This is a genomic window from Amycolatopsis rifamycinica (assembly GCF_000695625.1).
Classification (GTDB): domain Bacteria; phylum Actinomycetota; class Actinomycetes; order Mycobacteriales; family Pseudonocardiaceae; genus Amycolatopsis; species Amycolatopsis rifamycinica.
Genome location: NZ_JMQI01000024.1, coordinates 1 through 57,154, shown reverse-complemented (window position 1 = coordinate 57,154; position 57,154 = coordinate 1). Strand labels below are relative to the sequence as shown.

General features: G+C 73.9%; 47 protein-coding genes (1 of these 47 cut by a window edge). 26 read left to right on the top strand and 21 right to left on the bottom strand.

Translation table 11 applies throughout. The features are described from left to right. The 9 genes from DV20_RS11125 to DV20_RS43815 form a co-directional block, all read right to left on the bottom strand. Positions 1-6,192 carry the 5' portion of an AMP-binding protein gene (locus tag DV20_RS11125; protein WP_043779128.1) on the bottom strand. The gene continues 2,424 nt to the left of window position 1, outside the view, so the window shows 6,192 of its 8,616 coding nt (coding positions 1-6,192); the start codon lies at positions 6,190-6,192; the stop codon falls past the left edge of the window. Then, positions 6,189-10,016, bottom strand: coding sequence for a non-ribosomal peptide synthetase (locus DV20_RS11120; RefSeq protein ID WP_235190785.1), 3,828 nt, complete (start codon positions 10,014-10,016; stop codon positions 6,189-6,191). The genes DV20_RS11125 and DV20_RS11120 overlap by 4 nt, the downstream gene beginning before the upstream one ends. 164 nt (positions 10,017-10,180) lie before the next feature. Next, positions 10,181-11,071, bottom strand: coding sequence for a sulfotransferase domain-containing protein (locus tag DV20_RS11115; RefSeq protein WP_043779125.1), 891 nt, complete (start codon positions 11,069-11,071; stop codon positions 10,181-10,183). Between the two features lie 75 nt (positions 11,072-11,146). After that, positions 11,147-12,355 carry a cytochrome P450 gene (locus tag DV20_RS11110; protein ID WP_043779123.1) on the bottom strand — a complete coding sequence of 403 codons (1,209 nt, stop codon included), beginning with the start codon at positions 12,353-12,355 and terminating at the stop codon, positions 11,147-11,149. Next, positions 12,352-12,885, bottom strand: a complete 534-nt coding sequence (locus DV20_RS11105) for a GTP-binding protein (RefSeq protein ID WP_084093418.1) — start codon at positions 12,883-12,885, stop codon at positions 12,352-12,354. The genes DV20_RS11110 and DV20_RS11105 overlap by 4 nt, the downstream gene beginning before the upstream one ends. A gap of 52 nt (positions 12,886-12,937) precedes the next feature. Continuing rightward, positions 12,938-13,297: a DUF742 domain-containing protein gene (locus DV20_RS11100; protein ID WP_043779119.1), complete on the bottom strand. Its 360-nt coding sequence runs from the start codon at positions 13,295-13,297 to the stop codon at positions 12,938-12,940. 1 nt (position 13,298) lies between these two features. Then, positions 13,299-13,712, bottom strand: coding sequence for a roadblock/LC7 domain-containing protein (locus tag DV20_RS11095; protein WP_043779116.1), 414 nt, complete (start codon positions 13,710-13,712; stop codon positions 13,299-13,301). Next, complete coding sequence (locus DV20_RS11090; protein WP_043779113.1) at positions 13,709-15,037, bottom strand: sensor histidine kinase; 1,329 nt, start codon at positions 15,035-15,037, stop codon at positions 13,709-13,711. The genes DV20_RS11095 and DV20_RS11090 overlap by 4 nt, the downstream gene beginning before the upstream one ends. A gap of 356 nt (positions 15,038-15,393) precedes the next feature. Beyond that, entirely contained in the window at positions 15,394-16,335 is a 942-nt protein-coding gene (locus DV20_RS43815) for an RNA polymerase sigma factor (protein ID WP_200876395.1), read from the bottom strand. Positions 16,336-16,451: 116 nt separating this feature from the next. Here DV20_RS43815 and DV20_RS11070 point away from each other — a divergent pair, with 116 nt between their 5' ends. Then, positions 16,452-17,315: an alpha/beta fold hydrolase gene (locus tag DV20_RS11070; protein WP_043779106.1), complete on the top strand. Its 864-nt coding sequence runs from the start codon at positions 16,452-16,454 to the stop codon at positions 17,313-17,315. Between the two features lie 24 nt (positions 17,316-17,339). Here the strand turns inward: DV20_RS11070 and DV20_RS11065 are convergent, their stop codons facing one another. After that, the gene (locus DV20_RS11065) at positions 17,340-17,819 is read right to left on the bottom strand and encodes a MarR family winged helix-turn-helix transcriptional regulator (protein ID WP_043779102.1); all 480 of its coding nucleotides are present in this window, start codon (positions 17,817-17,819) and stop codon (positions 17,340-17,342) included. A 111-nt stretch (positions 17,820-17,930) separates the two neighbouring features. Between DV20_RS11065 and DV20_RS11060 the strand changes: the two genes are divergently transcribed. Continuing rightward, entirely contained in the window at positions 17,931-19,115 is a 1,185-nt protein-coding gene (locus tag DV20_RS11060; protein ID WP_043779099.1) for an FAD-dependent monooxygenase, read from the top strand. A 450-nt stretch (positions 19,116-19,565) separates the two neighbouring features. Here the strand turns inward: DV20_RS11060 and DV20_RS46130 are convergent, their stop codons facing one another. After that, entirely contained in the window at positions 19,566-19,763 is a 198-nt protein-coding gene (locus DV20_RS46130) for a hypothetical protein (protein ID WP_200876394.1), read from the bottom strand. Positions 19,764-19,964: 201 nt separating this feature from the next. Here DV20_RS46130 and DV20_RS11050 point away from each other — a divergent pair, with 201 nt between their 5' ends. The 7 genes from DV20_RS11050 (at position 19,965) to DV20_RS11020 (ending at position 28,373) form a co-directional block, all read left to right on the top strand. Continuing rightward, on the top strand, positions 19,965-21,137 hold the full coding sequence (locus DV20_RS11050) for an ROK family transcriptional regulator (protein ID WP_167344375.1): 1,173 nt from the start codon (positions 19,965-19,967) through the stop codon (positions 21,135-21,137). Positions 21,138-21,360: 223 nt separating this feature from the next. Then, positions 21,361-22,548: an ROK family transcriptional regulator gene (locus DV20_RS11045; protein WP_043779090.1), complete on the top strand. Its 1,188-nt coding sequence runs from the start codon at positions 21,361-21,363 to the stop codon at positions 22,546-22,548. Next, entirely contained in the window at positions 22,545-24,041 is a 1,497-nt protein-coding gene (locus DV20_RS11040; protein ID WP_043779088.1) for a sugar ABC transporter ATP-binding protein, read from the top strand. Before DV20_RS11045 ends, DV20_RS11040 begins: the two co-directional genes overlap by 4 nt. Positions 24,042-24,061: 20 nt before the next feature. After that, entirely contained in the window at positions 24,062-25,048 is a 987-nt protein-coding gene (locus DV20_RS11035; protein WP_407638330.1) for an ABC transporter permease, read from the top strand. A gap of 16 nt (positions 25,049-25,064) precedes the next feature. Beyond that, the gene (locus tag DV20_RS11030) at positions 25,065-26,120 is read left to right on the top strand and encodes a substrate-binding domain-containing protein (protein ID WP_043779082.1); all 1,056 of its coding nucleotides are present in this window, start codon (positions 25,065-25,067) and stop codon (positions 26,118-26,120) included. A 29-nt stretch (positions 26,121-26,149) separates the two neighbouring features. Further along, positions 26,150-27,295, top strand: a complete 1,146-nt coding sequence (locus DV20_RS11025; protein WP_043779080.1) for a Gfo/Idh/MocA family protein — start codon at positions 26,150-26,152, stop codon at positions 27,293-27,295. A gap of 73 nt (positions 27,296-27,368) precedes the next feature. Next, positions 27,369-28,373 (top strand): sugar phosphate isomerase/epimerase family protein, encoded by a 1,005-nt coding sequence (locus DV20_RS11020; RefSeq protein WP_043779079.1) that lies wholly within the window; start codon positions 27,369-27,371, stop codon positions 28,371-28,373. Positions 28,374-28,565: 192 nt separating this feature from the next. Here DV20_RS11020 and DV20_RS11015 read toward each other — a convergent pair whose 3' ends face one another. The 9 genes from DV20_RS11015 to DV20_RS44815 form a co-directional block, all read right to left on the bottom strand. Beyond that, entirely contained in the window at positions 28,566-31,502 is a 2,937-nt protein-coding gene (locus tag DV20_RS11015; protein ID WP_043779078.1) for an ATP-binding protein, read from the bottom strand. A 111-nt stretch (positions 31,503-31,613) separates the two neighbouring features. Continuing rightward, positions 31,614-31,820 carry a hypothetical protein gene (locus DV20_RS11010; RefSeq protein WP_152603670.1) on the bottom strand — a complete coding sequence of 69 codons (207 nt, stop codon included), beginning with the start codon at positions 31,818-31,820 and terminating at the stop codon, positions 31,614-31,616. A gap of 29 nt (positions 31,821-31,849) precedes the next feature. Beyond that, on the bottom strand, positions 31,850-34,720 hold the full coding sequence (locus DV20_RS11005; protein ID WP_063607790.1) for a type 2 lanthipeptide synthetase LanM family protein: 2,871 nt from the start codon (positions 34,718-34,720) through the stop codon (positions 31,850-31,852). A 464-nt stretch (positions 34,721-35,184) separates the two neighbouring features. After that, positions 35,185-35,889, bottom strand: coding sequence for a 4'-phosphopantetheinyl transferase family protein (locus DV20_RS11000; RefSeq protein WP_051735889.1), 705 nt, complete (start codon positions 35,887-35,889; stop codon positions 35,185-35,187). Next, positions 35,886-39,056 carry a S41 family peptidase gene (locus DV20_RS10995; RefSeq protein ID WP_043779075.1) on the bottom strand — a complete coding sequence of 1,057 codons (3,171 nt, stop codon included), beginning with the start codon at positions 39,054-39,056 and terminating at the stop codon, positions 35,886-35,888. Before DV20_RS10995 ends, DV20_RS11000 begins: the two co-directional genes overlap by 4 nt. Further along, entirely contained in the window at positions 39,053-39,634 is a 582-nt protein-coding gene (locus DV20_RS46125; RefSeq protein WP_043779073.1) for a GNAT family N-acetyltransferase, read from the bottom strand. The genes DV20_RS10995 and DV20_RS46125 overlap by 4 nt, the downstream gene beginning before the upstream one ends. Then, complete coding sequence (locus DV20_RS45470; RefSeq protein WP_043779071.1) at positions 39,622-40,059, bottom strand: hypothetical protein; 438 nt, start codon at positions 40,057-40,059, stop codon at positions 39,622-39,624. The genes DV20_RS46125 and DV20_RS45470 overlap by 13 nt, the downstream gene beginning before the upstream one ends. Further along, positions 40,052-40,507 (bottom strand): GNAT family N-acetyltransferase, encoded by a 456-nt coding sequence (locus DV20_RS45465; protein WP_051735888.1) that lies wholly within the window; start codon positions 40,505-40,507, stop codon positions 40,052-40,054. Before DV20_RS45465 ends, DV20_RS45470 begins: the two co-directional genes overlap by 8 nt. After that, positions 40,504-41,025 carry a hypothetical protein gene (locus DV20_RS44815; RefSeq protein WP_043779066.1) on the bottom strand — a complete coding sequence of 174 codons (522 nt, stop codon included), beginning with the start codon at positions 41,023-41,025 and terminating at the stop codon, positions 40,504-40,506. Before DV20_RS44815 ends, DV20_RS45465 begins: the two co-directional genes overlap by 4 nt. A gap of 508 nt (positions 41,026-41,533) precedes the next feature. Here DV20_RS44815 and DV20_RS10970 point away from each other — a divergent pair. Genes DV20_RS10970 through acpS form a run of 12 tightly spaced genes read left to right on the top strand, consistent with a single transcriptional unit; the run spans position 41,534 to position 52,141 of the window. After that, on the top strand, positions 41,534-43,108 hold the full coding sequence (locus tag DV20_RS10970) for a condensation domain-containing protein (protein ID WP_043779064.1): 1,575 nt from the start codon (positions 41,534-41,536) through the stop codon (positions 43,106-43,108). Positions 43,109-43,127: 19 nt separating this feature from the next. After that, positions 43,128-44,087 carry a 3-oxoacyl-[acyl-carrier-protein] synthase III C-terminal domain-containing protein gene (locus DV20_RS10965; RefSeq protein WP_043779061.1) on the top strand — a complete coding sequence of 320 codons (960 nt, stop codon included), beginning with the start codon at positions 43,128-43,130 and terminating at the stop codon, positions 44,085-44,087. Further along, positions 44,084-45,427: a preATP grasp domain-containing protein gene (locus DV20_RS10960; RefSeq protein WP_043779060.1), complete on the top strand. Its 1,344-nt coding sequence runs from the start codon at positions 44,084-44,086 to the stop codon at positions 45,425-45,427. Before DV20_RS10965 ends, DV20_RS10960 begins: the two co-directional genes overlap by 4 nt. Continuing rightward, complete coding sequence (locus DV20_RS10955) at positions 45,424-46,722, top strand: type III PLP-dependent enzyme (protein ID WP_043779058.1); 1,299 nt, start codon at positions 45,424-45,426, stop codon at positions 46,720-46,722. The genes DV20_RS10960 and DV20_RS10955 overlap by 4 nt, the downstream gene beginning before the upstream one ends. After that, positions 46,719-46,985, top strand: coding sequence for an acyl carrier protein (locus DV20_RS10950; protein WP_003100549.1), 267 nt, complete (start codon positions 46,719-46,721; stop codon positions 46,983-46,985). The genes DV20_RS10955 and DV20_RS10950 overlap by 4 nt, the downstream gene beginning before the upstream one ends. Positions 46,986-46,988: 3 nt before the next feature. Continuing rightward, on the top strand, positions 46,989-47,852 hold the full coding sequence (locus DV20_RS10945) for a hypothetical protein (RefSeq protein WP_063607789.1): 864 nt from the start codon (positions 46,989-46,991) through the stop codon (positions 47,850-47,852). Continuing rightward, positions 47,852-48,052 carry a hypothetical protein gene (locus tag DV20_RS44810; RefSeq protein WP_043779056.1) on the top strand — a complete coding sequence of 67 codons (201 nt, stop codon included), beginning with the start codon at positions 47,852-47,854 and terminating at the stop codon, positions 48,050-48,052. Before DV20_RS10945 ends, DV20_RS44810 begins: the two co-directional genes overlap by 1 nt. Then, a complete protein-coding gene (locus DV20_RS10935; RefSeq protein WP_043779051.1) occupies positions 48,052-48,999 on the top strand; it encodes a 3-oxoacyl-[acyl-carrier-protein] synthase III C-terminal domain-containing protein in 948 nt (315 codons plus the stop codon). The genes DV20_RS44810 and DV20_RS10935 overlap by 1 nt, the downstream gene beginning before the upstream one ends. Further along, positions 48,996-49,604 carry an acyl-CoA dehydrogenase family protein gene (locus DV20_RS10930; RefSeq protein ID WP_051735886.1) on the top strand — a complete coding sequence of 203 codons (609 nt, stop codon included), beginning with the start codon at positions 48,996-48,998 and terminating at the stop codon, positions 49,602-49,604. The genes DV20_RS10935 and DV20_RS10930 overlap by 4 nt, the downstream gene beginning before the upstream one ends. Beyond that, on the top strand, positions 49,601-50,740 hold the full coding sequence (locus DV20_RS10925) for an acyl-CoA dehydrogenase family protein (protein ID WP_043779049.1): 1,140 nt from the start codon (positions 49,601-49,603) through the stop codon (positions 50,738-50,740). The genes DV20_RS10930 and DV20_RS10925 overlap by 4 nt, the downstream gene beginning before the upstream one ends. Further along, positions 50,733-51,482, top strand: a complete 750-nt coding sequence (locus DV20_RS10920; protein WP_043779046.1) for a hypothetical protein — start codon at positions 50,733-50,735, stop codon at positions 51,480-51,482. The genes DV20_RS10925 and DV20_RS10920 overlap by 8 nt, the downstream gene beginning before the upstream one ends. Beyond that, a complete protein-coding gene (gene acpS, locus DV20_RS43425; protein ID WP_063607788.1) occupies positions 51,479-52,141 on the top strand; it encodes a holo-ACP synthase in 663 nt (220 codons plus the stop codon). The genes DV20_RS10920 and acpS overlap by 4 nt, the downstream gene beginning before the upstream one ends. Before the next feature lie 157 nt (positions 52,142-52,298). On the opposite strand, the gene DV20_RS10910 is transcribed toward acpS, so the two are convergent. Then, a complete protein-coding gene (locus DV20_RS10910; protein ID WP_051735885.1) occupies positions 52,299-53,285 on the bottom strand; it encodes a LuxR C-terminal-related transcriptional regulator in 987 nt (328 codons plus the stop codon). 182 nt (positions 53,286-53,467) lie between these two features. Here DV20_RS10910 and DV20_RS10900 point away from each other — a divergent pair, with 182 nt between their 5' ends. The 5 genes from DV20_RS10900 to DV20_RS10880 form a co-directional block, all read left to right on the top strand. Then, positions 53,468-53,737, top strand: coding sequence for a phosphopantetheine-binding protein (locus DV20_RS10900; protein ID WP_043779039.1), 270 nt, complete (start codon positions 53,468-53,470; stop codon positions 53,735-53,737). Continuing rightward, positions 53,730-55,268, top strand: a complete 1,539-nt coding sequence (locus tag DV20_RS10895) for an acyl-CoA ligase (AMP-forming), exosortase A system-associated (RefSeq protein ID WP_043779037.1) — start codon at positions 53,730-53,732, stop codon at positions 55,266-55,268. Before DV20_RS10900 ends, DV20_RS10895 begins: the two co-directional genes overlap by 8 nt. 88 nt (positions 55,269-55,356) lie before the next feature. Then, positions 55,357-56,196, top strand: coding sequence for an ABC transporter ATP-binding protein (locus DV20_RS10890; RefSeq protein ID WP_043779035.1), 840 nt, complete (start codon positions 55,357-55,359; stop codon positions 56,194-56,196). After that, positions 56,180-56,941 (top strand): ABC transporter permease, encoded by a 762-nt coding sequence (locus tag DV20_RS10885; RefSeq protein ID WP_043779032.1) that lies wholly within the window; start codon positions 56,180-56,182, stop codon positions 56,939-56,941. Before DV20_RS10890 ends, DV20_RS10885 begins: the two co-directional genes overlap by 17 nt. Before the next feature lie 26 nt (positions 56,942-56,967). Then, positions 56,968-57,154: beta-ketoacyl synthase N-terminal-like domain-containing protein (locus DV20_RS10880; protein ID WP_043779029.1), on the top strand; the 187-nt coding region annotated here is incomplete at its 3' end.

The window sequence follows — 57,154 nt, the reverse complement described above, 5'->3', positions numbered from 1 at the left end:
ACGTGAAAGCGCCCGGTCGGAGGCGTCACTTTCCCGTGAAAGTGACGAGCTGGGGGTGGTGGTCGCGTGGTGGGGGGCGGGACTTTCACGTGAAAGTGGCGGGCTGGGGGCGGCACTTTCACGTGAAAGTGGCGGGGTGGGGGTGGTGGTCGCGTGGTGGGGTTCGGCTGTGCGGAGACAGGCGACCGCCGCGGCCGCGTCTTCGCCGGGGGCCGCCAGGCGCCACGGGCCCGCCGGCCGGCCCGACTGGAGGTGGCGGAGCACGTCCACATAGGACTCCGGGTGCGCCGTCAGGTAGTCCGCGACGCGAGCCGCTTCCAGCCGCAGGGCCGGAGCGCTCCGGGCGGACAACACCAGGCAGCGCGCCGGCTCCGGGCGCGAAGGCCGCACCGGCCGGACCGACTCCAGCACCACGTGGGCGTTCGTGCCGCCGATGCCGAAGCTGCTCACCCCCGCCACCCGGGGGCCCGCGGGCCACGGTTCGGCGGCCGACGGCACCCGGAACGGGCCCAGGTCCAGCGCCGGGTTGGGCGCCCGGAAATCCACCGTCGGCGGCAGCACCCCGTGGTGCACCGCCAGTGCCGCGCGGATCAGCCCCACCACCCCGGCCGCCGCGCCCAGGTGGCCCAGCTGGCTCTTCACCGACGACAACGCGCAGTCCGTCGCGTCGGGCATCGCCTCGCGCAGGGCCGCCACCTCGATCGGGTCGCCGAGGCGGGTGCCGGTTCCGTGCGTCTCCACGTACCCGACGTCGGCGCCCGAGCGCCCGGCCCGCCGCAGCGCGGCCCGGACGGCCGCGCGCTGCCCCGCCGGGGACGGCGCGCTGTAGCCCTGCTTCACCGCGCCGTCGTTCGTCAGGGCCGAGCCCGTGATCACCGCATACACCGTGTCGCCGTCGCGGCGAGCCGCCGAGAGCGGCTTCAGCACCACCACGCCGACGCCGCTGCCGCCCACCGTGCCGTCGGCGTCGTCGCTGAACGGGCGGCAGTGCCCGTCCGGCGAGAAGATGTGCTGCGGCCGGTAGCGGTAGCCCCCGGCCAGGGTGACGTCGACGAGCACGCCGCCCGCCAGCATCGTCTCCGCCTCGCCGCCGCGCAGCATCGCCGCCGCCTGGTGGACCGCGACCAGCGAACTCGAGCACGCCGTCTGGGTCGTCAGCGCGGGACCGGTCAGGTCGAGGTGGTAGGCCACCTTCGTGGCCAGGAAGTCCTTCTCGTGGTGCAGGGCCAGCTGGAAGTCGTCCGGCAGCGCCGCCGGGTCGGCTTCGCGCAGCATCTGCCGCAGGTAGGTGTTCTCGCCGCAGCCGGCGATCAGCCCGACACCGGCACCCGAAGTGACGCCGGCGTGCGCCAGCGCCTCCACGCACGCCATCAGCAGCTGACGCTGCTGCGGGTCCATCAGCGCCGCGTCGCGGTGGCTGATCCCGAAGTGCTCCGGGTCGAACGCCAGCGGATCGGCCAGCAGGCTGCGCGCGCCGACCAGGCCGTCCGCTGCCGGGAACTCCTCGATCCCCCTCCGGCCCGAGACGACCAGGTCCCAGAACGCGGCCAGGTCCCGCGCGCCGGGCAGCCGCACCGCCATGCCGACGACGGCGACCGGCTCGTCGGCGGCGAGCCGCGGCGACGAGCCGGCCGCGGCCGGGCCGTGCTCGAGGTGCCGCGTCAGGTCCCGCAGGGTGACGTGCTCGAAGAGATCCGCCACGGTGAACCGGTACCCGGCTTCGGCGCAGCGCAGGTGGAACCGCATCAGCGCGAGCGAGCCGGCACCGGCCGCGAAGAACGTCTCGTCGGGACCGATCGGCGTGCCGGTGACCTCTTCGAACAGCGCCGCCAGCTCGCTCGACGGCCGGGCCGCCGTCCGGTGCAGATCCGTCCCCGGCACGCGCGCGGCGGCGTCCCGGTCGAGCTTCCCGCTCGGCGTGCGCGGTAGCGCGCCGACGACGCGGAAGCGGTCCACCCGCGCGTGCGGTGGCAGCAGCGGCCGCAGGAAGTCCGCCAGTTCCGCGGCGGACGGCGTCCGGCGGCACTCCAGCACCGCGGTCAGCCTGCCGTCCTCGACCGCGACGACGGCGTTGACGACGTCCGCGTGCCGCAGCAGCGCGGCCTCGACCTGGCCGAGCTCGAGGCGGTGGCCGCTGAGCTTGACCTGGCGGTCGGCGCGGCCGTCGAAGTGCAGCAGCCCGGCGCGGTCGAAGTGGGCGAGGTCGCCGCTGCGGTAGTACAGCTCCGGCAGTTCGGCGAACTTCTCCGGCGCCGCTTCGCCGAGGTAGCACCGGTTCGCCGCGAGACCGCCGATGAGCAGCTCACCGACCTGCCCCGGCGGCAGCGGCGCGCCCGTGGCGTCGGCGACCCGCAGGACCGCGTTCGCCACCGGAGTGCCGATGGCGGGCCGGTCGGGCCAGTCCGCGGGATCGCCGTCGAGGGTCAGCGCGCTGACGACGTGGGTCTCGGTCGGCCCGTAGTGGTTGTGCAGCCGCGCGCCGGGCAGCCCGGCGAACCACCGGCGGATGGCCGGCGTGCACACCAGCTGCTCGCCGGCGGTGATCACGTCCCGCAGCCGCGCCGGGTACCGGCCGAGCCGGACGCCGTGTTCGGCGAGCAGCTGCAGGGCGACGTAGGGCAGGAAGATCCGTTCGATGCCGGCGGTGTCCAGCTGCGCCAGCAGCGCGGGGACGTCGTGGCGCCATTCCGGGCGGATCAGGTGCAGCCGGCCGCCGCCGCACAGGGTCGTGAAGATCTCCTGGAACGACACGTCGAACGACAGCATCGAGAACTGCTGTGTCGCCGCGGGCGGCGCGGCCTGCCACTGCAGCAGGTTGGCCAGCGTGCGGTCCGGCACGCGCACGCCCTTCGGCACCCCGGTCGAGCCCGAGGTGAACAGCGTGTAGAGCGGCCGTCCGGCGTGCCGGGCCGGCACGTCCGGCACCGGGCCGCCGGTGAGGGTGACGAACCGCCGCTCGACGTCGGTGTCGAAGGTTTCGCCCGGCGCGAGCAGGACGCAGCGCGGCCGGACGCGGTCGAGCATGGCCCGCAGCAGCTCCGGCGGGTACGCCGGATCCAGCGGCACGGCGGTGATGTTCAGCCGCGCGAGCGCGAGCAGCGCGACGACGTGCTCGGCCGACGGCCGGAAGTACAGGGCGATGTCGGTGGCGTCCGCGGGCAGGGTGGCCGCGAGCCGGGCCGCGTGCGCGTCCAGCTCGGCGTAGGTCAGCGTCGTGTCGCCGGTCAGCGCCGGGGCGTCGGGGGTGCGCGCGACCTGCCGGGCGAAGCCGTCCGCCACGGTTTCCCACGTCAGTTCCGCGTCGGCGCCCCGGCCGTGGTCACGGTGGTCCGGAGTCCGGGCGTCGCCGTGCAGGGCGCGGTCGAAGACTTCGCCGAGGGTCGTCGCCTCGGCCTCGGTGAAGTGGCCTTCCCCGTACTCCCACAGGCAGTCGAAGCCGTCCGGCCCTTCCACCACCGACAGCGTGAGCGCGCACTTCGCCTCGGCCGCCTCGATCCACTGTGGACTGATCGAGCAGCCGGGCCGCCGCAGCGCCGCGAAGTCGGTGTTCTCCAGGACGAACAGGTAGTCGAAGGCCGCATAGCCGGGGTCGAGGTCGGCGAACGCGACGTCCTGGTGGTCCAGCGCCGCCCCCGCCGCCTCGCCGAGCCGCCGCAGCTGGCGGTCCAGGTCTTCGTCCGGGGCCACGGTCAGCGGCAGCCGGACGGTGTTGGCGAACATCCCGACGCCGTCCTCGAACGCCCGCACCGGCCGGTTCGCCACCGGGGCGGCGATCCGGGGCCGGGTCCGCCCGGTCACCGCGTACAGGCTCCAGGCGAACACGCCGAACAGCAGCTGGAAGCGGGTCAGGCCCAGTTCGGCGGCCCACTCGTCGACGCGCTCGCGGCTGATGCGGGTGGTGTGCAGCCGCCCGGTCAGTGCCGCTTCGCCGAGCGGTTCGGCGTCGTCGGATCGCTCGGTGAGCTGGGCGCGGTAGCCGGGGGAGGTGAACCAGCGGGCCTGCCACGCGGCGAAGTCGAACGGCGTGTGCGCGTCCGGCCGCGGCTTCGCGCCGGACAGTTCCCGGAACAGGATGTTGAGCGACCAGCCGTCGACCGCGATGTGGTGCAGGCACAGCCAGAACGTGCCGTCGGGACGCCAGGCCGCGCGCAGCAGCCGGCCCGAGGCCAGGTCGAACGGCGCCGTGAAGAAGTCGTCACCGGGCTCGGTCCACGGGTCGTACGGCGCCTTCGCCACCTGCCGCAGACCGTCGGGGGTGGCCTCGAACGCCGTGCGCAGCGCCGGGTGCCGCTCGACCAGGCCGCGGACGTCCCGGCGCAGTGCCTCGACGTCGGGGGAACCGGTGACCCGGAACGCGAGCGGCACGTGGTACGCCGTGGACGCCGGATTGCGTTGCTGCAGCAGCCAAAGCCGTTGCTGTTCGCTGGTGGCCGGGGCCGTCGTCGCGGTCGTCGGCGGGCCCGGTTCCGGGTAGGCCGCCCGCTCGGCCGCCGAGACGGCCGCGGCGAGCTCGGCGAACGTCCCGCGTTGCACGACCGACGGCGCCAGATCCGCCCCCCAGCGTTCCCGGATCGCGAACCGCAGCCGCAAGGCCTTCAGCGAGTCGCCCCCGGACCGCAGCCACGTGTCGCCCGGGCGGAGATCCGGGACGCCGAGGGTCTGGGTGACCACGGCCAGGACTTCGCGCTCCCACGGTGTCGCCTCGCCGCCGGTGTCCGGCCGCCACGGCGGGAACCCGCCCGCCAGCAACGCGGTTTCGTCGACCTTCCCGTTCGGGTTGCGCGGCAGCTCGCCGACGCGGAAGACGTGGTGCGGCCGCATGTAGGCCGGCACGGTGCCGGCGAGATGCGCTTCGAAACTGTCGAAGGACAGCTCGTCCGCCACGACGAAGGCGAGGAGCTCGGCGGTGGCGGCGCGGCGCACGGCCACGTGGACCTGCCGGATCCCGGGGTGGGCCAGCAGCCGCTGCTCCAGCTCGCCCGGCTCGATCCGGAACCCGCGGACCTTGACCTGCCGGTCGGTGCGCCCGACGTAGGCGTACCGCCCGCCCGGCAGCACGCGCACCAGGTCGCCGGTGCGGTAGAACCGCGCGCGGCCCTCGTCGAACCACGGCAGCCGGACGAACCGCTGCCCGGTCTCCGCGGGCAGGCCGCGGTAGCCGAGGGCGACGCCCGCGCCGGAGAGGTACAGCTCGGCGACTTCGCCTTCGAGGGCCACGCGCTCGTCCGGCGGCTCATCCGTTTTGACGACGGCGACCGCGCCGGTGCCCGGCAGCGGGCGGCCGATCGGCACGACGTCGCCGTCGAAGCCGCGCGGGATGGCGTAGCTGAGCGCGAACGTCGTCGTCTCGGTCGGGCCGTAGCCGTTCTGCAGCCGCGTCGGCGCGTCCGGGTTGGCGCGGTACCAGCGGCGGATCAGCGGCGCGTTGAGCTGCTCGCCGCCGATGACGACCCGGCGGACGGTGGCGAAGCTGCCCGGCACGGTCTCGGCGACGGCGTTGAACAGCGTCGCGGTGACGAACATCGTGTCGATGCGCTCGCGGACGAGGGCGTCGGCGAACGCCCGCGGGTCGCCGGCGGTGTCGTCGTCGAGGATCACACACGTGCCGCCGGTCAGCAGGGGCACCCACACCTCGAAGCTGATCGCGTCGAACGCCGGGTTGGCCAGGCAGGCGAACCGCGTGCCGATGTCGAGCCAGCCGGGTTCGGCCAGGCGCAGGACCCCGGCGTCGCGGACCTCGACGCCCTTGGGCCGCCCGGTGGTGCCGGAAGTCGAGAAGAGGAACGACGCCGGCGCGGGTTCGGCGGGCACGCCCACCGCGGCGGGTTCGGCCAGGAGTTCGGCGGGGGACAGCGGCGGCAGGCCCGGCAGTCCGTCGTGGACGACGACGGCCGCGCCCGCGTCGGCGAGGATGCCGTCGCGGCGGGCGGGCGGGCTCTGCCGGTCCAGCGGTACGACCTGGCCGCCGAGGCGCAGCACGCCCAGCATGACCTGGACCAGCTCCGCCGAGCGCGCCAAGGCGACGGCGACCGCGTCGCCCGGGCGGATTCCCCGGCGGGACAGGGCTTCGGCGACGGCGGCGGCGCCTGCGTTCAGCTCGGCGTAGGTGAGGCGGCGGGCGCCGTCGGACACGGCGAGGGCGTCCGGGTGCCGCAGGGCCCGGTCGTGGACGCGGCGGGCGATCGAGGTCATCGGGCCGTCAGCTCGGCGGTGACGAGCTTGGCGACCAGCCCCAGGGCGTCGCTTTCCAGCATGTCCCAGTGCCCGCAGTCCGCGGGCACTATTTCGAACTCGCCGCGGGCGCGGCGGCGCCAGAACTCGGCCGTGCCCGGGATCGTGTCCTCGCCGACGGCCTGGACGAACACCACCCTCGCCGTCGTCTCGCCGGGGTCATGCTCGCGCGCGGTCAGCCGGTTGTGGTTGTAGGTGCGGTGGTAGCGCTCGATCTGCGCGTCCTCGATCCCGGGATACATCCCGTTGAAGCGGACCAGTTTCTCGCGGAACTCGGCCGCGGGCACCGGCTCGATGGCCGCCTTCGCGGCCGGGTCGTCGGTGGCGGTGGTGTCGAGCAGGACGACGCTGACACGCGGGTGGTGTTCCGCGAGCCGCCGTCCCATCTCGTAGGCGACCAGGCCGCCGTAGGACAGTCCACAGAGGACCAGCGTCTCGTCCGGTCGCGGATCGACGAGCCGCAGGTACTCCTCGGCCATCGCCTCGACGCTCGGCAGCGGTTCTTCGCCGGGGTTGAGCCCGGGGGACTGGATGCCGAGAACACCGGTGTCGGCGGGCAGCAGGGCACTGAGCGGCAGATAGCAGAACGCCGTGCCACCCGCCGGGTGCACGCAGACGACCCGGGTCGCGCCGGCACCGCGGCGGAATTCGATGAGGCTGCCGGTTTCCGGGGGGTGGTCCGTGCGCAGCAGCGCGGCCTGCGCCTCGATGGTCGGGTGCAGGATGACGTCCCGGATCGGCAGCTCGCGCCCGAACTCCGCGCCGATGGCGTGGGCCAGCTTGATCGCCGAGATCGAGGTGCCGCCGACGTCGAAGAAGCCGTCCGAGACGCCGATCGCCGGGTGCAGCAGCAAATCGCGCCAGATCCGGAGCAGGGCGAGCTCGACGTGGTCGCGCGGGGCGGTGGTGTTGACCGGGTGGTGCGACGCGCTCGTGCGGGCGTGCGCCAGGACGGCGTCGCGGTCGAGCTTGCCGCTGCGGCTCAGGGGCAGCCGGTCGAACTCGGCGAACACCGACGGGATCATGTAGTCCGGCAGCCGGCCGGCCAGCGCGGCCCGCCACTCGTGCGGGGTCCGGCCACCACCGCCCGCGACGCCGGCGACGAGCCGGGGTTCGCCTTCGCGGTCGACCAGCACGGCGGCCTCCCGGACACCGGGCACGGCCAGCAGCGCGGCCGTCACTTCGCCGGGTTCGATGCGGAAGCCGCGCAGCTTGATCTGGTCGTCGCGGCGCCCGGCGTACTCGGCTTCGCCGCCGGGGAGCCAGCGGGCGAGATCCCCGGTGCGGTACATGCGCTCGCCGGGGACGAACGGGTCGGCCACGAACCGCTCGGCGGTCAGCCCCGGCCGGTGCAGGTAGCCGCGGGCCAGGCAGTCGCCGGCCAGGAAGACCTCACCCACGACACCCGGGGGCACCGGCCGCAGCCGCTCGTCGAGCAGGTACAGCCGCGAGCCGGGCAGCGGCCGCCCGATCGGGGCCGGGCGGTCGACGGGCCGGGGGTCGAAGTGCGCCGTGGCGTAGAGCGTGGCTTCGGTGGGCCCGTAGCCGAAGCAGATCCGCAGGCCGGGCAGGGCGGCGGCGAGCCGGGCGAGGGCGGCGTCGGTCAGCGGTTCGACGCCGGTCAGCAGCTGCCGCAGCGCCAGCCCGTGGACGCGCGCCGGATCTTCGTCGATCCACCGGACGTAGGCGGGTGGCAGGAAGGCCTGGACCACGCGGTGGTCCCGCAGCCACGCCATCAGCGCGGCCGGGTCGGGCCGGACGTCTTCGGGCACGACGTGCAGCACGGCCCCGGTGGTCAGCGGGAGCAGTAGTTCGTGCACCGAGGCGTCGAAGCCGATGCTCGACCAGGCCGACGTCGCTTCTCCCGGGGTGGCCCCGAAGCGGTCGAGCCACTGGTCGAAGAGGGCGAGGACGCTGTGGTGGGTGACGGCGACCCCCTTCGGGCGCCCGGTGGACCCCGACGTGTAGATCACGTAGGCGGTGTCGCCGGGCTCGGTCCGCACCGGCCTCCGCGTCTCGTCGCCTTCGGCCTCGAGTTCGGTGACGTCGTCCCCGAGGACCAGCACCGGGCGGGCGTCCCCGACCATGGCCGCCCGCCGGGCGGCCGGCTGCGCCGGGTCGAGCGGGAGGTAGGCGGCCCCGGTCTTCAGCACGCCCAGCACGGCGGTGACGAGCTCCGCCGACCGTCCACTGAGGACACCGACGACCCGGCCGCGGCCCGCCCCGCGCGCCCGCAGGGCGTTGGCGAGCTTCGTGCTGCGGCGGTCGAGTTCGCCGTAGGTGCGCGTCCGGCCGTCGCAGACGAGCGCGGGCGCGTCCGGGGTGGCGTCGGCCTGGGCGGTGAACCGCTCGACGAGCCCGCCGGTCCGCCGCCGCGGCCGCGGACCGGTGCTCCAGCGGGTGAGGATCTCGCGGCGTTCGGGTTCGTCGAGGAGTTCGTAGTCCGCGATGGCGGCGTCCGGCCGCTCGGCCAGCTGACCGAGCAGCCGGACGAGGTACCGCGCGTACCGCTCGGCGGTGGTGTGGTCGAAGAGGGCGACGGCGTAGTCGAGGTGCCCGCGGACCCCGCCGTCCTCGTCGGCGAGGCCGAGCGCGAGGTCGAACTTCGCGGGAGCGTGCTCGACGTCGAGGGGCGAGACGGTCACGCCCGGCAGCTCCAGCAGGTCGTGCTGGGTCGGCACCCAGGCGAACATGGTCTGGAACAGCGGGGTGTGCGCCGGGCTGCGCGGCGGGTTCACCAGCTCGACGACCCGTTCGAACGGCAGCTCGGCGTGGTCGATCGCGCCCCGCAGAGCCGCGCGGACGTCCTTGAGCAGCACGGCCCCGGTCCGGGAACCGGAGAGGTCGGCCCGCACGGCCAGGGTGTTGACGAAGAACCCGAGCGTGCCGGGGTACTCGCCGGTGGCGCCGCGGTTGGCGGTGGGGACGCCGACAACGATGTCAACGTGCCCGGAAAGCCGGGACAGGAGGATGTACCAGCAGGTCAGGATGGTGGAGTAGAGGGTGACACCGTGCTCGCGCGCCACCGCCTTGAGCCGCGCGGTGAGTTCGGGCCCCAGCGAGACGGGCACCCGCGCCCCGCGGAAGTCCTGCCGCGGCGGCCGCGGCCGGTCGGCGGGCAGCGCCAGCACGGGAGGCACGCCGTCGAGCCGGTCCCGCCAGTAGTCCTCGTGGGGAGCCGGGCCGTCGCCGGCCAGCCAGGCTTGCTGCGCGAGGGAGTGGTCGCGGTAGGGCCGCGCGGGCGGGAGCCCGGGATCGGTGCCGCTCAGCCGGGCGGCGTAGAGGAGGCCGAGTTCGCGCAGCAGGAGGGTGCGGGACCAGCCGTCGAAGACGACGTGGTGGACGGTGATCAGGAGGATGTGTTCCTCGTCGGCCGGGAACTGTCGGTGCTCGCCGGTAGCGTGGAGACCGGGGGGCGGCGCCCCGGCGATCAGCCGCGCCCGAGCCAGCGGCGCCCGCGCCAGATCGAACGGCGCGAACGCCTCACTCCGCCGCAGTTCGCCCACCGCACCCGGCCGCCCGCCGACGTCGGTGACCACGCACGGAAACCCGTGCCCGGCGGCCTCGACCACCTGCACCGGCCGGCCGTCCTCGACCACGATCCGCGTCCGCAGCGCCTCATGCCGATCGGCCAGGGCATCGAAAGCCCGCTGCAGCGCCTGCACGTCCAGCGGCCCGCTCAGCGAGAAAGCCATCGTCTCGTTGTAGGCCGGTCCCGCGCCGTCCAGCTGGGAAACGGTCCAAAGGCGCTGCTGACCGGACGACAGCGGGGCGGACACTCGCATCGAGGACGGCCTTTCCAGGCGGGGCGGGCGAACCGGTACTGCTTTGTGCCGTCGCGGCCGAGTGGGGGAAACGCTTCCTGTCTGTCGCGCCAGTTAACACCACACCATCGGACGATGACAAAAGTCTGCCCGGAAGTTCCTTCGGGAGGGGGTAAAGCGGCGCGTCAGCCCTGGTGGAGCCACTCGGCCAGCTCGGGCGGCGCCAGCTCGGCCACGCGCCGGTGGTAGCCCTCGATGGTGGCCGGGTCGAGCAGGTCGCGCCACTGGCCGCTGGTGCCGGAGCGGAAGAAGGCCGTGTTGCTGCGCCACAGCTTCGCGTCGACGCCGGGGGCCAAGTCGTCGGCCCGGTCGCGCATGCGGCCGAACGTCGCCGCGGTGGCGAGGTCTTCGAGCCGCCTGCCGGTGGTGTCGATCGCCAGCGCGGTGGCCAGGCTCCGCAGCTGGCCGGGTAGATCGGCTTTCAGGTCGGCGTAGTGGAACAGCGCCACCTGGGGTGACTCGCGGTGTTCCCAGAACGTCCGCACGTGGTGGACCAGGTTGGCCAGGCTCACGCCGAACGTGTCCGACTCGGGCGCGGGGTCCGCGTCCGCCCACAGCCGGAACCGCTCGAGCGGGTCGGCCGGGGGCGGCGCGACGGCCCGCGGGTCGAGCCCGCCCGCGGTGATGGCCGCGGGGTGGATGTTGGCCACGGCGTGGTCGAACGACAGCATCGCGTCCCGGGGGTCGCGGCCGACGCAGACGTACGTCACGCCCGGCTCGAACGGCAGGCCGTCGAGCGGGGTGTGCGTCTTGACGAACCGCCGGTGCGTCCGGCTCTCGAGGTCGGCCAGGATCGCCGCGGTGTCGTACGTGGTCGCGTCCAGCCACGGCGAGAGCTCGGTGAGCGGCCGGGGCAGCTCGGCGGTGCCGAAGACCAGCAACGCGCACAGCATCTGCATCCACGTCGTCCCGCACTTCGGCGGCGTGCTGATCACGATGTCCCCGGCGCGGAACCGGAACCGGGCCCACAACGCGCTGTCGGACACCACCGTGCGATATCGCCGCAATCCGCCCATTTCCGGTCCCCCCGGCTGCTGGACCACCAGGATCCCACGGTCCCCGGTGGACGGGCTATCCGCGACCCGGACGAATCACCAGGCCGGCGTGAACCGCACCGGCAGCGCCGCCAGCCCGCGGAACAACGGCGAGGGCCGCCAGGCCAGGGTGCCGGCCGGCACCGCGAGCCCGACGTCCGGGAGCCGGTCGAGCAGGACCTCGATCGCCGCCTCGGCGATGACCTTGGCGATCTCCTGGGCGGCGTACGGGCAGCGGTGTTCGCCGTGGCTGAAGGACAGGTACGCCTGGTTGCCGGTCGAGGCCTGGGGGACCGGCCGGACGAGCGGGTCCTGGTTGGCCGCGGCGAGCCCGAGGATGAGCAGGTCGCCCTGGCGGATCTGCCTGCCGCCCAGCCGCAGGTCGTGGACGGCGAACCGGCCCGGGAAGTTCTGGGTCGGCGTGTCCTCCCAGAGCACCTCGTTCAGGGCCTGGCCGACGCTCCGGCGGCCGCCGGCCAGCGTCATCGCGAAGCGGTCGTCGGTGAGCATCAGCCGCAGGGTGTTGCCGATCCAGTAGGCGGTGGGCAGCTGGCCCGCGTTCATCAGGTGCAGCAGATCCTCGGTGATCTCCTCGTCGGCGAGCGCGGCCGGGTGGGCCAGCAGCCGCGACGTCACGTCCGGTCCGGGGGCGCGGCGCTTGCTTTCCACCATCCGCCGCACTTTGTCCCGGACGCGCGCGTAGGCCTCGTTCGCGCCCTCGCCGGCGGCGTGCGTCCGGTAGACGTCGCTGACCAGGTCGGCGGTCTCCGCGTCCGGCACGCCGATCATCCGGGCGACGACGGGCAGCGGTATCCCGTCGGCGTACTCGGTGATCAGGTCGGCCTCGCCGCGCCCGGCGAAGGCGTCGACGAGCCGGTCGGCCACCTGCTGCGCCCGCGCGCCCAGCTCGAACTGGTCGACGGCGCCGAGTGCCTCGTCGAGCGCCGCGGCCCGCCGCCGGTGTTCGGCGCCCTCGGCGAACATCATCGTGGGCTGGTAGGCCAGCAGCGGGAGCAGCGGCCAGTCGGGCGGGACGCGGTCCCAGGCGTTCCAGCGCCGCGAGTCGCGCCCGAAGATCTCCGGGTTGCTCACGACGTACTGCACTTCGCGGTAGCCGAGCACCAGCCACGCCGGCACGTCCGCGTCGAGCAGGACCGGGGCCACCGGCCCGTGCGTGCGCCGCATCTGGGCGTACAGGTCCGCGGACGTCTGCTGGAACCGCGGCCCGGACAACGGCGTGGCGAGGGCGGGCGGGGGCGTGCTCATGGCGTGGTCTCCCGTGCGGAGGACAGGGCGAACAGGTGCTGGACGAGGGAAAGCAGCACGGTCTTGCTGGAGTCGCGCCGCCGGGCGTCGCAGTCGATGAGCGGCACGCCGGGGGACAGGTCGAGGGCTTGGCGCACCTGGTCCAGGGAGTGCTGCGGCTCCCCGAAGTTGTTGCGGGCGACGATGAACGGCGTCCCGTGGTGCTCGAGGCGGTCGATGGAGTACCAGGAGTCGGCCAGCCGGTGGGTGTCCACCAGCACGACGGCGCCCAGGGTGCCGGCGAACAGCCGGTCCCAGAGGAACCAGAACCGTTCCTGGCCCGGTGCGCCGAACAGGTACAGCACCATGTGCTCGTTCAGGCTGATCCGCCCGAAGTCGAACGCGACCGTGGTGGTGGTCTTGCCGGGCGAGGCGCCGTCGTCGATCCCGACGCCCGCCTGCGTCATGGTCTCCTCGGTGCTCAGCGGGCGGATTTCGCTGACCGAACGGACCATGGTCGTCTTGCCCACCCCGAACCCGCCGACGATCACGATCTTCAGCCCGTCCCTGGCGGTGCTCGGCAGCGGCGTGCGGACGTCCTGGTCAGAGCTTCTGCAGTCCAACGAGTACCTGCTTCAGGGTTTCGAGATCGGGCAGTTCGGCGGCGGCCGGAGCCGAGGAGGGATGGCGGGCGGTGATCCGGCCGGTGTCGAGCAGGTCGCACAGCAGGATCTTCACGACGCCCACCGGGAGGCCCAGCTCCGAGGAGATCTCCACCATCGCCGTCGGGTGCCGGCACAGGCGCAGGATCTTGGCGTGCTCGGACTGCATGCCCGGCACCGGATCGCTTTCGCTGACGATCAGCGTCACCAGGTCCAGCGCGCTCTCGTCCGCGCGGCTGCGCCCACCGGTGACGGTGTACAGCCGGTCCGGGTCTTCGCGGCGGAGGTCTTCCCCGGCCATGTCACCCGGCCGCGGTGGGCTGCGGGCGGGGCGGCGCCGTCAGGTACTCGCCGAGCTGCTCGACGAGCTCGTTCATGTTGTGGCCGATGAGGCCCACGTCCGCCTCGTCGGCGGCGATCACGGCGAGGTGGGCGCCTTCGCCGGCTTCCACGATGAACAGCATCCCGCCGTGGAACTCCGTCATGGACTGGCGCACGCCGCCGGTGCCGTCACCGAATTCGATGGACGTGCCGTACGCCAGGCTCTGGATGCCCGAGGCGATGGCGGCCAGCTGGTCGGCCTGGTCGACGGTGAGCCCGCGGGTGTGGCAGAGCTTGAGGCCGTCCTTGGACAGCACGAGGGCGTGGCGGGTGCCCGGCGTCTTGCCGAGGAGGTTCTCGAGCAGCCAGTCGAGATCGTGTTCGGCGGTGTTCATCGGCTGTCCTCCGAAGGAGCGGACGGGCGGGTTCCCCGGCCGGCCGCGTGGAAGGCGCTGAACCGCGCCCCGGCGTCGGCACGGGCCGGTGCGGGCTTCGCCACCGGCGGCGGCACCGGTCTGGGCGCGGCCGCCAGCGTCTGCCCGCGGCGTCGCTGCGGCAGCCCCGACGTTCCACTCTCCACTTCGGACACGGGCGGGGCGGCCGGGCGCACTTCGGCGGGCGGAGCGCTCGCCTCCGGCGCGCTCGGCGTGACCGGTGGGGTGTCCGGTTCGGGCTGGGTGATCAGCTGCCGGGGGATCATGACCACCACTCCGGTGCCGCCCCGCGCGGACGGCCGGAAGTGCACGGTCAGGCCGTGTTTGCGGGCCAGGCAGCCCACCACCGCCAGGCCCAGCCGGGTGCCGGACAGCGTGGTCAGGTCCAGCGGCTCGGCGGAAACCGCCCGCACGGCCCGTTCCAGTGCCGCGGGGCCCATGACGAGGCCGCTGTCCTCGATCGTGACGACGACCCCCGCGTGCACCTCCTCCACGTAGACGTGCACGTCTTCCGAGGGAGGGGAGAAGCTGGTGGCGTTGTCCATCAGTTCGGCCAGTGCGTGCATGACCCCTTCGGCGGCGTACCCGGCGACCGCGACGGTGCTGGTCGAATGCGTCCGCACCCGCTGGTAGGCGCTGATGCGCCCCATCGCCCCGCGCAGGATGCTCTCCATCACGATCGGTTTGGTCCAGCGCCGGCCGGACCGCGCTCCGGTCAGGACCGCGATGCTGTCCGCGAGCCGGCCCGCCTGCGCGGTGCTGTGGTCCAGTTCGAGCAGGTCGCCGAGGACGTTCTCGTCGTAGCGGCCTTCCATCTCCCGCAGGTCGGCCAGCATGCTGGTGGCCAGCGCCTGCACGCGGCCCGCGGCGTTGGCGCAGGCCGCCATCGTGGCCGCGCGCATCCGCTCGCTCCGGCCGATCTCCCGCGCGATCGTCTCCAGCAGCCGGCGGCGGGCCCCGTCGACCGAGGACGGCACTTCGGCGAGCGCGGTGTCCACCGACGCTCCGTCGCGCACCCGCCGGACCACCGCGGGCAGCGTGTCCTCGGCGAGCCGGGTGACCTCCGCGTCCAGCGCCGCGACCCGGCTCCGCTGGTCGCGGGTGACCTGCGCGCAGTACGCGGCGACCGTGACCGCCGCGCACACGACGGCGGCGGCCACCCCGCCGGACCAGGCCACGAGCACCCGGTCCGCCCCGGACACCCCGGCCGTCGTCCACCACCACGCCGCACCGGTGACGACCACGGCGATCGGCAGGACGTAGCGGACGGGTAAGTGCACTGACATCGATCAGGTCCTCGCGGGCGGTCGGAGACAGGACAACGGCGCGCGGCGCCCGATATCGGGGCCGCGCCGGGGTTTCAGCGGGTTTCACGGAATGGGCGAGCCGGAGCGTCGCCAGGGCGAGGACGACCCTAGCGCCGATCTTTCCCGTCCGTAAGAGTCAATCTGCGGTGGCACGAATTTCGCCGGTCGCCGTCGTTTCCGGAAAGTCAATTCCCAACGAATCGGGAACGGCGGCAAAATGGCGGCACGCGGCCGGTCGACTGTCCGAAGTGGACGAATCGTGGCCGGAGTGGCCGGTCGTCCCGCCGACGCACCGGCAGCCGGTACGTCCGGCAGAACATCGGCAGCGGGCGGCGTCACCCAGCCGACGCCCCGGCCGTCCGCCCGGCACTGACCGCCGGGAAGAACAGCCGCAGGCGGTCCACCCGGCCTTCGCGGTGGGACATCAGCCAGACCAGCGCCGGCGGGCAGTGGTGCGGGTCGTCGGGCGGGCTGATCATCTCCATCTCCCACACCGTGCAGTCGCGGCTGGTGACCGCGTGGACGAGCTTCTGGCGCACGCCGTGGGCCAGGTCCAGGTCCATCCCCCGCACCGCCAGGTCCACGCCGCCGCGGTAGCCCTGGCCGCTGGTCATGCGCATCGCGGGGGACCAGCGGTCGGCGACGACGGTGGCGAACGCGCCGCGGCGGGCGGCCGTCAGCGTGTCGGTGGCCTCCCGGGCGCTGGCCGCGTTGCGGGCCGCCGTGTCGTCGTACGCCTCGTCCGCCGTGGCCAGCAGGGCTTCGGACAGCTTCGCGCGCGCCTGGTTGAGGCGGCTGCGCACCGTGCCCACCGGGAGCTCGCAAGCCGCGGCGATCTGGTCGTAGGACGTGACGTCGCTGAAGTGCCGCAACAGCACCACCTGCCGCAGCGCGGGGGACAGCCGGTCGATCGCGTGCCCGATCCAGTCGCGGGAGACGTGGTCTTCGAGGATGCGCTCGGGGGTCGCCGGATCGGCCGGGGGCCGCGGGTCCGCGACCGGCACCACCCGGCGTGCGGCACGCAACCGCAGGCGGCAGGCGTTGCGGACGACGGCCCGCAGCCAGGGGCCTGCCGCGGCCGGGTCGCGCAGGGTGCCGATCCGCCGCACCGCGGTCAGGGCGGCGTCCTGCACCGCGTCCTCGGCGTCCGGTCCGAAGCCGAGAACGCTCAGCGCGACCGCGCGCATGCCGGCCTGGTGCCGGGCGAGCAGCGTGCCCAGCGCGCTCACGTCGCCCGCCTGGGCGCTGCGCACCAGCTCGACCTCCTGGGGATCCACGAGATCGATCTTGCCAGCCGGGCGGGCTGTGACGCACGTCATGCCCGGCCGATCGAACTTCCCGTCGGCGGCGCCATCGTGCCGGTGTCCCAGTACGACGCGAAGGAAGAAGGAACATGGACATCGGCACCCACACCGTCGAGCTCGACGGCGTCCTCCAGCGCTACCACGTGCACGGCCGCGGGCCCGTGTGCGTCGTTCACCCCGGCGGTCCCGGCGTGGACTGGGCGTACCTCCGGCTGCCGGCCCTCGAACCGCACCTGACCATGGTCTATGTCGAGCCCATCGGCACCGGCGGCTCCGGGCGCCTGCCGTCCCACCCGCACGGCTACACCCGCGAGCGCTACGCCCGCGCGCTGCTCGCGCTGCTGGACCACCTCGGCGTCGCCACCCCGTACGTCCTCGGCCACTCCCACGGCGGCTTCGTCGCGCAGTACTTCGCGCAGCACCAAGCCGATCGCGTCGCCGGGGTGGTGCTGTACGGCAGTGCCCCGGTCACCGGACCGGAACACGGCGCCGAAGCCCAGCGCAACGTCGCGGAGTTCGCCCGCCGCAACGCCGGCCGGCCCGAGCTGCCCGAGGTGCTGGCCGCGCTGGCGGCGACCGCGTCCCTGTCGGACGACGACGGGATGACCGCCGCCCTGCGCGGGCTGCTGCCGGCGTACTTCGCCGACTACTGGGGCCGCGAGGCGGAGTTCGGGTCGCTGCGGGAAACCGTGCGCGGCACCCACATCTCCGGGCTGGACACCGACCTCGTGCCGGACACCGTCGACGACCGGGCCACGCTCGGGGCGCTGACCGTGCCGGCGCTGGTCATCGGCGGCCGGTACGACGTGATCTGCGGTCCCCGCTGGGCGCACGAGCTGCACGAGCTGATCCCCGGCTCGCGCCTGGTCGTGCTGGAGCACAGCGGGCACTTCGGCCACCTCGAGGAACCCGGGCTGTTCGCCGAGTCCGTTGTGGACTTCGTGACCGGCTGAGGCGGCGCGGGGGATCGCCGGCCGTCACTCCTCTTCGGTGGTCGCCGACAGGAAGGCCGCGAGGTCGTCGGTGAACCGCAGGAGCAGGTCGTAGAAGGTCCGGCGGTCCTCCGGGGTCCAGCCGGACAACGCGTCGCCGAACCAGCCGAGCAGGGTGGAGACGTACCGGTCGGCGATCCCGGCGCCCTCGGGGGTCAGCTCGACCAGCCGGGCGCGCCGGTCGTCGGGGTCGGCCAGGCCGCGCACGAGCTGCCGTCGTTCGAGGACGTGCAGGTGCCGGGTGACGTGCGGCCCGGCGACCTGCATCCGGTCCGCGATCTCGCCGACGCGCATCGCCTTCCCGGTCATGTGCAGGGCGAGGATGATCGACAGCCCGGGCCGGTCGAGGTCCGCGCCGATCCGCTTCATCGCCCGCTCGCCGAAGCGGCTGCGGTTCAGCAGGGTGCCCAGCTGCATGATCCGCGGCAGCACGGACCGCAGGTCGCCGGCGTCTGTGTCGCCCATCACACCTCTTAGATAGCTAACTTAGGTATATAGTTGACCAGGTCGGGGGTTGATCACGGGCATTGTCGCACCCCGGATATAGATACCTAACTTAGCTATAGGAGTGATCTCATGAAGAGGGTGCTGATTTCGGGAGCCAGCATCGCCGGCCCGGCCTTGGCCTTCTGGCTGCGGCGGGCCGGGTTCGCGGTCACCGTCGTGGAGAAGGCGGCCGAACTGCGGGTCGGCGGCTATCCCATCGACGTCCGCGGCACGGCACTGGACGCCGTCGAGCGGATGGGGATCCTGCCCCGCCTGCGCGACCTGCACATTTCCACGCGGCGGCTGACCTTCCTCGACGCCGACGGCGGCGAAGTCGTGTCGCTGGCCCCGGACGCGATCATCGGGGGCACCGAAGGCGGAGACCTCGAGATCCGCCGCGGCGACCTGATCCGGACGCTGTACGACCTGGTGCGCGACGACGTCGAGGTCCGGTTCGGCGACACCGTCGCGACCCTCACCGACGGCGAGGACGGGGTCGACGTCACCTTCCGCAGCGGCCGCCCGGACCGCTACGACCTGGTGATCGGCGCCGACGGCCTGCATTCCCGTACCCGGGAGCTCGTCTTCGGCGACGAGGCACCGTTCCACCACTACCTGGGCTACTGCTTCGCCGGGTTCACCATGCCGAACGACTTGGGGCTCTTCCGCGAGGGACTCGCGTGGAGCACGCCCGGCAAGGGCGCGGCGCTGTACGCGGTCCTCGACAGCGAAGAGCTGCACGGCTTCCTGGTCTCCGCCCGGCCGGAGCCCCCGATGGAGGCGTTCCGCAACCCCGAGGCCCAGCGCGACCTCATCGCCCGCACCTTCGAGGGCGACGGCTGGGAAATCCCCCGCATGGTCGCGGCCATGCGCGAGGCCGACGACCTGTTCTTCGACGTGATCAGCCAGATCCGCATGCCACGCTGGTCATCCGGCCGCGTCGCCCTGATCGGCGACGCGGCCCACGCGCCGTCGTTCCTGACCGGCCAGGGCACGAGCCTGGCTCTGGTGGGCGCGTACGTGCTCGGCCACGCCCTGACCACGATCCCGGACCACACGGCGGCCTTCGCCGCTTACGAGAACCGGTTGCGCGGTTTCGTGGAAGCCAACCAGGCGTTGGTGAGCAAGGGCCAGGCGACGCTCTTCCCGTCGACGGCCGAAGCACTCGAACGCCGCAACGCCAAGCTCCGCCGGCTCACGACGGCGCCGCCGACTCCGGCCCGGCCCGAGCACTCGGCCCTGACGTTGCCGGAATTCCCGGTGCCGGTGCGGTGAGGTCGGCCCCGGCTCGCCGCCGGCACGATCCGGGCTGCTGGCCGAGCCGCCGTGGGCGCGGGCTGCCTGCTGTGGGCACGACCCGCCTGCCGTGGGCGCGGGCTGACTGCCGTGGGCACGACCGCCCGCCGTCGGCGCGATTCGGGATCGCCGCGGGCGCGACCTGCTCGCCGGCGGCGCGGACTGCCCGCCGTCGGCACGACCGCCCGCCGTCGGCGCGATCCGGATCGCCGGCCGAGCCGCCCGTCGACACGACCTGCCCGTCGCCGGCACTATCCGCCCGCCGTCAGCACGGCCGCCCATCGGCGGCCGGCGCGGAATCAACCCGGCGCGCGGCATCCGGGAACGCGCGCGGGATGCCGCCCCCGCTCGCCGGCCGGCTGAACGGTACGGGCCGGGGTGCCGGCCCACTCCCGGCCGGCGCCCCGGCCCGCTCGGCGGCGGGGGCCGTCAGGTGGCCGGGCTCGTCAGCACCGGGAAGTTCCGGGGCAGAACGCACAACCCGGTCGTGGCGAACATCGCGAGCGAGCTGCCGATGCAGTGCCCCGCCGGCCAGCCCTCCGCCTGGGCCGAGGGGGTGGCCGTCGTCGCGAGCAGGACTCCCGTCGTCACCGCCAACGCTGCCAGGGCGGCCGTGATCCGTCGCATGGCGATCCTCCTGTCGTAGAGCCGGTTTCCGATGGCGGGAGGCTGCCCCGGAACCCGTCCGGACGAACGGGATCGCGGCCGATGGCACCGTTCCGGGTGACCCCCACGGGAACCCCACCGGCCCCGGCCGGGCGGACCGCCGGCCGGCGGAGCACCAGTACGCTGAGGCGAATGAGCACGGTATCCACCCCGGAGCAGTCGATGGTCGAAACCCGGCACCAGACCCGGTTGCTGACCCTGCTCCGCGACGACGGCCCGATGTCGCGGGTCGAGCTGGGGGAGCGGCTGGAACTGCCGCGCGCCCGGGTGGGAGCCGAGGTGGCCCGGCTCGCCGAGGTCGGGCTCGTCGAGGCCGCCGGGCCGTCGGCCAGCCGTGGCGGGCGGCGGTCGACGCTCGTCCGGCTCGCCGGGGACCTGCGGGTGCTCGCCGTGGACGTCGGCGCGACGTCGGTCGGCGTGGCGGTCACCGACGCTTCGTGCGAGGTGCTCGCGCACGCCGTCGAGGACGGCGACGTGCGGCAGGGGCCGCACCCGGTCCTGCGGCGGGTCGCCGAGCTCGCGGCGAAGGTCCGGGACGAGGCACCCGGCCGGCTGATCGCCGCGGGCGTCGGGCTGCCGGGGCCGGTCAGCTTCGCCGAGGGGATGGCCGTCGCGCCGCCGATCATGCCCGGCTGGGACCGGTTCAACGTGCGCGACCACCTCGGCGGGCTCTGGGGCTGCCCGGTCGCGGTGGACAACGACGTCAACGCGATGGCGCTCGGCGAGCGGCACGCCGGGGTCGCGCGCTCGACCGACGACCTGATGTTCGTCAAGATCGGCACCGGGATCGGCTGCGGGATCGTGCTCGGCGGCAAGGTCTACCGCGGGGTCGCCGGCACGGCGGGCGACATCGGGCACATCCGGCTCGACGAGTTCGGCCCGACCTGCGCGTGCGGCGAGGTCGGCTGCCTGGAGGCCTACTTCGGCGGGGCCGCGCTGGCCCGCGACGGGCTGGCCCTGGCCCGCAGCGGCCGGTCGGCGCACCTGGCCGAAGCGGCCGCCGAACGCGGGGCGGTCACCGCCCGCGACGTCGGCCGGGCCGCCGCCGCGGGCGACGCCGGCGCGGTCAACCTCATCCGCGACGGCGGGCGGCGGCTCGGCCAGGTCATCGCCTCGCTGGTCTGCTTCATCAACCCGGGCATGGTGGTGATCGGCGGCGGGGTCGCCCAGCTCGGGCACCAGCTGCTCGCCGAGGTGCGCAGCGCGGTGTACCGCCGCTCGCTGCCGCTGGCCACCGGGAACCTCCCGATCGTGCTGTCCGAACTGGGCGAGACGGCGGGCGTGATCGGCGCCGCGTGGTCGGCCACCGATCGGGCATTCACGCTCAGCAGCTGAGCCATGTCCACTACGGATAGTTACTGAACGCTCCCCCAGTGTAACGCTGAAACGGTACAGACTTTTGCACCAAGAGATCGAAAGTATGTCCGGTTTCGCGCGGCTATCCGGGTGAAAACCCGACTTAACGCCTCGGTATCACCTTGACGAGTGATGCCTGTCACCCTACTTTCGCTGCCTGAGCGACAAAGTGCGTTCAGTAGCCAGCGCAAGAGGGGGCATCGTGGCCGTCACCGGATCGAGGCACGCCGGCTCCGCGAGCCCGCGTACGGCGAACCTGGCCGCGGTCCTGCGGGCGCTGCGCACCGGCCCCCTCTCGCGCACGCAGCTGGCGGCCCGCTGCGGGATCGCGAAGTCCGCGGTCCCCGGCCTGCTCACCGAACTCGCCGAGCGCGGCCTGGTCCGGCCCGCCGGGGTCCGCCCCGGCCACGGGCGGCCGAGCCGGCTGGTCGAACTGCACGGCGAGGACGCGTACGCGCTGGCGTTGGGCGTCGAAGCCGACCGGCTCTCGGCCCTGGTCACCGATCTGTCCGGCCGCGTCCTGGCCGAGCGCACCGAGGCCGTCGACGTCGCCGCGCTCGGTCTCCCGGCAGGCATGGACGAGCTCGCCCGGCTGGCGCGGCTGGTCCTGCCCGGTCCGCCGGTCGGCGTGGCGGTCTCCGTGCCCGGGCTGGTCGACTCGGCCGCCGCCGTGCTGCGGTTCGCCCCGGCGCTGCGCTGGCGGGACGCGGAGATCGCCGGCCTCCTGGCGGCCCGGCTGGGTGTCCCGGCCGCCGCCGTCGCCGTGGACAACGACGCCAACCTCGGGGCACTCGCCGAAGCGGTCGCGGGCACCGGCAGCGAAGTCTTCTACCTCGGCGGCGGCACGGCCGTCGGCGGTGGCTTCGTCTCCGGCGGCACGATCCTGCGCGGCGCCCGCGGCTTCGCGGGCGAGGTCGGGCACATCGCCGTCGACCCGTCCGGCGAGCGGTGTTCCTGCGGCCGGACGGGCTGCCTGGCGACGAAGGCGAACCTGGCCGCCGTCCTGCGCGCGGCCGCGGCCCCGGGCGACCCGCTGCACGACCCCGCTCCCGGCGTCGAAGGCCGGGTCGCCCTGCTCGAGGACCGCATCCGGCGCGGCGACCAGCGCGCGGCGACGGCGGTCCACGAACTCGGCGTCGCGCTCGGCATCGCCCTGTCCACCGTGGTCGACGTGCTCGACCCGGACGTCGTCGTGCTCGGCGGCTACTTCGCCGGACTGGGCGAGTGGCTGGTCGAACCGGTCCGCGTCGAGCTCGCCGCCCGGCCGCTCGGCCAGGCCCGGGTCGTGGCGTCCGGGCTCGGCCCGCGGGCCCCGCTGCGGGGCGCCGCGCACGTGGCCGCGGAACGGCTGTTCGCGAACCCGACGCTCGCCGAGGAGGTCACGGTATGAGCCTGCTGTCCGTTCGCGGCATCGTGAAGGAGTTCCCGGGGGTGCGCGCCCTCGACGGCGTCGACCTCGACGTCGAACCCGGCGAGGTGCACTGCCTGCTGGGCCAGAACGGCGCCGGGAAGTCGACGCTGATCAAGGTCCTCTCCGGCGCGCACTCCCCGGACGCGGGCGAGCTGAGCTGGAACGGCGAGCGCGTCGAGCTCGGGTCGCCGGTCGACGCGCTGCGCCTCGGCATCGCCACCATGTACCAGGAACTCGACCTCGTGCCCGGGCTTTCGGTGGCGGACAACATCTTCCTCGGCCACGAACGCGCCCGCTTCGGGTTCACGCGCATCGCGCAGGCCCGCGAGGAGGCCGCCCGGCTGATGGCCCGGCTCGGGCACCCCGGCATCCGGCCGTCGACGGAGGTGGGGAAGCTCTCCGCCGCCGGCCAGCAGCTGGTCTCGATGGCCCGCGCGCTGGCCCACGACGCCCGGCTGCTCGTGATGGACGAACCCACCGCCGCGCTGGCCGGCGAGGAGGTCGACAACCTCTTCCGCATCGTCGGCGAGCTGACCGCCGACGGCGTCGCGGTCGTCTACATCTCCCACCGGCTCGAAGAGCTGCGCCGGATCGGGCACCGGGTGACCGTGCTCAAGGACGGCCGGACCGTCGGCACCGGCCTGGACGCCCGCACCACGCCGACCGCGGACCTGGTCGCGCTGATGGCCGGGCGCAAGGTGGAGACGGTCTTCGGGCCGCGTCACGACGGCCACGCCCGGCCGGAGACGGCCCTCGAAGTCGCGAACCTCACCCGCGCCGGCGAGTTCGAGGACGTGAGCTTCACCGTCCACGCCGGTGAGGTCGTCGGCATCGCCGGCCTGGTCGGCTCCGGACGCAGCGAGCTGGTGGAGACGATCTTCGGCGCGCGCAAGGCCGACCGCGGAACCGTGACGGTGCGGGGAAAACCGCTCGGCCCGGGCGTGCGGGCGGCCGTCAGGGCGGGCATCGGCCTCGCGCCGGAGGAACGCAAGAGCCAGGGCCTGCTGCTGGACCTGCCGGTGGTGCACAACGTGACGCTGGCCAGCCTCGGCCGCTACGCGAAGCTCGGCTTCACCGAGCGCGCCCGCGAACTGGACGACGCCGGCGCGAGCCTGCGACGGCTCGACCTGCGGCCCGCCGACCCGCGGCGGATCGTCCGCACGCTGTCCGGCGGCAACCAGCAGAAGGCCGTGCTCGCGCGGTGGCTGGTCCGCGGGTGCCGGGTGCTGCTGCTCGACGAGCCGACGCGCGGCGTCGACGTCGGCGCCCGTGCCGAGCTGTACCGGCTGATCGACGAGCTGGCCGCGACCGGTGTGGCGATCGTGCTGGTGTCCAGCGAAATCCCCGAGGTGCTCGGGCTGTCCGACCGGGTGCTGGTGCTGCGCGAGGGCCGCGTCCTCGCCGACCGGCGCTCGGCCGGGCTGACCGAGACCGAAGTGCTCGACGTGATTCTCGAGGGGAGCGCGGCATGACCGAAACTCCGCCGCACTTGATGACACCGGCACCGCCCCAGGAAGCGCTGCCCGCCGAACGGAAGCGGTTCGCCTTCTCCGCCGACCCGCGGCTGCTCGGCCTGGCCGGCGTGCTCGTCGTGCTGTGCCTGGTCGGCCAGTTCACCCGGCCCGAGCTGTTCTTCACCGAGAGCAACATCTCGACGATCCTGCGGCTGGCCGCCGCGATCGGCGTGGTCAGCGTCGGGATGACGTTCGTGATCATCAGCGGCGGCATCGACCTGTCGGTCGGCTCGATGGTCGGCCTGGCCGGCGTCTGGCTGACGACGCTGGCGACGCAGTCCTACGGGCCGTGGGTGATGGTCGTCTGCGGACTCGCGGTCGGGCTCGGGTGCGGGCTGATCAACGGCGTCCTCGTGGCCTACGGCAAGGTCGTGCCCTTCATCGCGACGCTGGCGATGTACGTCTCGGCACGCGGGCTCGCCGAGCGGATCAGCGGCCGCCGCACGCAGGTGGTCGCCGACCAGGACTTCCTCGCCTTCTTCCGGGGCGGCTTCCTCGGGATCCCGACGCTGATCTGGCTGTTCGCGCTCGTGTTCGCGGTCGGCTGGGTCGTGCTCAACCGCACCACCTTCGGCCGCCGCACGTACGCCGTCGGCGGCAACGCCGAGGCGTCGCGGCTGGCCGGCATCAACGTCAAGCGCCACCTCGCGCTCGTCTACGGCGTGGCCGGGCTGTGCTGCGGGATCGCCGCGCTCATGGTCGTCGCGCGGACGACCGCGGGCGCGTCGACCAACGGCATGTTCTACGAGCTCGACGCGATCGCGGCCGTGGTCATCGGCGGCACGCTGCTGACCGGCGGCCGCGGCTCGCTCATCGGCACCCTCGTCGGCGTGCTGATCTTCACGGTGCTGTCGAACATCTTCACGCTGAACAACCTGGACACCGACATCCAGAACATCGCCAAGGGCGTGATCATCGTGCTCGCCGTGCTCCTGCAGTTCCGGGCCCGCAAATCCAAGACGTAGTCACCAGGAGGCCGTCATGACCGAACAACCCTTCCTCGGCCGCCGGGGATTCCTGCTGGGCGGCGCCGCGGTCGGCGCCGGCGCGCTGCTGGCCGGCTGCACGTCGAACACGCCCGCGAACCCGGAGTCGAACGCGCCGGTCGCCAACGCGGGCAACAACGCCCAGCCGGGCAAGCCGATCACCATCGGCTTCTCCGCGCCGGCCGCCGACCACGGCTGGATCGCGGCGATCACGAAGAACGCCAAGGCCCAGGCGCAGAAGTTCAGCGAGGTGAAGTTCACCGCCACCGAGGGCACCAACGACGTCAACCAGCAGATCTCCCAGGTGGAGACGCTGATCAACGCGAAGGTCGACGTGCTGGTGATCCTGCCCTTCGACGGCAAGGCGCTCACCGCGGTCGGCCAGCAGGCGATGGACGCCGGCATCCCGGTGATCAACCTCGACCGCGTCTTCGACACGCCGCTGGCCTATAGAACGTGGATCGGCGGCGACAACTACCGGATGGGCGTCAACGCCGGCAACTACATCGCCGCGGAACTCAAGAAGAAGAACGTCTCGAACCCGATCATCGGCGAGGTCGCCGGGATCGACTCGCTGCCGCTGACGCAGGAACGCAGCAAGGGCTTCAAGGACGCGCTGGGGCGCGCCGGGTTCAAGGTCGGGCCGCGCGTGTCGGCGCAGTTCACCTCGGAGTCGGGGGAGCAGCAGACCGCGAACCTGCTCCAGGGCGCGCCCAAGCTGGACGCCCTGTGGAACCACGACGACGACCAGGGCATCGGCGTCAACGCGGCCATCGACACCGCGGGCCGCAAGGAGTTCGTCATGGTCGGCGGCGCGGGGTCGAAGAACATGATGAATCTGATCAAGGCCGACTCGTCGCCGATCAAGGCGACCGTGCTCTACAGCCCGTCGATGGCCTCGACGGCGGTCGCGCTCGCCCGGCTGCTCGGCCAGCAGAAGGGGATCGGCGACCTGGCCGAGCACGACATCCCGGCCGAGATCACCACGTACTCGGCGGTCGTGACCAAGGAGAACGTGGACCAGTACCTTGACGTCGGCTTCGATTCCTGACCAGTCTTCAGCTGAACTCAAGGAGGGGTATGAGCCCGGGACGGGAAACCATCGGGATCGGCATGGTCGGCCACGCGTTCATGGGGGCGGTGCATTCGCACGCCTGGCGCAGCGTGCACCGGTTCTTCGACCCGCCGCTGGTGCCCAGACTCGCCGTGCTCGGCGGCCGCGACGAGACCCGGGCCCGTGTCGCAGCCGCCAAGTTCGGCTGGGAGGACGTCGAAACGGACTGGCGGAAGCTCGTCACCCGGGACGACGTCGGCCTGGTCGACGTCTGCACGCCGGGGGACAGCCACGCGGAGATCGCGATCGCCGCCCTGGAAGCCGGGAAGCACGTGCTGTGCGAGAAACCCCTGGCCAACTCGGTCGCGGAGGCCGAAGCGATGGCCGAGGCGGCGCGCCGGGCCCGGGAACGCGGGGTCCGGGCCATGGTCGCGTTCAACTACCGCCGGGTGCCCGCGCTCGCCCACGCCAGGAACCTCGTGGCGAGCGGGGCGCTCGGCGAGATCCGGCACGTGCGGTCGGTGTACCTGCAGGACTGGCTGTCCGACGCGCAGGCGCCGATGACCTGGCGGCTCCGGCGCGAGTCCGCCGGGTCGGGAGCGCTCGGCGACCTCGGCGCGCACATCGTCGACGCCGCCCAGTTCGTCACCGGGGACGTGATCACCGGCGTCTCGGCGCTGACGAACACCTTCGTCAAGCAGCGGCCGGCCGAGAACGGCGGCACGGACGAGGTGACCGTCGACGACACCGCGTTGTTCCTCGCCCGGCTGTCCGGCGGCGCCGTGGCGACCTTCGAAGCGACGCGGTTCGCGCTGGGCCGCAAGAACGCCATGCGGCTGGAGGTCAACGGGTCGAAGGCGAGCCTGGCGTTCGACTTCGAGGCGATGAACGAACTGCAGTGGTACGAGGGCACCGGCACCGAGGCCGGGTTCCGCCGCATCCTCGTCACCGAGCCGCAGCACCCGTACGTCGGCGCGTGGTGGCCGCCGGGCCACCTGCTCGGCTACGAGCACACGTTCACCCACGAGGTCGCCGACCTCCTGGACGCCATCGGCGCGGGCACCGACCCCGCGCCGAGCTTCGACGACGGCCTGCGCGTCCAGCGGGTGCTGGACGCCGTCGAGAAAAGCGCTGCCGCGCAAGCGCGATGGACATCGGTGGAGGAGACATGAGAGAGCTTGCGAACGAATCATTCAACACTGCGCTTTCGGCTCAGGCCGCACCGAGCGTCAGCGAGGTGAGCGCATGAGTCGTCCCGTCACGTTGTTCACCGGCCAGTGGGCCGACCTGCCGTTCACCGAGGTCTGCAAGCTCGCTTCGGAATGGGGCTACGACGGGCTCGAGATCGCCTGCTCGGGCGACCACTTCGAGGTGGACCGCGCACTGTCCGAAGAGGACTATGTGCCCGGGCGGCTGCGGCTGCTCGCCGAGCACGGCCTCAAGGTGTGGGCGATCTCGAACCACCTCGTCGGCCAGGCCGTCTGCGACGACCCGATCGACCACCGGCACCAGGCCATCCTGCCGTCCCGCGTCTGGGGCGACGGTGAACCCGAAGGCGTCCGGCAGCGCGCGGCGGCCGAAATGGCCGACACCGCGCGGGCGGCGGCGAAACTCGGCGTGGACACCGTCATCGGCTTCACCGGGTCGAAGATCTGGAAGTACGTGGCGATGTTCCCGCCGGTCTCCCGCGACGACATCGATGACGGTTACGCGGACTTCGCCCGCCGCTGGCACCCGATCCTGGACGTCTTCGACGAGGTCGGCGTCCGGTTCGCGCACGAAGTCCACCCCTCGGAGATCGCCTACGACTACTGGACGACCAAGCGCGCGCTGGAGGCCGTCGACCACCGGCCGGCGTTCGGGCTGAACTGGGACCCGTCGCACTTCGTGTGGCAGGACCTCGACCCGGTGGGGTTCATCCTCGACTTCGCCGACCGGATCTACCACGTCGACTGCAAGGACACCCGCAAGCGCTTCGACGGCCGCAACGGACGGCTCGGTTCGCACCTGGCCTGGGCGGACCCGCGCCGGGGCTGGGACTTCGTGTCCGTCGGCCACGGCGACGTCCCGTGGGAGGACTGCTTCCGGGCGCTGAACTCGATCGGCTACTCCGGTCCGATCTCGGTGGAGTGGGAGGACGCCGGGATGGACCGGCTCCGCGGCGCGGCGGAGGCGGTGAAGTACCTGCGCGAGCACCTGTTCGACCAGCCGGCGGCGGCTTTCGACGCCGCGTTCAGCAACCAGAAGTGAGAGTGCGACCTCCGTCGAGGACAAAGCGGCCACGGCGGCGTGCACCCGGTACGCGGCACCCGTAGTGGTGTCCGCACCGGGGGCGCACACCACGCGGGTCCGGGGCGCCGGAAGGGGAGGGCCGGCGCCACCCGTTGATCCGTCCACGGAGGACGCCCTGCCGGCGCCCGCTTCGCGTCGACCGGTCCGCCGTCAGACCTCCGAGGCCGACGCATGCCCGGCCGCGAACCGGGCCAGCTCGGCGCGGTCGCGGACCGAGGTCTTCATCAGCAGGGCCGCCACGTGCTTTTCCACCGTGCGCGGGGAAATGTGCAGGCGCGCCGCCAGCGCCTTGTTGCTGAGCCGGAACGCCAGCAGCTCGAAGACCTCGTACTCCCGCAGGGTGACGCCGATCGCGCGCAGGCTTTCGGGCACCCGCTCGGTGCCCGTGCGGCGCTGCTGCACCGACGCGCCGGCCCGGCGCAGCAGGGCGCGGCACGCGCTGGCCACCGGGATCACGTCCGCGCCGTGGAACCGGCTTTCGGCTTCGCGCAGCCAGTCCGCGGGCTCGCCCCAGCCGTCGTCGACGGCGGCCTCCGCGGTCAGGCGCAGGCCCAGCGGGCGGGCGACGCCGAACGGCGCGGCCGCCTGCGCCGCGCGCCGCATCGCCGCGGCGGCCGCGTCGGGCGCGTGGTCGCGGCCGTGCAGCACCGCCTCGGCCAGCAGCACGAACTGGCGGTTCCAGCGCATCCCGCCGGTGGCCCCGGCGGCGACGCGCCGGTGGTCGTCCCAGGTCGCGTCGCCGGCGATGACGTCGAGCAGCAGCTTCAGGCCGTGGGTGCCGGCGAGGTGGAAGGTGCTCTGCTGTCGCGCCTGGTCGGCGGCCAGCGTCTCCAGCTCGGCGCGCGCGGTCTCGCGGTCCTCCTCCAGCAGCGAGCAGAAGACCTGCGCCAGGCCGCGCGCCAGTGGGGCCTCGGGGCCCGCGTCACCGCCGCCGCGCCGGAAGTCGCCGAGGGCGGTCTCCATCGCCCGGCGGTCGCCGCGGTGGCCCGCCAGCACTGCCTGCGCCATCTGCACGTACCGGCTGACGGCGTACAGCTGGATCCGCGAGGCCTCCGCGTAGCAGGCGTCGAGCCGTTGTTCGGCCTCGGCGAACCGGCCGCACAGCACGGCGTGCAGGCCCAGCACGGCATCGGCGTTGTAGGCCAGGCTGATCCCGCCGGTGCGCAGCGCCTCGGCGCGCGCGGTCTCCAGCCCGGAGGGGTCCGCTTCCGCCAGCCAGGCGTTGCCGCCGAGGCCGACCAGCGCGTAGTTGCGCCAGTTCGTCAGCCCGTGCTCGGCGGCGCTGTCGAGCATCCGGCGGAAGCACTCGTCGGACTCGGCCATGTCCCGTTCCCGCACGACGAACCCGACCGCGTAGAGCGCCTGGCATGCCGTCGAGGGTGAGCCGATGCGCTCGGCGCCGGCGACCGCGCGGCGGCCCAGCTCTTCGCTGCGGCGCACGCGGTCGGGGGCCGGGCCGGACATCGACAGGTACGCGTCGACGGCGTCCACCGCCACCGCCTCCTCGTCCAGCCCCGTCCCGGGCAGCAGCGCCCGGGCCGCGGCGACCTGCTCGAAGCCCTCCGCCCAGCGGCCGGCGACCTGGGCCGCCCACGCCAGGCGGACGTGCACGCGGATCTGGCGCGCGGGGTCACGGCCGTCGGCGGGCCGCAGCGAGCGGGCGACCTTCACCGCCCGGTCGAACTGCCCCGCCTCCGCCAGCGCGAACAGCAGCAGCTCCAGCAGGTCCCGGTAGCGGCCGGACTGTTCGCCACCGCGGCCGGCGTCGTCGCCGAGCAGGTTCACGGCGTGCTCCAGCACGGCGATCGCCGATCCGGGCGCGCCTTCGCCCAGTGCGCGCTGGGCGGCCTCGCGGTAGAGGTCGGCGGCGGCCCAGCGGTCCCCGGCGCCCAGCCGCAGCGACGCGGCCAGGCTGCACAGCTCGCCCGGCAGGTCGGGGTGCAGCTCGGCCACGGCGTCGGCCGCCTTCGCCGACAGCGCCACCCGTTCGGCCGGGTTGAGCAGGGTCAGCAGCGCTTCGGCGGTGAGCGGGTGGCGGAAGGCGTACCAGTCTTCGCCGCGCTCGTCCGCGGTGAGCAGCTGGGCGGCGACGGCGGACTGCAGGTGGCCGAACAGGCTGTGGTCGTCCAGCTCGCTCACCCGCTGCACCACCGAAAGCGGGAACCGGCGGCCCAGCACCGCGGCGATGGCGAGCAGCTGCTTGCCGCGTTCGCCGAGGCGGTCGGCGCGGCGGGTGATGATCGTGACGAGCGTGGAGGGCACGGCGCTGCGGCCGTGGCCGGTGAACCGCCAGCCCGCCGCGCCGTTCACCAGCTCGCCCGCCGCCACCATGCTGTGCAGCAGTTCCTCGACGACCAGGGGGTTGCCCGCACTGTCGGCGAACAGGCGCTCGGCCACGTCGGCGGACACCTGGCCCGGCTCGGCGCCGAGCGAAGACGCCACGACGTCCCGCACCTCGGCGGGCCCGAGGCTGTCCAGCGGCATGAGGAGACCCTCGCCGCGCCGGGTGACGGCGTGGGCCGCCTCGAGCGCGGGCGAGGGTTCGGCGCGCAGCGTGGCCAGCACGACCACCGGCTGCGTGCGGACGTTGGCGGCCAGGTACTCCACCACGGCGAGGGTTTCCACGTCGGCGTCCTGGAGGTCGTCGACGACGAAGAGGCAGCCGCGGCCCGCCCCGGCCAGGCCGGTGAGCCGCAGGGTCGCCTCGGCGAGTACCACCAGCGAGGAGTCGCCCGCGGTGTCGGCGCCGGCGGCCCAGTCCGGGATCAGCCTGCCCAGCACCGACCGGTACGGCCCGAGCTGTTCGACGAGCTCGCGGCCGCCGGTGCGGGCCAGGGAGAGCAGGGCTTCGGTGAGCGCCCGGAACGGCACGGCGGGCCCGGTCGTGCTGCCGCGGCCGCGCAGCACCACCAGTCCCGCCTCCAGTGCGTGGCCGACCGCCTCGGCGGCCAGCCGGGTCTTGCCGATCCCGGGTTCCCCGGTGACGAACACGGCCGATCCCGAAGAGCGGCGAGCGTCCTGCAACACCCGGCCGATCTCTTCGATCTCCGTTCCTCGGCCGACGAGAGCGGGGGCACGGGTGCGCATGCGCCAACCTTAGAGACCGGACTCACGAATTCGGTGTTCTTCGCGTGGAGATTCCACTGTTCGGACGGCAAACTCCGGGTTGTTGTCACGCTTTGTGCCGTCGCGAGCACGTCACGCGTGCGTGTGGTTGCTCACCACGGTGCTGATGTCCATCGTGACCACCGCGGCACTGGCGACGCCGAGGGTCAGCCCGGCGAGAATCCCCGCCCGGACACCGATCTTCGTCTTGGCACCGGGCGTGGCGTCGCCGAGCGGGCTGTCCGCCTCCGCGCCGGCGGGGGTCGCGTCGAATTCGCCGGCGTTGGTGTCGTTGCGCATGTTCACTCCCGTGATGAGGTGTTTCGCGGTTATTTCCGGGGACGTTCCGACGGTTCGAGGAGCAGAACCGACGGAACCTGTTCGGCGAAACCGACCCGCAACAACCCGAAACCGATACCCCCGGTTCCGGTCAGCAGACCGGGACTCGCTACTCCGTGCGGAGTACCGCATTGGAGCCCGTGCCCTTCCACTGCGCCCACGAGGCGCGAAGCCGCCCTCCGCAACGCGGAGACCGACGGTTCGTGGCCCTGCCCGGCCAGCACCACGAGCGTTTCCAAGGTGCCGAGTTCGCCGTGGCAGAGCGATTGGTCGGTCGACGGCGGCCGGGCGGCCACCGCGGCCGAGAACGCGTCCGCCGCGCGGGCGGCGGTGCCGGACGGTGGCCCGGCCTGCGCCGGAGCGGCGGCCGCGGCGAGGACCCGCCCGGCCAGGCCCGAGCACCAGCCCAGGTCGCCGTCCGGATCGCCGTCCAGGGGTTCCCCCGCGGTCCGGCCGCCGCGGCCGAGCGCCCAGTCGACGCCGGCCGCGCCCCAGAGGAAGCCGGGGGCGGTGGGGCGCGGGGCCGCGGCGAGCCGCCGGGCGAGCGTGGCGGCCAGCGCGGCCGCTTCGGGCCGCCCGCTTTCCGCGTGCACGGCGTGCATCGCCGCGAGGGCGCCCGCGGTGCCTTCGCCGACGCCGGCGGGCGCGGCCGCGTCGGCGGCGGCCGTCGCGGCGATCGCGGCGGGCAGGCAGGCGGCGAGGGAGCCGTCCCCGAGAAGGGAGGCCAGCCGGGCGAGGGCGTAACAGATCCCGCCGAGGCCGAAGAACCCGCCGGAGCCGACTTCGCGCGCCAGTTCGGGGTGCTCGGCGAGCACCTCGACGAGCACCGGCAGCGTGCGCACGGCCTTCGCGGCCAGTTCGGAGTAGCGGGAAGTGCCGGTCAGCGCGCCCAGCTGGGCCAGGAACAGCGCGGTGCCGCAGTAGCCCTCGGCGAGCCCGGCGCCCATCGGCAGCACCAGCCAGTGCCGTCCGTCGAGCAGTTCCAGGCCGACCCAGTTGGCCCGCACGTCGTCGTGGGCGGCGCGGGCGACGAGGTCGTCGCCGATCGCGGAGGCCAGCGCGAGCAGGTGCTGGCTGTCGGGCACGACGGCGGCGACCGCGCCGGGCAGCGGCGTGCCCGCGCCGTGGCGGACCTCCGGGCGGCGGGTGGCGAGCGTGGCCTCCACGAACCACTCCTGCTCGCGCAGGTCTTCGGCGCACAGCTGCGCGATCTTCGCGCGGGCCTGGGCGAGGCCGCTCGCGGCGAGCAGGCCGGGCAGCACCGCGCCGGTCCCGGTGGTGACGTCGACCGAGCCCGCGGCGGCGGTGAACACCGGCACGTCGCCGTCGCAGAGCTCGGCGATCTCGTGGGGCACGAGCGCGGGCAGGTGGGCCTTCCCGTGGTCTTCGGCGAGCGAGGCGAACGCCTCGGGCCGGGTGGGGCCCGCGGCGAGGTGGGCCGGGTGCGTGGCGTCGGTCAGCAGCGTCGCGTAGACCTGTGTCGGGCGCATCACCAGGCGGATCTCCTCGCCCGCGAACCCGGCCAGTGCACCACCGAGCAGCTCGTTCCGGCGGTCGACCAAGGATTCGTAGGCGGCGCGGAACCCGCTCAGCAGGCTCTGGCGGTACATCCCGGCGTCGATCTCGGCCCCGGCGAGCACCGGGCGGTTCGCGCCGCCGGCGTAGGGGCGCGGGCCGCGGGCCAGGCGCATGTCGTCGGTCCCGGCGCCGGTCCAGTGCGGCACCTCGCCGGGGCTCTGCTCGCCGTTGCCGCCGCCGAACGCCGAGACGTCGAGCGCGCCGTGCTCGCCGAGCAGCAACGTGGGCAGCAGCGCGGTGCGCGCCACCGAGCGGTGCAGCGCGGCGGCGGCGGGGTCGGGCCCGTTGCGGGTCAGTGCGGTGAAGGCGGGGTGGAACAGCGTCTCGACGTCCACCAGCATCGGCTGGTCGCCGCACGCGATGAGGTTCTCGCAGTGCATGTCGGTGGCGTCGAGCGCGTAGAGCAGGGCCAGCAGCGCGCCTTGGCGGCGGTAGAACAGCTCGACGCCGGCCTGGTCGGCGCACGGCCGCGCGGGGACGAACTCGGTCCAGCCGTAGCCGTCGCGGGCCAGCACGCCCACCGGCCGCGGCGCGAGCCCGGGCCGCGCCTGCGCGAACCACCGCAGCAGATCGCCCCACCGCGCGAGCAGCCCCAGCGGCCGCGGCTTGTAGACCAGCTGCCGCCCGTCGGCGAACCCGAGCACGGCGACCGCCCGGCCGCCGGAGTGCACGTCACCCGCCCCGAGGGTCAGCTCGCTCAGGTCGGCGGCGCTGCCCGCCAGCAGCCCGGAGCGCAGGGCGGCCCGGTCCGCGGCGAACCGCCCGAGCAGCTCGGCGACGGCGTCGGTGGTGCGCAGGCAGGTCTGGGCGAGCAGCCGGGCCAGCACCGGGTGGCGGCCCAGGACGTCGGTGAGGCAGCCGCGGCTGCCGAGCAGGCGCAGGAAGTCGACGAAGCGGTCCCGCCCGGTGGCGCCGCGCAGCAGGCCGGCCTTCTTGGCGGAGTGAAGTTCCAGCACGAAGGTGCGGGCCGCGAGGGCGGTGAGCTGCCCGCAGAGCCAGGTTTCGACCCCGGCCCAGACGCGCTCCGCGGCGGGCTCACGCCGGAGCAGCAGCGCCCGGGCGGCGGCGAGGAAGGGAAGCACGGCGTGGCGGAAGACGCGGTGGTCATCGGCATCGACAGGAGCGGGCCAGTCACCTTCGGCGGGCAGGGAAGCCAGCACCCCGTCCGCGAGCACCGCCCAGCCAGGCCGGTCACCCCCGCTCTCGCCGGGAAGGCGAGCGGCGGTCCACCAGGCCGGTGCCTCGGGGGAGGCCTGCTCGGGACGCTCTACTGTCTGGCTCACGCCGAAGAGATTCGCATTCAGGGAGATGCGCGTACATGGGTACTCGCTACCCAGATTGGCGCCCCCTGCTCCGGCCGGCGGCGGGAAAGCCCCCGCCCCCGAACGCCCGCGGTCCCGGACGGGCGGAGTACGGCCAGGTCAGGGCTGTGAACCCCGGCAGGGGCGATCGTGGCGACCACCACGGAGCGGCGCCCGGCCGGGTACGCCCGAGTGGGGGAGGCCCGCAGCCTGTTCGGCTGCGGTTCCGCCGCCGCGGCTGCCGGGCCTCGCGGCTGTTGGAAGCCTGCCGGCGGCGGTCACCTCGGCCCCGCGGTCGCGGGTTTCCCGAGTTCCGCGGCCGCGGCTGCCGGGCCTTGCGGTTGCCGGAAGCCCGCCGCCTGCGGTCACCTCACCCCCGTGATCGCGGGCTTCCCGAGTTCCGCGGCCGCCGGGTCTCGTGGCTACCGGAAGCCCGCCGCTCGCGGTCACCTCGACCCCGCGATCGCCGGTCTCCCGAGCTCCGCCACCGCCCGCCGGCGCACCGACCGCACGGCCACCGTCGTCGCCAGCGCCGCCACGTGACCGCCCGGTGCTGCCAGTGACCGCAGGTGCACCCGCTCGCGCGGCCAGCCCGGCACGTCCGACCGCGCGACCGCGCTCCGCACATCGACCCGCGCCGGGGCCGCGGCGAGCCCGAGCCCCGCCAGTTTCATCGCCGCCTCCTTGCGGGTCCACGCCGTCAGCAGCAAACCGGCCCGCTCCGCCGAGGCCGCCGCCGAGAACTCCCGGTGTTCCGGTGCCGACAGAACCACTCCCGCCAGTCCCGCCGGGTCCGCGGCCGCGGCCGGGTCCTCGATGTCGGCTCCGATCACGCCCGTCTCCGCCGTCGCCAGCAGCAGCCACCGGCCCGTGTGGGATACCGAAAACTCCGGTGCTCCGGGCAGGCGGGGCCGGCCGTGGGCGGGGTCGGCGCAGTGCTCGCAGGACCGGTCGATCACCACCTCCGCGGGCGGCACGCCGAGCACGGCCCCGCCCCACAGGCGCTGCAGCGCGCGGGAGGCCGTGAACACCTCACCCGCCGGGGTCGCGGCCAGCCTGGCCGCGCGGGTGCGCTCCGCGTCGTCGAGCAGCCCGAGCCACTCCGGTCTCGGGTGGATCGGCAGCAGCCAGACGTCGACCCGGCCCGTCATGGCGCCTGCGGCAGCAGCAGGGCCGCGCGCGGCGCGGGCAGCTCGTCCGACGGCGAGCCCAGCTCCGCCAGCAGATGCGCGACGGCCGCCGCCAGCTGGTCGTCCTCGCCCGGCAGGAGGCGGTCCGGGGCCGGCACCACCGCCAGGTCGGGCTCCACGCCGTGGTTCTCCAGCGAACCGCCCGCGTCGCCGAAGCGGTAGCGGAACTCCGGCTGCGTGGTGACCGTCCCGTCCACCAGCCGGTGGCGCGGCCAGGTCGCGATCACCCCGCCCCAGCTGCGCCTGCCGATCAGCGGGCCCAGCCCGAGCGCGCGGAACACGTGGGCGAAGATCTCGCCGTCGGACCCGGTGTGCTCGTTGAGCAGCGTCGCCATCGGCCCGCGCGGCGACTCCGTGGGATACGGCGCCGTCCCGCTCCAGCGGCCGTGCTCGGTGCCGGTGCGGCGGCGGGCGAGCCGGTCGAGCAGCAGCGGCGACACGTGGCCGCCGGTGTTGAACCGGACGTCCACGATCAGGCCGTCGCGGTCGAGCTCGGTGAGGTACCCGCGGACGAAGTCGGCGTACCCGGCGCGGGTCATGTCGGGCACGTGCAGGTAGCCCAGCCGCTCGCCCGACACCGTCCGCACGTACGCGCGGTTGCCTTCGGTCCAGTCCAGGTACCGCGCCCGCGCCTCGCTCGCGCACGCCCGCACGACCACGCGGTGCTCGCGGCCGGCGCGCCGCACGGTCAGCTCCACCTCCCGGTCGGCCTGCCCGACCAGGAGCTCGCCCGGACCCGGCGGGCCGACCCGGCGGCCGTTGACCGCGACCACGGCGTCCCCCGCGCGGATGTCCGCGCCGAGCCGGGCGCACGGTGACCCCGCCTTGGGGTTCCAGGCGTCGCCGCGCAGGATCCGCGCGATCCGCCACTGCGAGCCGTCGGGCGGGGTGTCCCAGTCGACGCCGAGGAAGCCCTGCGCCTCGTCCGGCCCGGCGCGGTACTCGCCGCCGCGCTCGAACGCGTGCGAGGTGCCGAGCTCGCCGTGCAGTTCCCAGATCAGGTCCGACAGCTCCGCTCGGCACGACACCAGCTCCGCGAGCGGCGCGTACCGGTCATACACCGCGTCCCAGTCGAGGCCGGACATCCGCGCGTCCCAATAGCCTTCGCGCTGCAGCCGCCACGCCTCGCGGAACATCTGCCGCCACTCCGCGGACGGGTCGAACGGGACCTTGACCCGCCCGAGGTCGACCCAGCCGGTGGCCGGGCCCGCCTCTTCGCCGTCGGGCGGGTCGCCGGCGGCGCCGGCGCGCAGCACCCGCAGCCGACTGTCGGTGCGGTGCAGCACGACGTCGCCCCGCACCTCCAGCTCGTCGACCGGGCCGAGGCAGTCCGCGGTGACCCGGCCCGTGCCCAGGTCCACCAGCGACACCGTGCCCTCGCCGCCGGCGTCCGGGTGCGCCGGGTCGGGCGCGGCGAGCGGCACCGACAGCAGCAGCACCTTCCCGGGCAGCGCCGCGATGTCGCTGTAGCGGCCTTCGGGCACGGGGAACGCCGCCACCCGCCGGGAAATCCCGTCGAGGTCGACCTCCACCCGGCCGTCGCCGCGCGCGGCGGCCGGCGACTGTCCGGGCACCGCGGCCCGCGTCTCGAACGGCGAGGGATCGCCGTCCCGCAGCGTGACCAGGTATGGCCGCGAGCCGAACGGGAACCCGACGTCGAACTGCACCTGGTCGAGTTCCGGCGTGAGGTCGCGCTGGCCGAGGAAGTACAGGTACCGCCCGGACGGGTCGAACGCCGGGCGCGCGTCCCGCACGACCGGCTCGGTGACCCGGTGGGTGCGCCCGGACGCGGTGTCGGCCAGCTTGATCGACGACGTGCGCGGCGACTCCGGGAACGTGTAGGCCAGCCACCGCCCGTCGGGCGACCACGCGAGGTCCTCGATGCGCTCGTGCCGGCTCGCGTCCAGCAGCCGGGGCCGGGGGAGCACGTCGGTGGTGTCCACGATCCACACGCGCTGGCGGCTGGTCGCGAAGGCGACGAGCCCGGACGTGGGGGAGGCGGTCAGCTCGGTGATGTGCCCGACCCCGCCGGCCACGAGCACCGGGGCGTCCTCGCCGCCCTCGGCGTCCATCAGCACGATCCGCTCGTCCGGGCTTTCGTCGGCGGCCACGGCGACCAGCTGCCGCCCGCCGGCCAGCCAGCGCAGCAGCCGGTAGCGCACGCCGTCGGCACTGCCGTGGCCGCGGACCGGCCCGGACCAGTGCGCGAAGGTGAACGCCTTGCCGCGGGCGGTCACCGCGAGCCGGGTGCCGTCGGGGCTCAGCCGCGCGCCGTCGAGGTACTCGCCCGCCGGGGCGAACCGGCGGCCGCGCTGCGGCGCCGCGCCGCCCAGGTCCACCGCCACCGGCCGCGCGCCGCGGGCGTCGAGCAGGTGCAGCCGGGCGCCCGCGGTGTAGACCAGCCGGGTGCCGTCGGTGGTGAGGCCGCGCGCGTAGTGGTCGTGGTGGTCGGTGTGGCAGCGCAGGTCGGTGCCGTCGGGCCGGCACGAGTAGACGTTGCCGATGCCCTCGTGGTCGCTGATGAAGTGGACGCGGCCGCCCGCCCAGCACGGGTCGGCGACGTTCCCGGGCAGCGCCACGAGCGGCGTGAACGGGCCGGCCTCGTCCGCCGCGTACCACAGTTCGCCGGTGCCGCCGCCGCGGTAGCGCTTCCACCGCGCGGGATCCGCGGTGTTGCGGCCGACGACCACGCCACCGCCGCCGCCGAAGGCGATCGTGTCGGCCGGGCCGAGCCGCAGCGGCCGCGCGGGGCCGCCGGACGAGGCCACCGAGAACAGGCGCGCGCCGAAGCCGGACGGCTGCTCGGCGTCGGTCGCGTAGAGCACCTCGCCGGTCCGCGGGTGCCAGCCGACGGTGACGCAGCGGCCGGCCTGGTGGGTCAGCCGCCGGGGCGCGCCGCCCTCGGCGGGCATGACGTACACCTCGGCCGGGCCGTCGTAGGTGCCGACGAACGCGATTTCCGTGCCGTCCGGGGAAATCCGGGGCCGCCGGGCTTCGCCGGGGCCCGCGGTCAGGCGGTGCGCCCGGCCGCCGGCGGCGGGGACCGACCACAGGTCGTCCTCGCACGCGAAGTAGAGGGTGTCACCGGAGATCGCGGGCGTCCGCAGATATCCGGCCCGCCCGGTCACGTCCGGGCCTCGATGCGCGCGCGGATCCGCTCGGCCAGCTCCCGGCGGCGGCGCTCTTCGGACGCCTGGTGCCGCTGGACGTCCTCGTCGGACAGGGTCCAGTAGCAGGCCGTCCGCCATTCGCCGACGGTGTAGGAATCCCGTTCGCACCGGACCTGGTGCTGGGCTTCGAGGGCTTCGGCGGACAGGAACATGGTGTTGTGCGTGAGCACCTGGTTGACGATGACGCGCATGTTGAGCTCGTCGCGCAGGTGCTTGTGCACCGCGTAGACGGCGAAGGCGCCGAGCCCGCGATCGCGGGGCAGCACGCCGAAGGACAGCTCGCAGCGCTGCGCGCGCCAGTCGATCGAGGTGATCCACGCGAACCCCATGACACGGCCGTGCGGGCCGCACACGGTGAAGATCCGCTTGGTGCGCTGCTCCTCGGTGATGGTGCGCAGCTGCCGGGCGGCCAGGCCGTCGTCGTCCGAGCCGACGGCGAAGTCGGTGAGGTTGGCCGTGAACCGGGCCTCGCGCAGCAGTTCCGTGCGCAGCGGGACGTCCTCTTCGGTGAAGTGCCGGACGGTCACGATCGGCATGGCTCCTCCTTCACCAGGACCAGCACGTCGTGGAACGCGTGGCCGGCGTAGTGGTGGCCGGGCAGGACACCGCCGCGGGCGAACCCGGCTCCGAGGAAGGCGGCGGCGCCGTCCGCCCCGACCAGCGCGACGAACGACGTCCGCCGCTGGTAGGTGGTCAGGTGGCCGAGCAGCGCGCGCACCGGCTCGGGCCCGGCGGACGTGCTGGAGACGTAGACCTGGCGCGGCTGCGCCCGGTTCGGCACGCAGCCGACCAGCGCGCCGCCCGCGGCGTACACCTTGGCTTCGCGGCGGGTGAGCTCACGCACGAGCAGCGCGTCGTTCTGGGTGACCGGGTCGGTGCCGAGGAACCCGCGCGCGGCGTCGCCGGCGCGGCGCAGTCCCCGGACGGCCTCGGCGGGCGAGAGCGGCCTCAGGTCAGTCATGGCGGATCGTCCCCCAGATCTCGCGGGCGGCGGGTGCGCCGTCGAACCAGGTGGCGGCCGGGACGACCGCTTCGCACCGGAACCCGGCCGCGGCCAGCGCGGCCGAGCCGGGCCGGGCGGCCGGGGTGACCCAGCCGTGCAGCCGGCGCAGGTTGAGCCCGGCGAACCCGTGCGTCACGGCGGCGGCCAGCAGTTCGTCTACATCGGACAGTCCGGGGTGGACGCCGATCTCGACGCGGGCCCGCCGGTGCACCCAGTCGATGGCCGTGTAGCGGACGAAGGCGCCGTCGGTGACGCACAGCTCCTCGTCGTCCCCGGTGGGCGGGGGCACCTCGACCGGGCCGGCCAGGGCGGGCCAGTCTTCGAGGGGCAGCCCGAGCAGCTCGCCGGCGAGCCACGGCCCGCTCAGCAAGGGGTGGTCGGTGCCCCGGTATCCGCGCAGTTTCATGACTCCGCCCAGACCTGCGAGAAGAAGACCGTGCCGCGGCGGCGGCCTTCGTGGGTGGTCACGCCGGCGAGCGTGCCTTCTTCGGTGAGCCCGGCCGACCGCGCGAAGGCGAGGCCCGCCGGGTCGAACTCGGGGAACCGGACCGACAGCCGCACCAGCTCGTGCCGCCACCGCAGTGCCCGCACGATCTCGCGGTAGGCCTCGCGCCACCAGTGCGTGGGGGCGTCGGAGCGCAGGCGCAGGTGCAGGACGTAGTGGCAGCCGTGCTCGCTGCCCTCGTGCTCGAGCGCGTAGAGGCCGATGGGGTCGCCGTCGGCGCAGAGCACGCGGGTGTCGTCGCCGAGGAGCCGGTCGATCTCCCCCTCGGCCCGCGTGTCGGGGCGGTCGGTGCGGAAGAAGAAACCGGGGTCGGCGAACAGGGCGAGCACGGCCGCCCGGTCGGTGGCCCCGCAGGCGCGGGCCGACCAGCGCGGCAGCGCACGCTCGGCCGGCGGCGCGACGGGCGCGATCGAGGTCATGGCCCCTCCCGGGCAGTTGGCTGGCGGTGGTGGAACCGGCGGCGGGGCAGCCGCGGGAACGGCACTTTCACGAGAAAGTGCCGCGCCCGCGGTGGCCACACGACGGGCACTTTCCCGGGAAAGTGCCCCAGGCGGGGACGGCGGCGCGGGTGGGGCCGCCGTCTCCGCCGGGAGGTCAGGCCTCCTTGGAAGCGACCTTCGAGGCCTCCTTGGACGCCTCCTTGGCGGCCTCCTTGCTGGCGACCTTCGACGCGACCTTGCTGGCGACCTTCGAGGCTTCCTTCGACATGAGTGCTCCTTGGGTTCTTTTCGGTGGGATTCGCCCCGCGGATCCGGGACCCGGTCCCGGTGGGGCCAACCCAGATTCACCGACGAACCCTTGTGGGTCAAGGAAAACTCCGCACCCCCCGGTGTCATCTTCGTGCCACGGAGAACGTGCCACCGCCAAGGGCTAACCATTTCCGCCGCGCACCGCCCACCATCGGCCTACGACGATTTGGAGGCCCCCGTGGTGAAAAGCGCGAACCTCTGCTGGGGACAGCACCACCACCTGCTGCGGTACCTGCGGGTGCCGGCGCCGTCCCGGCACGAGGCGCACATCGGCACCAGCTACCCGCTGCCCGCGGGCTGCACGGTCGCGGCCGTCCGCGCCGCGCTGACGCACCTGGTGCGCCGGCACGAGGTCCTGCGCACGGTCTACGACCTGACCGGCACCGCGGCCGACGGCCACGCCTGGCCGCGCCAGCTCGTGCAGCCGCCCGCGCCGCAGCCGGTCACCGAGGCGACCACGGAGGACGCCGTGGACGTCATCGCGCGCCTCACCCGTACCCCGTTCGACCTGGCCCGCGAGTGGCCGCTGCGAGCCTGCGTGGTCACCACCGGCGGCCGCCTGGTCCGGCTGCACCTGGTCTTCAACCACCTGGCCTTCGACGACGTCGCCCTCGACCGCCTCGCCGCCGAGCTCGACGAGCTCCTCGCCGCGCGCACCGAGGGCCGGCCGGCGGTGCTGGACCCGGTCGAACACCAGCCGGTGGACCTCGCCCGCTTCGAGGAGAGCCGCACCGAGGCCGACCTCGAACCCTCGCTGGGACACTGGCGCGACATGGTGAAGAAGCTCCCCGCGGACGTCTTCTCGAAGCGCCGCAAGGCATCCGATGCCGCACACAGCGCCTCGCTCACCGTCCCGACGCTGCTTTCGGCCGCCCGGGCGATCGCGGCACGCGAGCACGTGTGGCCCTCGGCCGTGCACCTGGCCGCCTATGCCGTCACGCTCGCCGCGTACACCGGGGAAACGCTGGTCGCGCACCGGATGTACACCAGCCAGCGGGACGCCAGCGGCTTCGGCGGTGCCGTCACGTGCCTGTCCTACCCGACCCCGGTGCTCGCCGACCTCGGCGGCGATCCGCGGTTTTCCACCGTGGTCAAGGAATCCGCCGCCCGCGTGAGCGAAGCGATGACGCACGCACACGTGCCCTACGACCGCGTCTACGAGCTGGTCGCCGAGAAAGGCGTGCGCGTGGTCGCCGAGCTGAACTTCCTCGACAACGCACCGCGGTCCTGCCGCACCAAGCGCGACCGGTACGCGGTCAACGCGGCCCCCGCCGACTGGGCGCACGCCGGTTCGGACAGCTACCTGCGCGTCTACGAATGGGCCGACGGCATCACCCTGGCCCTGCAGGCCCTCGACGCGGTCATGGACGCCGAGGCCGTCGAACAGTTCCTGCGCGGCTACGCGCGGCTCGTCGAGGCCCACCGCGAACCCGGCACCGACCTGCGGGTGAGCGAGGCCGCCGCGCTCATCGGCTTCACCCCGGCGGAACCACCGCGGATCGGAGCCCGAGAACCCGGGCGAACCGGCGCCGCGCCCGCCGAACGCGTGCTCACCGAGGTCGTGGCCGAGGTCAACGGCCTCGAGCACGTCGATCCGGCCCGCAGCTACCTCGGCGCGGGCGGGCGCGTGCTGCGCCTGCCCCGCGTGGTCGAAGCCCTGCACGAGCGCGGCTGGTCGGCCGGGCTCGTCCCGTTCACCACCGTCCGCCCCCTGGCCGCGCTCGCGCACGAACTCGTGCCGGCCCGAGGCTGAGCCGGAGATGGAGGAAACCATGTCCCTGCTCGAAGCACCCCGCCTGGAACGGGTGGCGTCGTTCGTGCCGGAGACGAGCCTGCCGGTCGCGGACCTGGCCGGCCCGCTCGGCCTCGACGCGACGCAGCTGCGCTTCTTCACCCGCTTCCTGGGCCTCGACCGCGTCGCCGTCGCGGACGGCCTCGACCTGGCCGACCTGCTGGCGGGCGCGGGGGAACGCGTGCTGGCCGGAACCGACCGCGACTCGGTCCGGTTCCTGGTCCACGCGCACACCATGCAGCACGTCGCCGTCGCCACGCCCGGCCTCCTCGAGGACGTGCGCACGCGGCTGCGGCTGCACCGGGCGACCGCGTTCAGCCTGTCACACCTCAACTGCGTGGTCGGGATCCACGCCCTGCACGTGGCCCGCTCGCTGCTGGCCACCGCGGCCCCCGGCGACCGCGTGCTCGTGCTGACCGGCGACAAGGTGCTCATGCACGAGGCCCGGCTGATCCGCGACACCACGATCCAGGGCGACGGCGCCGCCGCGGTGCTGCTCGGCCCGGACCCCCGCGGCGACCGCGTCCTCGGGCGCGCGCTGACCGTGCTGGGCGAGTTCTACCGCGGCATCGACTGCGACGAAGCCCTGCAGCTGCGGTACAAGCACGTCTACCCGGACGCGCTCGCCCAGGTCATGCAGGACGCACTGGACGACGCCAGGGTCGGCGCCGCGGACCTCGCCGCCATCCTGCCGCACAACGTCAACAAGCTGTCGTGGAAACGCATCACGGGCGCGCTCGGCGTGCCCCGCGACCGCGTGTTCCTCGACAACGTCGGGAAGTACGCCCACTGCTACAGCTCCGACCCGTTCATCAACCTGGCGGCGGCGCGCGCGGACGGGCGGGTCGATCCGGGGGACCTCGTGCTGCTGGCTTCGGCCGGTCTCGGGGCGACCTTCGCGGCGGCCGTCGTCGAGATCGGAGAAGGGAACCAGGGATGAATTTCGTGGCACGGCTGAAGAAGGACCTCACCGGCGACGCCGGGGCGCGGTTCGTCTTCGTCAACAACTTCGAGGTGGAACGCAGCTGGGCGGTGGGCGAGCCGAAACTGCCCGGCGCCGGCATCTCGTTCGCGGGGGCCACGGTCAACCGCATGGAGGAGATGGGCGCGCTGCTCGCCGGCGAGGGCGACCTGGTGGTGCTCAAGGCACCCATGGACCCCGCGTTCGCCGCCTACCTCGCGCGGATCGGCGCGGCCGACGGCTCGACGCTGATCGCCGAGCACAACGACCCGGACGCGATGGTGACCGAGGACGCGCTGAACTCGCCGGAGCTGCTGGGCCGGCTGCGGGAGCTGGCCGACGGCAACACCTACCTGATGCCGCTGGGCATCTCGGCGTCGGAAGAGGCCCTGGCGAAGGAATCCGGGCTGCCGCTCGCCGGTTCGACCGCGCAGATCTGCAAGGCGGTCAACGGCAAGGTGTTCAGCCGCGGCCTGGTCGACGCCCTCGGCCTGCGCCAGGTGCCCGGCCGGGTGGTGCACACGGTCGGCCAGCTGCGCGAGGCGCTCACCGCGCAGCTGGCGCTGGGCGGCCGGGTCGTGGTCAAGGAGTCCCTCGGCGTTTCCGGCCGCGGCATGGTCGTCGTCGAGGACGAGCGGGGCGCGAACCGGCTGCTGCGCCTGATCGAGCGCCGCGGTGCCGAGGCGCCGGCGAACCTGGTCGTCGAGTCCTGGATCGAGCACGCCCAGGACCTGAACTACCAGTTCGTCGTCTCCCGCACCGGCGGCGTCCGGTTCGAGACGGTCAAGGCGGCCGTGCTGAAGAACGGCGTGCACCAGGGCCACCGGTTCCCGGTGGAACTGCCGCCGGTCGCGGCGCGCGAGCTCGCCGAGGCCGTCGAGAAGATCGGGCGCGCGCTGCACGACGAAGGGTTCTTCGGGATGGTCGGCGTCGACGCGATGCTCGCCGCCGACGGCACGCTCTACCCGTGCCTGGAGATCAACGCCCGGTTCAACATGTCGACCTACCAGAGCCGGATCGCCGAAAAGTTCATCCCCGAGGGCCGCCACGCCATCGCGGCGACCTTCTCGCTGAAGCTGCGGCGCGAACACACCTTCGCCGAGGTCGAAAGCGCGCTCGGCGACCTGTTCTTCACCGGCGCCGGCGACACCGGCGTGCTGGTCAACAACTTCGCGACGCTCAACGCCGCGAACACCGGCGAGGGCTCCTTCCACGGCCGCCTCTACGCGATCTGCGTCGGGGACTCGCCCGAGGAAGCCCTCGCCGTCCGGACCGAGGCCGAGCGCCGTCTCGCCGAAATGGCAGGGGAAACCGCATGACCGGCATCGACTACCCGGACCTGGCCGCGCGCTTCGGCACGCCGCTCTACGTCTACGACGGCGACGTCCTGCACGCCACCATCACCGGCCTGCGCGCGGTGCTGCACCCGGCGATCGAGGTGTTCTACTCCCTCAAGGCGAACCCGAACATCAGCGTGTTCGCCGCCCTGCACCACGGCGGCGCGCGGGCCGAGGTTTCGTCCATCGTGGAGCTGCAGACCGTGCTCAAGGCGGGCGCTCGGCCCGGCGACATCATCTTCCTCGGTCCGGGCAAGAGCCAGGAAGAGCTGCGGGCGTGCCTGGAGACCGGCGTCTACGCGATCGTCTGCGAGTCCTTCGACGAGCTGGACGACATCGAACGGCTCGGCGCCGAGCTCGGGAAGCAGCAGCGGGTGCTGTTGCGGATCAACCCGACCTGCGCGATCAGCGGCTCCCGGCTGACCATGGGCGGCAAGCCCCGCCAGTTCGGCATCGACGAGGCCCAGGTCCTGGCCGCCGGACCGCGGCTGGCGGAGTACCGCCACGCCGACGTCGCCGGCATCCAGGTCTACATGGGCACGCGCATCCTCGACGCCGAAGTCGTCGGCAAGAACACGCGCTACGCCCTCGACCTGGCCGAGCGGGTCGCCGCGGAGACCGGCATCCGCCTGGAAGCCGTCGACATCGGCGGCGGCCTCGGCGTCGCCTACTTCGAGGGCGAGGACGACCTCGAAGCCGCCGACGTCGCCGCCGAGATCAACCCGATGCTGGCGGCGTTCCACCGGGCGCACCCGGGCACCCGGCTGATCATGGAGTCCGGCCGGTTCCTGGCCGGGCGCGCCGGGGTCTACGTGCTCGGCGTCCGGTACGTCAAGGAATCCATGGGGGAGCGGTTCGCCATCGCGGACGGCGGCACCCACCACCACATGGCCGCCGTCGGCATCGGCTCGTTCGTCAAGCGCAACTTCCCGGCCGTGCTGCTCACCCCGCGCGCCGCCGGCGAGGACACCGACGACACCGTCGAGCCCGGCCCGTGGACCGTCACCGGCCCGCTGTGCACGCCCAACGACACCCTGCTCAAGCAGGTGAAACTGCCCGACCTGCGTCCCGGTGACCTGGTCGGCGTCCTGAACTCCGGCGCCTACGGGCCGTCGGCCTCGCCCGGGCTGTTCCTCAGCCACGGGTTCCCCGCCGAGGTGCTCGTGCGCGGGGGCGAGGCCTTCCTGGTCCGCGACCGCGACGAGCCCGCAGACCTGCTGCGCAAGCAGCACCTGTTCCAGCCCGACACCGACAGCATGGGAAGTGAGCCGAGATGAACCGCACCGAGATCGTCGCCCACCTGGAGATCGCCCTGTCCGCCGTGCTCAACAAGGAGATCGGCGGCGTCACCCCGGAGCTGCGCCTGTTCGAAGACCTGGCGCTCGACTCCACCAGCGTCATCGAGCTGCTGATGAGCCTCGAGGACACCATCGGCCTCGAGATCGACCCGGACGAGCTGGGCCCGGAGGTCTTCCGCACGGTCGGCAGCCTGACCGACTACATCGAGTCGGCCTTCGCCAGGGCCGCCGCGGCGGTCTGAGCCATGTCCCTCCAAACCCTCGCGCCCCCGGGGCGGGCCGCGGGACCCCCGCGCCCGGCCGGGGTGCACCTGACCGGCGTCACGCACCGGGTGTTCCCCGAGCGCGTCAAGCCGGTGTTCGGGATGCGTCCCGAGCTGGCCCGGCTCATGGTCGAAACCTTCGGTGCCGCGGCCGATCAGGAGGACTTCCTGGCCCGCACCGGCAACGGGTTCATCGAGATGACCGAGGCCCTCCTGGCGGACGCGGGCACCCCGCTGCCGCCGCTGGACGCGGTGGTGCTCGCCTACCACGCACCCGACCTGTACCACTCGGAAGTCGCCGGCTGCTACCTCGCCGGACGGCTGCCCGGGAACCCGGAACCGTGCTCGGTCGCCGGGCCGGGGCCGGGTGCGGCGTTCACCGCGCTGCGCCTGCTGGACGGCCTGTGCCGGATCGGCGAGGCGGCCTCGGCGGCGCTGCTGGTGTACGACCAGAACGCCGTGCTGTGGGACAGCGGCCACCCGGCCACGCACCGGCCCGACGCCGCGGTCCTGCTGCAGGCCGGCGCCACCGGCGACGTCGCCGTCACCGAGCTGGAGGAGGTGCGGCTCGGCGGGACCGGGCCGCACACCGCCACCCTCGCCCTGGCCGACGTGCTCTACCGGCACCCGGGCGTCCGGGTACTGGCCGGCGCGGGCCTCACCCAGCGGCTCGCGGGCACGCCCTACGCCGGGCGGGTCGAGGCGGTGCCGGATCTGTGGTGCACCGGCGTGTGGGCGGGGCTCGCCCGCCTGTGGCCGCTGGAGGAGCCGGTGCTGCTGGCCGACTTCGAGCCCGCGGGCGGCACGTTCTGCAGCTGCCTGCTCGTGCCGGGGAGGGAGCACTGATGGGCCTGTTCGGTTTCGAGCCGGTGCGGCCGGTGGCCTTCGCGCCGGTGGCCTTCGCGCCGGTGGGTGGCACCTTCCGCAGCTGCCCCACCGCCTTCCGGCCGGCCTCCGCCCGTGATCCGAGGGTCGACACGCGTGATCGGGAAGCCGACACGCGTGATCAGCGGGTCGACACGCGCGAGCTGGGGAGGGAGCGCTGATGGACACGGGGCTGTCCCGGGTCGCCGTGCGGCTGCCCGGCCGGGTCGAGGCCGTCGACGACGTGCTCGTGCGGTCGGGCGCCAAACCGCTGGAGCGGCGGATGTTCGGCCGCATCTACGGCCTGCGCGACAGCCCGGTGCTCGCGCCGGGCGAGCGGATGGCGGACCACCTGGCCGAGGCCGGGCGGTCCGCGCTCGGCGGCGGGCCCGCGAGCCTCGTGCTCTACGGCCACACGCTGCTCATCGCCGAGCTCGACCTGTGCGGGGAGTTCCCGGACCGGCTGCGCGACGCGCTCGGCCTGCCGGGCGTCCCGTTCTTCGGGGTGTCGCACGTCAACTGCACGTCGGTGCTGCGCTCGGTCGAGCTCGCCCGGCGCTACCTGGCCCGGCCCGGCGCGGCGCCGGACGACCGCGTGCTCGTCCTCGGCGGCGACCAGGGCAGCGCGAGCGACCGCGGCCGCTACATCCCGGGCACGACCGTCGCGGGCGACACCGCGGCGGCGCTCGTGGTGTCCCGCGGGCGCTCGCGCTACCGCTACCTCGGTGGCGCGAGCGCCCGCGACACGCGGTTCCACCGCAGCCTGCGGATGACCAAGGAGGAGTTCGCGCTCTTCGGCAAGGTCTGCTGCGAGCAGGCGGTGGCGGTCGTGGGCGCCGCGGCCCGGGACGCCGGCCTGACGCTGCCCGAGGTGGACTGGGTGCTGCCGGACCTGTCCAACCGCATGTTCTGGCGCACCTTCAGCGGGCTGTCCGGGGTCCCGATGGACCGGATCCCGCTGGAGCTGGTCGCCGAGCGCGGGCACAACTTCGGGATCGACTCCCTGCTCGCCCTGCAGCACGCCGACGCGGCCGGCCGGTTGCGTCCCGGGCAGCGCTGCGCCCTGGTCTCCGTGGGCCAGGGCGCCTACTTCCAGTCGGTGATCGTCGAGGTCGTGGAGGAGAAGTGACCACCAGCCTGCTCGAATGCGAGCGAACCGCGCGCAGCGACGGCCTCGCCGCCGGTCTCGCGCGGGCCCTGCCCGCCACCCCGGCCGACCGGCTGGCCCCCGGCCGGTACGCGGCCGTGCCCGCCGCCACCGTGCCCGAAGGCGCCGAAGTGCGCACGCACAGCCTGGCCGATCGCGAGGACATCGTCTTCCTCGCCTGCTCGGGCCGTCCACGCGAAGAGCGTGACGCCCTCGAGCTGGCCGACTTCGGCCGGCACCTCGCCGCGGTCCGGCTGGGGGTGCTGCGCTCGGTGCTCGACCACGTCGTCGAGCACCTGTCGCAGCGCACCTCCGGCGACGAACCGCTGATTCGCAAGCAGCTGATCGTCGGCGCGATCGGCGACGTGATGGCCGCGGTGGAACGGCTGCGCGCCCAGGTGCGCTCGCAGCGGCACCCGGCCGCCGTGGCCGACGTCCACCGCGAGCTGGACGAGCTGGGCTGGCGGGTCGCCCAGCACCTCGGCGCCTCGGGCTTCCTGGCCACCTCACCCGCGCGGTCGCTCTACGTCTCGGCTCTGGTGGCCGGCACCTGGGTGGACCGGGAACCCGAAGGAGAACCGGCATGATCGAGCTGAGCGAACGCGTCCGCGCGGTCCGCGACCTGAGCCGGGAGGCGGCCGTGGACCTGCGGTCGCGGGCCCTGGCCATCGACACCGACCCGGACGCGATGGACGAGCACTACGGCTCGCCCGTTTTCGAAATGGTCCGGCAGGCCGACACCCCGCCGCAGTACCGCGAGTCGCTGCCGTCGACGCCGCTGCTGCGGGCGATGGAACGCGGCTCGTGCCTGGAGAACGTGGCCGGGCTGATCGAGCTGGCCCGCGGGGACGTCGGGGCGATCCTGGCCTGCCCGTCACCCGGCCTGGCCGGGGTGTTCGTGGAGCTGCTCGGCACCCCCGAGCAGCAGGAGTGGTTCTTCACCCGGATGCACGGCGGCCGCCGCTGGTCGTTCTTCGCGATGACCGAGGAGAGCCGCGGCAACGACGCGACCGCGATGGAGACCCGCTTCGACCGCGACGGCGAGGGCTGGCGGCTCACCGGCGGCAAGTGCTACGTCGGCAACGCCGCCCGCGGCAGCGTCGGCGTGGTGTTCGGCCGCACCGGCCGCGGCGCGCTGTCGATCCGCGCGGCACTGGTCGAGGTCCCGGCACCCGGCTGGCACGGCGAGAAGCTCGACATGATCGGCCTGCGCGGCGCCTACATCAGCCGGCTGTCCTTCGCGGACGTCGCCATCCCCGCCGGGCGGATGCTGGGCGACCACCTGCCGGTGACGCGGCGCGGGATCTTCGCCGCCATCACGACGTTCAACCACATGCGGGTGCGGATCGCCGCGTCCGCCGTCGGCACCGCGCTGGCGATGGTCGAGTACGTGCTGGAGCACCGCAAGAACGCCCCGGGCGGCCAGCTCGCGCTGGCGCGCGCCGAAGCGGGCCGGGAGCTGGTGTACGAGGCGGCGGCGCGGATCGACCGCGACCCCGAGCGCGGCTACCTCTCCAGTGCCGCGAAGCTCGGCGCGGTCGGCCTGGCGGTGGGGACGGCGCACTGGGCGTCGGCCGCGCTCGGCCCGGCCGGCCTCATCGAGCACCCGCTGCTGGAGAAGTGGACGCGGGACGTCCACGCCTTCGAGTTCATGGAGGGCACGAGCAACATCCACCGCCTGCACGTGGCGCGCGGGTACCAGGCGGGAGACGCCGATGCCTGACCTCGGGATCGACACGATCGCGTTCGCCGCCGCGCGGCGCGAGGAGTACGTGCCGTTGTCGGCGCTGCCCGGCGCCGCCGACCTGGTGCCGCCGGAGCGGCTGGCCGCCGCCGGGATTCCGTTGTCCCGCCTGATGGTGCGGATTCCCGAGGACGACGACGTCGACGTCGCGGCGCAGGTGCTGGCCGCCCTCGGGCCGCCCGCGGTGCCGCAGCCGCTGTTCTTCGTGCGCTCGGGCCCGCTGCGCGACCCGAACGTGGCCGCGCTGGCCGGGCTGGTGCAGCGCAGCGGCTGGGCGGGTGAGGACGTCGGCCTCTCGCACCTCGACGAGCTCGGCGGCACGGCCGTCTTCGGGCTGCTGGAGTGGGCGGTCGAGACGGAAGCGACGGCGGTCGTCTGCGACGAGCCGCTGTTCGCCGACGCGGCCTGCGGCGACCCGCGGTTCGCCGCGGTCGGCGTCCGGCTGCGGCGCGGTCGGTCCCCCTTGGCGGTTTCCGGTTGCGGGGAAGGAAAGCCCGCGCTGACGGCCGGCCACCGGTTCACCGGCCGCGGCCCGTGCGACGCGTGGCTGGCGTTCTGCGCGGCGCTGGCCGAAGGCGTGGTCGCCGACGGCGACCGGGTGCTGCTGCACACGCGCGGGCCGCTGCGTGAGGGCTGGCTGTCCCTGCTCGCCCTGGACGTCGCCGCGCTGCGGCTGGTGCCCGCCGCGACGGCGAGTTTGCTCGGGGGGCGGAGTGGATGAGAATCGGCGTGGACCTGATGTCGATCCCGCGGTTCGCGGAGGTCGCGGCGCACCCCCGGTACCGGACGCTGGTCTTCACCCCGGTGGAGCTGGAGCAGGCCGCCCGGATGGGTGCCGAACGGTCCCTGGAACGGCTGGCCGGGCGGTTTTCCGTCAAGGAGGCCACCTGCAAGATGCTGGGTCGTGGCTTCGGCCAGGGCCTGCGCTGGCGTGACATCGAGGTGACCAACGACGACTGGGGAGCGCCGTTGGTGACCCTCGGCGGCGGCGCGGCGGAGATCGCGGACGAGGCGGGCCTGGAGGAGATCGTGGTGACGCTGAGCCACCAGGCCGACCTGGTGGTCGCGGTCGCGGCGGCGGGGTGCGCCCGCCCGCCGCGCCCGTTCCGCCGCGCGGCCACGCCTTCTCTCGCCGCGCCGGTCCCGGCCCGGTTCGACGAACTGGCGGCCCTGGCCGCCGACCTGTTCTCGGTCCCCGCCGGCGAGGTGGCCACCGCGGCGTCGTTCGCGGGCGATCTGGGGGTCACGTCGGTGGTGGTGATCGAGCTGCTCGCCCGGATCGAGCACCGGTACGGCATCCGCATCCCGGAGGCCGGGATCTACCGGATGACCGATCTGCGGCACACCTACGGTGTGGTCGCCGAGGCGGCCGGCTGGTAGGGCGGGCAGAGAGAAGGGGCCTTCCGCAAGCGGAAGGCCCCTTCTCGTGTCCGGGTGCGCCACCGGCTCTGCCCAGCCGAGCTACAAGCGCCCCGATGTGGCGTCGATGGCGTCTGACGCATCGAACGCCACATCGGGGCGCATCGGCGCCGGCGCGTCAGGCGAGGGTGAAGCGTGCAGCTGCTTGGACTCCGGCCTGGAAGCGCGACACCGCGTCGAGGTTCTGCAGCATCGCGGCGATGTGCCGGCGGCAGGTCCGCACCGACATGCCCAGCCGGCGCGCCACGACCTCGTCCGTCAGCCCCTGGGCCATCAGCCGCGCGATCGTCTGCTGCAGGTCGTGCGCGATCTCGCCGCTGTACCCCTGGTCCTCGGCCGCGAACGGGGTCGCGCCGTCCCACAGCTGGTCGAACAGGCCCAGCAGGAACCGCACCATGCCCTGGTCGCGTACGCGGCGGGCCGACAGCTCGGCGACGTCCAGCGTCACCGCCAGGGAACGGTCGAAGACCACCGCCGCCTCGGGGACCCGGCTCAGCGTGCGGATGCAGGCTCCGCGGCCGGCCAGCTGCGTCAACCGCGCCCGGGCCGCGTACCCCGCCCGGCTGCGGTGCGGGCACACCACCCGGACCCCGACGCCGTCGCCCAGCACCGAATAGCACGCGTCGAGCAGCTCGTCGACCAGGTCGTCGGCCGCCTCACCCGGGTGCAGGACCACCAGCTCGTCGCGGCAGACCTCGGCCGCCAGCTTGATCAGGCCGCGGATCTCGGCGATCCCCTCCAGGCGGTCGACCGCGCCCGCCTCGCCCGCGGGGGCCCGGGTGATGCCGTCGATGCGCTCGCGCAGGCGGTCGGCCTGCTCGCGGCGCTCGTACATCGCGCGTTCCAGCGGCGTCACGACCAGTTCCGCGGCGGCCGACGGCTCGCGGGGGACCAGGCCGCCGTCCGCGGCCGCGCGCAGCAGGTGCAGCTCGACCAGCCGCGCGGCGGCCGCCTGCACCGTGTCGGCGGGCAGGCCGAGGTGCGCCGCGGCGGTGGCCACGGACGAGATCCGGCCGCAGCGCGCCGCATAGCGGTACAACTCGGCTTCGGGGTCGGGCTCGGGCATGGAGAACGCCCCGGGCGGCGGGAGAGTGGCCGTCGACATCGTGCCTCCAAGGCGGGGTCGGTTTGCTGCGTCCACCGTCGCAGCCGGGCTTCTCGGGCCGCCATCACGCCGCTCTCGCCCGGCGGTGGCGGGATGAGAGCGGCGTGATGGCCCGGTGAGGCCGGCCGGTGGTGTCCTCGGGAGGACACGGTTGACCGCCGAACGCGAAACAGGGTGACGCCATGCCTGACACACTCCCCATTCCGCCCGGGTTCCTCGAGATCCTGATCGCACACCTGCCCTACGCCCTCGGCGACCGGATCGCCGAAGACGACGACCTGGCCGCGCTCGGGCTCGACTCGATGGGTGTCGTGCAGCTCGTCACCGACCTGGAGGAAACCTTCGGTTTCGAGCTGCCCGACGAGCTGCTCACCGAGGACACCTTCGCCACCGCGGGCAGCCTGTGGGCCGCCGTCGCGGAGTTCGTCGTCCCGGAGCCCGCCGATGTCTGAGGCGGCCGCCCCGGTGCGGCTCGACGGGCTGCTCGCCCGCGGCGCGGCCGGCGATCCGGCCCTCACCCACAAGGACCGCACGCTGACCTACGCCGAGCTCGCCGACGCCGTCGCGCGCGTGGCCCACGGCCTGCACCGGCTCGGCGTCCGCCGCGGCGACCGCGTGGCGGTGTACGCGGAGAAGCGGCTCGAGACCGTCGTCGCGCTGTTCGCCGCCGCGGCCGCCGGTGCGGTCCTGGTGCCGCTGAACCCGCTGTTCAAGGCCCGGCACATCGCGCACGTCGCCACCGACTGCACGCCGAAGGTGGTGTTCACGACCGCCGAGCGGCGGACGACGGTCCGCGAGGCCGTGCCCGCAAGCACCCCGGTCGTGGTGTTCGGCGAGCCCGCGTGGGACGCGCTGACCGCGGTCGAGCCGGTCGCGGTGCCCGGCGCCGGCGCGGTGATCGACCAGGACCCGGCCGCCATCATGTACACCTCCGGCAGCACCGGCGGCCCCAAGGGTGTCATGCTGTCCCACCGCAACCTGCTCGCCGGCGCCGCGAGCGTCGCGCAGTACCTCGGCCACACGCGCGACGACGTCGTGCTCGCCGCGCTGCCGCTGAGTTTCGACGCGGGGTTCAGCCAGCTCACCACCGCGTTCGCCGCCGGTGCGCACGTCGTGCTCGTGAACTACCTGCTGCCCAGGGAAATCGTGCGGCTCTGCGCCCGCCACGGCGTCACCGCGCTCACCTGCGTGCCGCCGTTGTGGCTGCAGCTGGTGACGCAGGAGTGGCCCGCCGAGGCGACCGCCCGGCTGCGGTACTTCGCCAACACCGGCGGCCGGATGCCCCGCGCGACGCTGACGCGGCTGCGCGAGCTCTTCCCGGCGGCGCGGCCGTTTCTGATGTACGGCCTCACGGAGGCGTTCCGCTCCACCTACCTCGACCCGGCCGAGGCGGACCGCCGTCCCGGCTCGATCGGCAAGGCGATCCCCAACGCCGAAGTGCTCGTGCTGCGTCCCGATGGCTCCGCCTGCCTGCCCGGCGAACACGGCGAGCTGGTGCACCGCGGCGCGCTCGTCGCGCTCGGCTACTGGAACGACCCCGGGCGCACGGCCGAGCGCTTCCGCCCGGTGCCCGGCCCGGAAGGCCTGGTACGGCCCGAGATCGCCGTGTGGTCGGGCGACACCGTCTACCGCGACGAGGACGGGTTCCTCTACTTCGTCGGCCGCACCGACGAGATGATCAAGACGTCGGGCTACCGCGTCAGTCCCGCCGAGGTCGAGGAGGCCGCCTACGCGACCGGGCTGGTGGGGGAGGCGGCCGCGTTCGGCGTACCGGATCCGGTGCTGGGCCACCGGATCGTGCTGGCGGTCGCGCCCGAGGGTGAAGCCGAGGCGATTTCCCGGGCGCTGGCCAAGGAACTGCCCGCGTACATGCTGCCGCGGCGGATCGAGGTGCTGCCGAAGCTGCCCCGGTCGGTCAACGGCAAGTTCGACCGCGTCGCGCTGCGAAAGGCGCTGAGCGCGGTGCCCGCCGGCACCGAATGACGGCAGTTTCCTGCCACCGCGGGAGCCCGCCGCTCCCGTCGTCCCCGTGCGACAGTCCGTTTGCCGCGAACCGCAAGGAGCGATCCCCATGTTGCAAGCAATCGACCTCCGGAAACGTTACGACGAAGTGCAGGCCCTCGACGGCTTCAGCCTCGAAGTCGCGGCCGGCGAGATCGTCGGGCTGGTCGGCCACAACGGCGCCGGCAAGACCACCTTCGTCGAGATGGTGTCCGGGCTGCTGCGCCCGGACAGCGGAACGGTGCTCGTCGACGGCGTGTCGCCGACGCGCGCCCGGGACCGCATCGGCATCTCGCCGCAGCACATCGCGCTCTACCGCCCGCTGACCGTGCGCGAGCACCTGGAGCTCTACGGGCGCCTCGCCGGCCTGCGCCGGGCGGCGCTGCGCTCGGCGATCGACGACCTCACGGCCGCGCTGCGGCTGGAGAGCTTCCTGAACCGCACCTGCGGCCTGCTCTCGGGCGGCCAGCAGCGGCGGGCGCAGGCCGCGACGGCGCTGGTGCACCGGCCCGCGCTGCTGCTGCTCGACGAGCCGACCGCCGGTGCCGACCCCGAGACCCGTCAGGCGCTGCTCGACGTGGTCAAGCAACGAGCAGGCGAAGGAGCCGCAGTGGTCTACACCACTCACTACCTGACCGAACTGACCGACCTGCAGGCCACGATCGCGGTGGCCGCCGAAGGCCGGGTGATCGCGCGCGGCGCCGCGGACGAGCTGCTGTCGGGCCTGCCCGGCGAGGTCCGCGTGCGCACCGCCGACGAGCAGCTGACCGTCTCGACCACCGACCCGACGGGCACGCTGCTGGAGCTGCTGCCCACCGTGGCGCGGCCGGTCGAGTCCGTCGAGCTGCGCAACCCCAGCCTGGACGACCTCTACCACTCCCTGGCGGTGACCGATGTCGACGCGCACTGACTCCCTCTACCGGGCCGGCGCCCTCGTCCGCTACAACGCGACCCTGCGCCTGCGCGACCCCTCGCAGCTGATCAGCTACCTGATCACGCCGATGATCTTCATGGTGCTGTTCCAGCCGCTGTACGTGAAGGCACTGGGCACCGGCGCGGTCGAAGCCGTCACCGGGCAGCTGGTGATGTTCTCGGTGTTCGCCATGGCGATCGTCGGCAACGCGATCTTCGTCGAACGCGAGTGGCGCACGTGGGACCGGCTGCGCGCCAGCCGCGCCGCCCGCGCGGAATTGCTGATCGGCAAGGCCGTCCCGGTGTTCGTGGTGCTGCTGATCCAGCAGGCCGTGCTCATCGTGTACGGCTGGCTCGTCGTCGGCATGCCGTTCCCGGTGTCGCCCGGCCTGGTGTTCGGCGCGATGTGCCTGTGGGGCTTCATGCTGCTGGCCATGGGCGCCGCACTGTCCACTGTGGTGCGCAGCCGCGGCGACCTGATCGTCGCGGTCGACCTCGGCGCGATCACGATCAGCTCGCTCGGCGGCTCGCTGCTGCCGGTGTCGCTGATGCCGCCGTGGGCGCAGGCGCTGGCGCCGTTCTCCCCGGGCTACTGGGGGCTGTCGCTCATCCGCGCGGCCATGGCGGGCAACGCCGAAGCGATGCTGCGCCCGGCGCTCATCGTGCTCGGGATCGCCCTCGCCACCGGCGCGTTCGCCACATACCGGCTCGCCCACGGCTGGGGCCGCAGCCACCTGCTCTGATCTTCTCCCGGAGAAAGGATCCTGCCGTGACGGAACCGGCACCCGAATCGGCCGTGGCGCTCGTCGGGATGGCGGGGCGGTTCCCCGGCGCCGCCGACGTCGAGCAGCTGCGCCGCAACCTCGCGGCCGGGATCCCCGGCCTGCGCGAGCTGACCGACGCGGAACTCGCCGACGCGGGCGTGGACCCGGCCACCCCGGGCCACGTCCGCGTCG

Excerpts from the sequence above, each read along its gene's own strand:
- DV20_RS11120 (WP_235190785.1), bottom strand. The coding sequence starts at position 10,016 with ATGCGAGTGTCCGCCCCGCTGTCGTCCGGTCAGCAGCGCCTTTGGACC.
- DV20_RS11115 (WP_043779125.1), bottom strand. The coding sequence starts at position 11,071 with ATGGGCGGATTGCGGCGATATCGCACGGTGGTGTCCGACAGCGCGTTG.
- DV20_RS11110 (WP_043779123.1), bottom strand. The coding sequence starts at position 12,355 with ATGAGCACGCCCCCGCCCGCCCTCGCCACGCCGTTGTCCGGGCCGCGG.
- DV20_RS11100 (WP_043779119.1), bottom strand. The coding sequence starts at position 13,297 with ATGGCCGGGGAAGACCTCCGCCGCGAAGACCCGGACCGGCTGTACACC.
- DV20_RS11095 (WP_043779116.1), bottom strand. The coding sequence starts at position 13,712 with ATGAACACCGCCGAACACGATCTCGACTGGCTGCTCGAGAACCTCCTC.
- DV20_RS11090 (WP_043779113.1), bottom strand. The coding sequence starts at position 15,037 with ATGTCAGTGCACTTACCCGTCCGCTACGTCCTGCCGATCGCCGTGGTC.
- DV20_RS11070 (WP_043779106.1), top strand. The coding sequence starts at position 16,452 with ATGGACATCGGCACCCACACCGTCGAGCTCGACGGCGTCCTCCAGCGC.
- DV20_RS11065 (WP_043779102.1), bottom strand. The coding sequence starts at position 17,819 with ATGGGCGACACAGACGCCGGCGACCTGCGGTCCGTGCTGCCGCGGATC.
- DV20_RS11060 (WP_043779099.1), top strand. The coding sequence starts at position 17,931 with ATGAAGAGGGTGCTGATTTCGGGAGCCAGCATCGCCGGCCCGGCCTTG.
- DV20_RS46130 (WP_200876394.1), bottom strand. The coding sequence starts at position 19,763 with ATGCGACGGATCACGGCCGCCCTGGCAGCGTTGGCGGTGACGACGGGA.
- DV20_RS11050 (WP_167344375.1), top strand. The coding sequence starts at position 19,965 with ATGGTCGAAACCCGGCACCAGACCCGGTTGCTGACCCTGCTCCGCGAC.
- DV20_RS11040 (WP_043779088.1), top strand. The coding sequence starts at position 22,545 with ATGAGCCTGCTGTCCGTTCGCGGCATCGTGAAGGAGTTCCCGGGGGTG.
- DV20_RS11035 (WP_407638330.1), top strand. The coding sequence starts at position 24,062 with ATGACACCGGCACCGCCCCAGGAAGCGCTGCCCGCCGAACGGAAGCGG.
- DV20_RS11030 (WP_043779082.1), top strand. The coding sequence starts at position 25,065 with ATGACCGAACAACCCTTCCTCGGCCGCCGGGGATTCCTGCTGGGCGGC.
- DV20_RS11025 (WP_043779080.1), top strand. The coding sequence starts at position 26,150 with ATGAGCCCGGGACGGGAAACCATCGGGATCGGCATGGTCGGCCACGCG.
- DV20_RS11020 (WP_043779079.1), top strand. The coding sequence starts at position 27,369 with ATGAGTCGTCCCGTCACGTTGTTCACCGGCCAGTGGGCCGACCTGCCG.
- DV20_RS11015 (WP_043779078.1), bottom strand. The coding sequence starts at position 31,502 with ATGCGCACCCGTGCCCCCGCTCTCGTCGGCCGAGGAACGGAGATCGAA.
- DV20_RS11010 (WP_152603670.1), bottom strand. The coding sequence starts at position 31,820 with ATGCGCAACGACACCAACGCCGGCGAATTCGACGCGACCCCCGCCGGC.
- DV20_RS11000 (WP_051735889.1), bottom strand. The coding sequence starts at position 35,889 with ATGACGGGCCGGGTCGACGTCTGGCTGCTGCCGATCCACCCGAGACCG.
- DV20_RS46125 (WP_043779073.1), bottom strand. The coding sequence starts at position 39,634 with ATGCCGATCGTGACCGTCCGGCACTTCACCGAAGAGGACGTCCCGCTG.
- DV20_RS45470 (WP_043779071.1), bottom strand. The coding sequence starts at position 40,059 with ATGACTGACCTGAGGCCGCTCTCGCCCGCCGAGGCCGTCCGGGGACTG.
- DV20_RS45465 (WP_051735888.1), bottom strand. The coding sequence starts at position 40,507 with ATGAAACTGCGCGGATACCGGGGCACCGACCACCCCTTGCTGAGCGGG.
- DV20_RS44815 (WP_043779066.1), bottom strand. The coding sequence starts at position 41,025 with ATGACCTCGATCGCGCCCGTCGCGCCGCCGGCCGAGCGTGCGCTGCCG.
- DV20_RS10965 (WP_043779061.1), top strand. The coding sequence starts at position 43,128 with ATGTCCCTGCTCGAAGCACCCCGCCTGGAACGGGTGGCGTCGTTCGTG.
- DV20_RS10960 (WP_043779060.1), top strand. The coding sequence starts at position 44,084 with ATGAATTTCGTGGCACGGCTGAAGAAGGACCTCACCGGCGACGCCGGG.
- DV20_RS10955 (WP_043779058.1), top strand. The coding sequence starts at position 45,424 with ATGACCGGCATCGACTACCCGGACCTGGCCGCGCGCTTCGGCACGCCG.
- DV20_RS10950 (WP_003100549.1), top strand. The coding sequence starts at position 46,719 with ATGAACCGCACCGAGATCGTCGCCCACCTGGAGATCGCCCTGTCCGCC.
- DV20_RS10945 (WP_063607789.1), top strand. The coding sequence starts at position 46,989 with ATGTCCCTCCAAACCCTCGCGCCCCCGGGGCGGGCCGCGGGACCCCCG.
- DV20_RS44810 (WP_043779056.1), top strand. The coding sequence starts at position 47,852 with ATGGGCCTGTTCGGTTTCGAGCCGGTGCGGCCGGTGGCCTTCGCGCCG.
- DV20_RS10935 (WP_043779051.1), top strand. The coding sequence starts at position 48,052 with ATGGACACGGGGCTGTCCCGGGTCGCCGTGCGGCTGCCCGGCCGGGTC.
- DV20_RS10925 (WP_043779049.1), top strand. The coding sequence starts at position 49,601 with ATGATCGAGCTGAGCGAACGCGTCCGCGCGGTCCGCGACCTGAGCCGG.
- DV20_RS10920 (WP_043779046.1), top strand. The coding sequence starts at position 50,733 with ATGCCTGACCTCGGGATCGACACGATCGCGTTCGCCGCCGCGCGGCGC.
- acpS (WP_063607788.1), top strand. The coding sequence starts at position 51,479 with ATGAGAATCGGCGTGGACCTGATGTCGATCCCGCGGTTCGCGGAGGTC.
- DV20_RS10910 (WP_051735885.1), bottom strand. The coding sequence starts at position 53,285 with ATGTCGACGGCCACTCTCCCGCCGCCCGGGGCGTTCTCCATGCCCGAG.
- DV20_RS10900 (WP_043779039.1), top strand. The coding sequence starts at position 53,468 with ATGCCTGACACACTCCCCATTCCGCCCGGGTTCCTCGAGATCCTGATC.
- DV20_RS10895 (WP_043779037.1), top strand. The coding sequence starts at position 53,730 with ATGTCTGAGGCGGCCGCCCCGGTGCGGCTCGACGGGCTGCTCGCCCGC.
- DV20_RS10890 (WP_043779035.1), top strand. The coding sequence starts at position 55,357 with ATGTTGCAAGCAATCGACCTCCGGAAACGTTACGACGAAGTGCAGGCC.
- DV20_RS10885 (WP_043779032.1), top strand. The coding sequence starts at position 56,180 with ATGTCGACGCGCACTGACTCCCTCTACCGGGCCGGCGCCCTCGTCCGC.